49 protein-coding genes and 1 tRNA gene (1 of these 50 only partly in view) are annotated in these 57,105 nt (G+C 65.5%); 29 read left to right on the forward strand and 21 right to left on the reverse strand.

The features are described 5' to 3' along the window. Together Q7J44_RS03120 and dnaG are read right to left on the reverse strand one after the other, a co-directional pair. Positions 1–1,409 (reverse strand): RNA polymerase sigma factor region1.1 domain-containing protein (locus tag Q7J44_RS03120; protein WP_304876901.1); only part of this gene is annotated, 1,409 nt, incomplete at its 3' end. 124 nt (positions 1,410–1,533) lie between these two features. Further along, on the reverse strand, positions 1,534–3,513 hold the full coding sequence (gene dnaG, locus Q7J44_RS03125; protein WP_304876903.1) for a DNA primase: 1,980 nt from the start codon (positions 3,511–3,513) through the stop codon (positions 1,534–1,536). 150 nt (positions 3,514–3,663) lie between these two features. Here dnaG and Q7J44_RS03130 point away from each other — a divergent pair, with 150 nt between their 5' ends. Then, positions 3,664–4,281: a hypothetical protein gene (locus Q7J44_RS03130; RefSeq protein ID WP_304876905.1), complete on the forward strand. Its 618-nt coding sequence runs from the start codon at positions 3,664–3,666 to the stop codon at positions 4,279–4,281. Here Q7J44_RS03130 and Q7J44_RS03135 read toward each other — a convergent pair. Then, positions 4,278–4,727, reverse strand: coding sequence for a CreA family protein (locus Q7J44_RS03135; RefSeq protein WP_304876907.1), 450 nt, complete (start codon positions 4,725–4,727; stop codon positions 4,278–4,280). The two genes, Q7J44_RS03130 and Q7J44_RS03135, sit on opposite strands and share 4 nt — an antisense overlap. 77 nt (positions 4,728–4,804) lie before the next feature. Here Q7J44_RS03135 and ybgC point away from each other — a divergent pair, with 77 nt between their 5' ends. Beyond that, positions 4,805–5,221: a tol-pal system-associated acyl-CoA thioesterase gene (gene ybgC / locus Q7J44_RS03140; RefSeq protein ID WP_304876909.1), complete on the forward strand. Its 417-nt coding sequence runs from the start codon at positions 4,805–4,807 to the stop codon at positions 5,219–5,221. 158 nt (positions 5,222–5,379) lie between these two features. Here the strand turns inward: ybgC and Q7J44_RS03145 are convergent, their stop codons facing one another. Both Q7J44_RS03145 and Q7J44_RS03150 read right to left on the reverse strand, forming a co-directional pair. Next, entirely contained in the window at positions 5,380–5,778 is a 399-nt protein-coding gene (locus tag Q7J44_RS03145; protein ID WP_304876911.1) for a response regulator, read from the reverse strand. Between the two features lie 85 nt (positions 5,779–5,863). Next, complete coding sequence (locus Q7J44_RS03150) at positions 5,864–7,042, reverse strand: sensor histidine kinase (RefSeq protein ID WP_304876912.1); 1,179 nt, start codon at positions 7,040–7,042, stop codon at positions 5,864–5,866. A gap of 195 nt (positions 7,043–7,237) precedes the next feature. Here Q7J44_RS03150 and tolQ point away from each other — a divergent pair, with 195 nt between their 5' ends. From tolQ to folD, 12 genes are all read left to right on the forward strand, one after another. Then, complete coding sequence (gene tolQ / locus Q7J44_RS03155) at positions 7,238–7,933, forward strand: protein TolQ (protein WP_304876914.1); 696 nt, start codon at positions 7,238–7,240, stop codon at positions 7,931–7,933. A 3-nt stretch (positions 7,934–7,936) separates the two neighbouring features. Next, positions 7,937–8,407: a protein TolR gene (tolR, locus tag Q7J44_RS03160; protein WP_304876916.1), complete on the forward strand. Its 471-nt coding sequence runs from the start codon at positions 7,937–7,939 to the stop codon at positions 8,405–8,407. Between the two features lie 25 nt (positions 8,408–8,432). Then, positions 8,433–9,593: a cell envelope biogenesis protein TolA gene (locus Q7J44_RS03165; RefSeq protein ID WP_304876918.1), complete on the forward strand. Its 1,161-nt coding sequence runs from the start codon at positions 8,433–8,435 to the stop codon at positions 9,591–9,593. Between the two features lie 148 nt (positions 9,594–9,741). Further along, positions 9,742–11,073, forward strand: coding sequence for a Tol-Pal system beta propeller repeat protein TolB (tolB, locus tag Q7J44_RS03170; RefSeq protein WP_370692946.1), 1,332 nt, complete (start codon positions 9,742–9,744; stop codon positions 11,071–11,073). Positions 11,074–11,159: 86 nt separating this feature from the next. After that, entirely contained in the window at positions 11,160–11,696 is a 537-nt protein-coding gene (pal, locus tag Q7J44_RS03175) for a peptidoglycan-associated lipoprotein Pal (protein WP_304876920.1), read from the forward strand. A 4-nt stretch (positions 11,697–11,700) separates the two neighbouring features. Then, complete coding sequence (gene ybgF / locus Q7J44_RS03180; protein WP_304876922.1) at positions 11,701–12,561, forward strand: tol-pal system protein YbgF; 861 nt, start codon at positions 11,701–11,703, stop codon at positions 12,559–12,561. After that, positions 12,552–13,832: a tRNA lysidine(34) synthetase TilS gene (gene tilS, locus Q7J44_RS03185; protein ID WP_304876923.1), complete on the forward strand. Its 1,281-nt coding sequence runs from the start codon at positions 12,552–12,554 to the stop codon at positions 13,830–13,832. The genes ybgF and tilS overlap by 10 nt, the downstream gene beginning before the upstream one ends. A 78-nt stretch (positions 13,833–13,910) precedes the next feature. Beyond that, positions 13,911–15,818 carry an ATP-dependent zinc metalloprotease FtsH gene (gene ftsH / locus Q7J44_RS03190; RefSeq protein WP_304876925.1) on the forward strand — a complete coding sequence of 636 codons (1,908 nt, stop codon included), beginning with the start codon at positions 13,911–13,913 and terminating at the stop codon, positions 15,816–15,818. Positions 15,819–15,898: 80 nt separating this feature from the next. Next, positions 15,899–16,498: a sulfurase gene (locus Q7J44_RS03195; protein WP_304876927.1), complete on the forward strand. Its 600-nt coding sequence runs from the start codon at positions 15,899–15,901 to the stop codon at positions 16,496–16,498. 128 nt (positions 16,499–16,626) lie between these two features. Then, positions 16,627–18,303: a formate--tetrahydrofolate ligase gene (locus Q7J44_RS03200; protein ID WP_304876929.1), complete on the forward strand. Its 1,677-nt coding sequence runs from the start codon at positions 16,627–16,629 to the stop codon at positions 18,301–18,303. Positions 18,304–18,393: 90 nt separating this feature from the next. Next, positions 18,394–18,708: a chorismate mutase gene (locus Q7J44_RS03205; RefSeq protein WP_304876930.1), complete on the forward strand. Its 315-nt coding sequence runs from the start codon at positions 18,394–18,396 to the stop codon at positions 18,706–18,708. Position 18,709: 1 nt separating this feature from the next. Then, positions 18,710–19,600 carry a bifunctional methylenetetrahydrofolate dehydrogenase/methenyltetrahydrofolate cyclohydrolase FolD gene (gene folD, locus Q7J44_RS03210; protein WP_304876932.1) on the forward strand — a complete coding sequence of 297 codons (891 nt, stop codon included), beginning with the start codon at positions 18,710–18,712 and terminating at the stop codon, positions 19,598–19,600. Here the strand turns inward: folD and pdeM are convergent. Both pdeM and Q7J44_RS03220 read right to left on the reverse strand, forming a co-directional pair. Then, positions 19,597–20,253 (reverse strand): ligase-associated DNA damage response endonuclease PdeM, encoded by a 657-nt coding sequence (pdeM, locus tag Q7J44_RS03215; RefSeq protein ID WP_304876934.1) that lies wholly within the window; start codon positions 20,251–20,253, stop codon positions 19,597–19,599. The two genes, folD and pdeM, sit on opposite strands and share 4 nt — an antisense overlap. A 127-nt stretch (positions 20,254–20,380) precedes the next feature. Then, positions 20,381–22,774, reverse strand: coding sequence for a ligase-associated DNA damage response DEXH box helicase (locus Q7J44_RS03220; RefSeq protein ID WP_304876936.1), 2,394 nt, complete (start codon positions 22,772–22,774; stop codon positions 20,381–20,383). A 98-nt stretch (positions 22,775–22,872) separates the two neighbouring features. On the opposite strand from Q7J44_RS03220, the gene Q7J44_RS03225 reads away from it, so the two are divergent. The 8 genes from Q7J44_RS03225 (at position 22,873) to Q7J44_RS03260 (ending at position 30,342) form a co-directional block, all read left to right on the forward strand. Then, on the forward strand, positions 22,873–23,685 hold the full coding sequence (locus Q7J44_RS03225; RefSeq protein WP_304876937.1) for a TIGR00282 family metallophosphoesterase: 813 nt from the start codon (positions 22,873–22,875) through the stop codon (positions 23,683–23,685). Next, positions 23,682–24,581 (forward strand): DMT family transporter, encoded by a 900-nt coding sequence (locus Q7J44_RS03230; protein WP_304876939.1) that lies wholly within the window; start codon positions 23,682–23,684, stop codon positions 24,579–24,581. The genes Q7J44_RS03225 and Q7J44_RS03230 overlap by 4 nt, the downstream gene beginning before the upstream one ends. A gap of 13 nt (positions 24,582–24,594) precedes the next feature. Next, positions 24,595–26,373: an SLC13 family permease gene (locus Q7J44_RS03235; RefSeq protein WP_304876941.1), complete on the forward strand. Its 1,779-nt coding sequence runs from the start codon at positions 24,595–24,597 to the stop codon at positions 26,371–26,373. An 11-nt stretch (positions 26,374–26,384) separates the two neighbouring features. Then, positions 26,385–26,747, forward strand: coding sequence for a hypothetical protein (locus tag Q7J44_RS03240; RefSeq protein WP_304876943.1), 363 nt, complete (start codon positions 26,385–26,387; stop codon positions 26,745–26,747). 4 nt (positions 26,748–26,751) lie between these two features. Then, positions 26,752–28,110: a phosphomannomutase gene (locus Q7J44_RS03245; protein WP_304876945.1), complete on the forward strand. Its 1,359-nt coding sequence runs from the start codon at positions 26,752–26,754 to the stop codon at positions 28,108–28,110. A gap of 69 nt (positions 28,111–28,179) precedes the next feature. Continuing rightward, positions 28,180–28,920, forward strand: a complete 741-nt coding sequence (locus tag Q7J44_RS03250; RefSeq protein WP_304876947.1) for a YebC/PmpR family DNA-binding transcriptional regulator — start codon at positions 28,180–28,182, stop codon at positions 28,918–28,920. Positions 28,921–29,015: 95 nt separating this feature from the next. Continuing rightward, complete coding sequence (locus Q7J44_RS03255; protein ID WP_304876949.1) at positions 29,016–29,933, forward strand: sulfotransferase; 918 nt, start codon at positions 29,016–29,018, stop codon at positions 29,931–29,933. Positions 29,934–30,135: 202 nt separating this feature from the next. After that, entirely contained in the window at positions 30,136–30,342 is a 207-nt protein-coding gene (locus tag Q7J44_RS03260) for a cold-shock protein (protein WP_101922075.1), read from the forward strand. 83 nt (positions 30,343–30,425) lie between these two features. On the opposite strand, the gene Q7J44_RS03265 is transcribed toward Q7J44_RS03260, so the two are convergent. Continuing rightward, positions 30,426–31,028, reverse strand: a complete 603-nt coding sequence (locus Q7J44_RS03265; protein WP_304876951.1) for a LysE/ArgO family amino acid transporter — start codon at positions 31,026–31,028, stop codon at positions 30,426–30,428. Positions 31,029–31,124: 96 nt separating this feature from the next. Between Q7J44_RS03265 and Q7J44_RS03270 the strand changes: the two genes are divergently transcribed. Beyond that, positions 31,125–32,012: a LysR family transcriptional regulator ArgP gene (locus Q7J44_RS03270; RefSeq protein WP_370692945.1), complete on the forward strand. Its 888-nt coding sequence runs from the start codon at positions 31,125–31,127 to the stop codon at positions 32,010–32,012. A gap of 40 nt (positions 32,013–32,052) precedes the next feature. Further along, on the forward strand, positions 32,053–32,952 hold the full coding sequence (locus tag Q7J44_RS03275) for a DMT family transporter (RefSeq protein WP_304876953.1): 900 nt from the start codon (positions 32,053–32,055) through the stop codon (positions 32,950–32,952). Positions 32,953–33,160: 208 nt separating this feature from the next. Here Q7J44_RS03275 and glf read toward each other — a convergent pair whose 3' ends face one another. After that, positions 33,161–34,270 (reverse strand): UDP-galactopyranose mutase, encoded by a 1,110-nt coding sequence (glf, locus tag Q7J44_RS03280; RefSeq protein ID WP_304876955.1) that lies wholly within the window; start codon positions 34,268–34,270, stop codon positions 33,161–33,163. A gap of 157 nt (positions 34,271–34,427) precedes the next feature. Here glf and Q7J44_RS03285 point away from each other — a divergent pair, with 157 nt between their 5' ends. Both Q7J44_RS03285 and Q7J44_RS03290 read left to right on the forward strand, forming a co-directional pair. Then, the gene (locus Q7J44_RS03285; protein WP_304876957.1) at positions 34,428–35,174 is read left to right on the forward strand and encodes a sulfotransferase; all 747 of its coding nucleotides are present in this window, start codon (positions 34,428–34,430) and stop codon (positions 35,172–35,174) included. Then, a complete protein-coding gene (locus Q7J44_RS03290) occupies positions 35,175–36,629 on the forward strand; it encodes a glycosyltransferase (protein ID WP_304876959.1) in 1,455 nt (484 codons plus the stop codon). It abuts the gene before it with no gap. Between the two features lie 45 nt (positions 36,630–36,674). On the opposite strand, the gene Q7J44_RS03295 is transcribed toward Q7J44_RS03290, so the two are convergent. From Q7J44_RS03295 to Q7J44_RS03305, 3 genes are all read right to left on the reverse strand, one after another. Beyond that, positions 36,675–40,733 carry a glycosyltransferase family 2 protein gene (locus Q7J44_RS03295; protein ID WP_304876961.1) on the reverse strand — a complete coding sequence of 1,353 codons (4,059 nt, stop codon included), beginning with the start codon at positions 40,731–40,733 and terminating at the stop codon, positions 36,675–36,677. A 68-nt stretch (positions 40,734–40,801) separates the two neighbouring features. Further along, complete coding sequence (locus tag Q7J44_RS03300; protein ID WP_304876963.1) at positions 40,802–42,493, reverse strand: glycosyltransferase family 2 protein; 1,692 nt, start codon at positions 42,491–42,493, stop codon at positions 40,802–40,804. A 70-nt stretch (positions 42,494–42,563) separates the two neighbouring features. Continuing rightward, complete coding sequence (locus tag Q7J44_RS03305) at positions 42,564–45,089, reverse strand: hypothetical protein (protein WP_304876965.1); 2,526 nt, start codon at positions 45,087–45,089, stop codon at positions 42,564–42,566. Positions 45,090–45,407: 318 nt separating this feature from the next. On the opposite strand from Q7J44_RS03305, the gene Q7J44_RS03310 reads away from it, so the two are divergent. Continuing rightward, entirely contained in the window at positions 45,408–47,543 is a 2,136-nt protein-coding gene (locus Q7J44_RS03310; protein WP_304876967.1) for a M10 family metallopeptidase C-terminal domain-containing protein, read from the forward strand. Positions 47,544–47,564: 21 nt separating this feature from the next. Here Q7J44_RS03310 and Q7J44_RS03315 read toward each other — a convergent pair whose 3' ends face one another. Both Q7J44_RS03315 and Q7J44_RS03320 read right to left on the reverse strand, forming a co-directional pair. After that, on the reverse strand, positions 47,565–48,218 hold the full coding sequence (locus tag Q7J44_RS03315) for an ABC transporter ATP-binding protein (RefSeq protein WP_304876969.1): 654 nt from the start codon (positions 48,216–48,218) through the stop codon (positions 47,565–47,567). A gap of 34 nt (positions 48,219–48,252) precedes the next feature. Further along, positions 48,253–49,455, reverse strand: coding sequence for a sugar transporter (locus Q7J44_RS03320; protein ID WP_304876970.1), 1,203 nt, complete (start codon positions 49,453–49,455; stop codon positions 48,253–48,255). A 147-nt stretch (positions 49,456–49,602) separates the two neighbouring features. Here Q7J44_RS03320 and Q7J44_RS03325 point away from each other — a divergent pair, with 147 nt between their 5' ends. Continuing rightward, positions 49,603–50,439 (forward strand): ABC transporter permease, encoded by an 837-nt coding sequence (locus tag Q7J44_RS03325; protein ID WP_304876972.1) that lies wholly within the window; start codon positions 49,603–49,605, stop codon positions 50,437–50,439. Between the two features lie 137 nt (positions 50,440–50,576). Here the strand turns inward: Q7J44_RS03325 and Q7J44_RS03330 are convergent. From Q7J44_RS03330 to Q7J44_RS03350, 5 genes are all read right to left on the reverse strand, one after another. Then, positions 50,577–50,651: transfer RNA gene (locus Q7J44_RS03330), tRNA-Glu, on the reverse strand. Positions 50,652–50,715: 64 nt separating this feature from the next. Then, a complete protein-coding gene (recJ, locus tag Q7J44_RS03335; protein ID WP_304876973.1) occupies positions 50,716–52,464 on the reverse strand; it encodes a single-stranded-DNA-specific exonuclease RecJ in 1,749 nt (582 codons plus the stop codon). Positions 52,465–52,601: 137 nt separating this feature from the next. Beyond that, a complete protein-coding gene (gene glpX, locus Q7J44_RS03340; protein ID WP_304876974.1) occupies positions 52,602–53,582 on the reverse strand; it encodes a class II fructose-bisphosphatase in 981 nt (326 codons plus the stop codon). A 363-nt stretch (positions 53,583–53,945) separates the two neighbouring features. Then, on the reverse strand, positions 53,946–55,241 hold the full coding sequence (locus Q7J44_RS03345; protein WP_304877069.1) for a homoserine dehydrogenase: 1,296 nt from the start codon (positions 55,239–55,241) through the stop codon (positions 53,946–53,948). 90 nt (positions 55,242–55,331) lie between these two features. After that, the gene (locus Q7J44_RS03350) at positions 55,332–55,601 is read right to left on the reverse strand and encodes a hypothetical protein (protein ID WP_304876976.1); all 270 of its coding nucleotides are present in this window, start codon (positions 55,599–55,601) and stop codon (positions 55,332–55,334) included. 165 nt (positions 55,602–55,766) lie between these two features. On the opposite strand from Q7J44_RS03350, the gene Q7J44_RS03355 reads away from it, so the two are divergent. Beyond that, positions 55,767–56,255, forward strand: a complete 489-nt coding sequence (locus Q7J44_RS03355; RefSeq protein WP_304876978.1) for a hypothetical protein — start codon at positions 55,767–55,769, stop codon at positions 56,253–56,255. A gap of 18 nt (positions 56,256–56,273) precedes the next feature. Here Q7J44_RS03355 and Q7J44_RS03360 read toward each other — a convergent pair whose 3' ends face one another. Both Q7J44_RS03360 and Q7J44_RS03365 read right to left on the reverse strand, forming a co-directional pair. After that, positions 56,274–56,894, reverse strand: a complete 621-nt coding sequence (locus Q7J44_RS03360; RefSeq protein ID WP_304876979.1) for a TadE/TadG family type IV pilus assembly protein — start codon at positions 56,892–56,894, stop codon at positions 56,274–56,276. 20 nt (positions 56,895–56,914) lie between these two features. Further along, positions 56,915–57,105 carry the 3' end of a TadE/TadG family type IV pilus assembly protein gene (locus Q7J44_RS03365; protein WP_304876981.1) on the reverse strand. 346 nt of this gene lie beyond the right edge of the window, so 191 of the gene's 537 nt are visible here — the last part of the coding sequence; the start codon falls outside the window, past its right edge; it ends in the stop codon at positions 56,915–56,917.

Here is a 57,105-nt window from a genome sequence, read left to right on the forward strand (position 1 = left end):
TTCATCAGGCCGATGTTGCCTTCCTGAATAAGATCAAGGAATTGCAGCCCGCGGTTGGTGTATTTCTTGGCGATGGAGATGACCAGACGCAGGTTGGCCTCGACCATTTCCTTCTTGGCCTGACGCGCCTCTTTCTCGCCCTTCTGCACCTGATTGACGATGCGGCGGAATTCGGAAATGTCGACGCCGATATACTGGCCGACCACGGCCATTTCGGCCCGCAGTTCTTCGACCTTTTCGCGCGAGCGTTCCATCAGCGCCTGCCAGCCGCGACCGCCTTTGGCGGCCATGCGGTCGCACCATGACGGGTCCAGCTCATAGCCCTGATATTCGTCAATGAATTCGCGGCGGTTGATGCGGGCGGCGTCGGCGAGTTTGACCATGCCGGAGTTGATGGTCATGATCTTGCGGTTGATGCCGTACAGCTGGTCGATCAGCGCCTCAATCCGGTTGTTGTGCAGGTGCAGCTCATTCACCATCACCACGATTTCAGAGCGCAGTTTCTGGTAGGCGGCTTCATCCTTGGCGGAGAAATGGGATTTTTCCGACAGCGTGGCGGTCATCCGCGCCTCTTGCATGTCGGCCAGCTTGACGTAATCGCGGGCGATGATGGCCAGCGTTTCCAGGACCTTGGGTTTGAGCGCCGCCTCCATCGCGGCGAGCGACATGTTGGAGGCTTCGTCATCGTCGTCATCATCATCGCTGCGCATCAGCGGGTTGCCGTCGGCGTCGAGTTCGGGTTCCGAGGATTCGGTGCGGCGCGGCGTGGCGGCGGTGACATCGACGCCGTCCAGACCGGGCGCGCCGATCGGGCCGTCGAGGTCTTCCTCGCCATCAAGGCTGCGGCCAAAGGTGGCCTCAAGGTCGATGACGTCGCGCAACAGGATGTCTTCGTTCAGAAGTTCGTCACGCCAGATGGTGATGGCCTGAAAGGTCAGCGGGCTTTCGCACAGGCCCAGAATCATGGTGTTGCGGCCGGCCTCGATCCGCTTGGCGATGGCGATTTCGCCTTCGCGCGACAGCAGTTCCACGCTGCCCATTTCGCGCAAGTACATCCGCACCGGGTCATCGGTGCGGTCCAGCGTTTCTGTGGTGGAGCCGGCGACAGCCACTTCGCGTGAGGTCGAGGAGGTTTCCACCAGCTCGCCGCCCAAGGGCGGTTCGCCGTCTTCGACCTCATCATCCTCGATCACGTTGATGCCCATTTCGGAGAGCATCGACATGACGTCTTCGATCTGTTCCGACGACACCTGTTCCGGCGGCATGACCTGATTGAGCTGTTCGTAAGTGATGTAGCCACGCTCGCGCGCGTCGGCGATCATCTTCTTGACAGCCGTCTGGCTCATGTCGAGAGAGACATCGGCCTCCTCTGCCTCTGGTTTGCCGTCGTCGGTGTCTTTCAGGGCCATGGGTGCTCCTTGAGGGCGCGAAGGGCGAATCGGTGCGCTCGTTTCCGAATCAATACCCCGAATCACACCGGATTACAGGTCGGAAGCTGCACTTTCTTGCCCGATAGGTCGGGAAAAGGGTTACTCATTGCTTACCACCACGTCCGCCACGGGTGAAATCGATCGACTGGTGCAGCGAACGGGCGCGGTTCAGCTCGTCCCGGTCCAGCTCGACGCCGTTCGGGGCGATCACTGATTCGCCCTTGGCATCCTGCGGTCCGCGTGCGGCTGAGTGGCGGGCCTCGGCGGCTTTGGACACGCGCCAGGTCAGACCCTCATCGGCCACACCTGTTACATCGTCTTCGGCCTCGGCAATTTCAAGGCGGTGCGCACGATCTGCCTGCAGACGGGCCAGTGCTTCGGCAAGGCAGTGTTCGGCAGCGTCATCGGGGGCGGTGGCGCTGATGGCGGCGGTGATGCGGACATGCGGGTGCAGCAACACGGCTTCGGTCGGCAGCGGGGCCTGTTCCATCAGCAGGGCCAGCAGATCAGGCGCAGACTGGTGATAAAGGATCAGGCTGCGCAGGGTGTCATGGCCGTGGCCCAGAAAATCCAGCCGTTCGAGCGCGGATTCGAACCGGGCGATCAGGCCGGGGTGATGGATGCAGGCCGCCAGCACCACCGCTTCGCGCAAGGAGTCCTGCACCAGATCGGCGGGGGTGGCGAGCAGCGACAGTTTGGTGCTGGCCATCGGGGCCACGGGTTGAAACGGTTTGCCGCGTTGGCCCGGCTGCCAGGGGGCGCGGGGGGGGCGCGGGGTGAAGGGGGTAAAGGGGCGGGCATTGGTGCCGAACAGATCGCCGCGCAGGCGCTTGATCTCCTCGCCGTAATGGCCGCGGATTGACGGGTCGGCAATGCGTTTGAGGGCGGTGCGCAGGGTTTTGTCCAGCGCTGCCTTGCGTTCGGGGCTGTCGAAATTCTTGCCCTCGGTCTCGCGCCGCCACAGCAGGCTGACCATGGGTTGCGCCGTGTCGATCACCTTTTGCATGGCAGGCGCGCCTTGGCTCTTGATCAGGTCATCCGGGTCCAGCCCCGGCGGCAGGACGGCAAAGCGCAGGCCCTTGCCCGCCTCCAGGAGCGGCAGGGCAAGGTCGATGACGCGCAGGGCCGCGCGGATGCCTGCCGTGTCGCCATCGAGCGCGATCACCGGCTCGTCCGCGATGCGCCACATCAGGCGCAGCTGGTCTTCGGTGACGGCGGTGCCGAGCGGGGCGACGGTGGCCTGAAACCCGGCCTCGGACAGGGCGATCACATCCATATAGCCTTCGGCCACGATCAGCGGCTGGCCCTTGCCCGCCGCCTCGCGCGCCGGGGCGTGATTGTAGAGGTTGCGACCCTTGTCGAAGAGTTCCGTTTCCGGGCCGTTGAGGTATTTGGCCCGTGCATTCGGGTCCATCGCCCGTCCGCCAAGGCTGATGGCGCGGCCCCGCGCGTCGCGGATCGGGAAGATGATGCGGCCCCGGAAGCGGTCATAGATCGACCCGTCATCAGCCTTGGCGCAGACGCCGGAGCCGGTGATCAGATCAGCGGCAAAGCCCTTCTGGATCAGGGCGGTGAACAGGGCCTGGCGCGCATCGGGGGCAAAGCCGATTTCCCAGCGGTCGATGGCCGCGTCGGATAACCCGCGTTTGGCGATATAGGCGCGGGCATCGGCTGCCGCCCCGGTTTTGAGTTGCAGGCGGAACCATTTGACCGCCTCTTCCATCACCTGCGCAAGCTGGGTACGGTGATCCTGCTTTTCTGCCGCCTTCGGGTCGCGGGCGGGCATCGGCAGCCCGGCCTCGCGCGCCAGAATCTCGACGGCCTCCATGAAGCCGGTGTTTTCAGACTCCTTGATGAAGGTCAGCACATCGCCTTTGGCGTGGCAGCCGAAGCAATAGTAGAACCCCTTGCGATCATCGACATGGAAACTGGCGGATTTTTCCTGATGGAACGGGCAGGGCGCCCACCAGTCGCCTTTGGCCATGTTGGATTTGCGCATGTCCCAGGTGACCTTGCGCCCCACGATCTGTGAGAGCGAGATCCGGGTGCGCAATTCGTCAAGGAATCCGGGTGGCAGGGACATGGGTTCTATATCGGGTCTTCGGTCTGCCGAGTCCAGCGCGGGGTGCTGCGGGGGGAGCCTCCGGCGGGAGTATTTGGGAAAGGTGCAATGCCGGGGCGTTGTCTTGGGGGGCTGCGGGGGGTAATTGCAGGCCAGCAAACGGAGGCGGGTATGGACGCGGATCAGATCGGGGCTTTGTTCACGCGGGGCGATGGCAGCTATCTGTGTGCGCGCTGGGGGCGGCCTGTCGTGCCGGTGGTGTTTGGGGTGGAAGACGCCACGCTGGGGGTGATCAAGGGCGCGGTTGAGGCGGTGGCGGCACTGGCCGGGCATGAGGTGGCGGAAACCGATACCGAACTCGGGGCCAATCTGATGCTGTTTTTCGTGCGCGACTGGGACGAGCTGCGCGGGGTGCCGAAGCTGGACCAGCTGATCCCCGGGTTGATGCCGCTTCTGGACCGGCTGGAGGCGGCGGGGGCCAACCAGTACCGCACCTTCCGCTTTGATGCGGCGGGGGCGATCAAGGCGTGCTTTGTGCTGGTGCGGATGGATGCACATCTGGCTGACCTGCCCGCCGAGACGCTGGCCCTGTCGCAGGCGGTGCAGGCGGTGCTGACCTGGAGCGAGCAGGCGTTTGCGGCGGGGTCGCCGCTGGCGATGCTGGGCGGGGTGGCGGTGCTGCGGCCCGAGGTGGCGGCGGTGATCCGCGCCGCCTACCACCCGGTGCTGCCGGTGGCGGGGCGCGACGCCAGCCACGCGTTGCGGCTGGCGGCGCGGATGGGGTTTTAGGGTGCGGAAAGCGGGATGACCGAGATCGACATCTTGCCGGAGCCTTGGGTCAGTTCGTTGGCATGGGCCAGATAGACCAGTGCGTTGTTGGCACGGTCATAGATCCGGGTGATGCGCAGGGATTTCAGGATCAGGGACTGGCGTTCGGAAAACACCGTCTCGCCGCGTTTGCCGTCCTTGATGTCGCCAAGGGTGATCGGGCCGGTCTGCACGCAGTCGACGGCGGAGTAGGACGGGTCTTCGAACCAGTTGCCATTGGCCAGCCGGTCGATCAGCGAGCGGTCAAAATAGGCCAGATGGCAGGTGACGCCTTGCACTTTCGGGTCGGCCACGCTTTCGATGATGATGTCATTGCCGACCCAGTCCACCCCGACGCGGCCGATTTCTTCGGACATTGCGGGGGTGGTGGCGAGGGTGAGGGCAAGCAGAAGGGCGGCGCGGTGCATGAGGGTCTCCGTTCATGGGGGTGGGGAACGTGCGGCGGGGGCCTGGGTTCCGCGGGGTTGGAAAAAGGGGGATGGATGTGAAGAGTGACGTGACGGGGGCGCATCGGTTTGAGCTTCGGGTCTATTACGAGGATACCGATCTGGCGGGCATCGTCTATTACGCCAATTATCTGCGGTTTATCGAGCGGGGGCGGACCGAATGGGTGCGCGCGCTTGGGGTCGATCAGGGAAAGCTGCGGGCGGAGGCGGGGATCGTCTTTGCCGTGCGGCGGGTGGAGGCGGATTATCTGCGGCCAGCGGTGTTTGATGATCAGCTGGCTGTGGTGACCGGGCTGGTGGAGCTGGGCGGCGCGCGGATCGTGCTGGATCAGACGGTCTGGCGTGGCGACGAGCGGCTGTTTGCGGCGCGGGTGGTGCTGGTCTGTCTGGGGCCTGACATGGGGCCGGTGCGGATACCGGAGGCGGTGAGGGGGTTGCTGATTGGGGGTGTGTAACAGAAGGGGGGAGGGGATTTTTGGGATGACTGAAATCAGGCGTTTGGAAATTTTCTCAGAGAGGTTTTAACGATTGAGGGGTGGACGGGGGGGCTGCAAGAAGGTCCCGTGCCCTATCGCTCTGCGCAGGGGGAATGAGCGACCGGACGCCCTGTCCATCAGTCCGGCACTTTGGTGAAAGACCTGCTGTCGCTGGCAAGCAAACTTGCCATCCTGTCGATGATGTCATGATCATTGTAGGGTTTCGAGAAAAACAGGCTCCCCGATGGCAGGCTGCTTTCTGCGACGATCGCCGCGCCGGAGGCGACGAGCAGCTTTACAGGGGGCCATCGGTTACGGATGTAATGCGAGAGCTTTATGCCATCCATTGACCCGGGCATCTGCACATCGGTGAACACCAGATCGATGTCGTCGCGCGATTCCAGAATGCGGATGGCTTCGTCTGCATCACAGGCTTCGAGCGCCTCGTACCCGGCAGACCGGACAAGATCGACGGCACCCATCCGGATGATCGCAGTGTCTTCAACCACGAGGACGACAGCCCTACCGTTCTTCATCTGCTTCCTGTCTCTGAAATGATAAGCCCGCAGGCATCGGCATCATAGCCACTGATAACAAAGCCCGCAGTCAACCCTTTGGTTCCTACGCAGCGGGCCGGATGTCTTTATGGTGACCGGCGCTGCCGCGATGACGGATCGTGATGGCGGTGCCGGGATCTGCATCGCTCAACCGGAGTTCGCAGTCCAGGTTCTTGGTCAGCGCTTCCACAATGCCGGTTCCGAGGCCCGCTTTGGGCGCGCTGCTGCCCGCTGGCATCCCGATGCCATCGTCGGTGACAGACAAAGTCCAGCTGCTGCCGGACGCGTGGTAGGCAACCTCAATCCTGCCCGTCGCCTGATCGGGGAACGCGTGTTTGAGCGCGTTGATCACCAGTTCGGTGACAATAAGGCCCAGACTGATGGAAACCTTTGCTGTCACGGCACTGTCATCGGCCATGACCGAGATCGAGAGGCGATCAGGGTCTGCGATCATCGACGCGCCAAGGCTGTCGCACAGCTGCGTCAGATAGGTGCGTATCCCGACCGCGCCGCCGGGAGAGGTTGAAAGCTGTTTTTGCACCGCTGCAATCGACATCACCCGGTGATGGGCATTGTGAAGGTGGCCGCGCACCTCTTCGGACTGTACCTTGCGTGCGCTTTGCATCAGGACGCTGGCGATGATCTGCAGGCTGTTTGCGACCCGGTGCTGGACTTCCTGAAGCAGGATCGCCTTTTCCCGGACCAGATCGTCTTTCAGCCGTGCGTCGGCGCGCGCGTCGGTGACATCGGTCACCGCAAGCAGCAACCGGACACGATCTGTGTCGCCGTCATCCAAAGTGCAGGCATTGACGATCAGGTTGCGGGTTTTCCGGTCCGGCCGTTTGAGATCAATCTCATAGGCTTCGATACGTGCGCTTCCCGCAGCGGTCGTCTTCAGCAAAGACGCAAGCCTGGGCATCGCCCATTCGCCGTTTCCAACCGCGCTGAGGTGCCTGCCGGGCAGCGTCACTGGGTCAAGCTCGAAGGCCCGGCAGAACGAGGCGCTGGCCGCGATGATCACCTGATCTGCGGATAGAAAAAGCAGAGGTTCATGCGAGGAAACCACCACGGCAAGTGTGCTTGCCGCTTCAAAGTGGGCGGCAGGTGTCTTGGACATATCAGAAGCCCCCTTTGGCCGGGAACTCGCGGAGCAAGTCAACACCCGGCACAGGCGCAGTACAGGGGGATGCCCTGAACTGACGATCTGACTGTGCCTACCACACCCTTGCGGGGGCAGCACCACCCTTAATGGTCCGGGTCTTCCGCGACACCTGCCCACCCGCAGGCTGACGCGGCATGATGCCGCCTTTCGACTGTTACACCATGTTTCAGCCGTCCACCGCCTTGTGACGCAGTTGTGTTGGCAATCCGCTTCAAATCCAGATAGAATCACTGCTAACAGGCGGTCACCAAGGCCCCGATAACAAGAGCAGGCGTAATGGAAACGGAAACCCTTGCGATGGCGCAGGAGATTGATTTCTCTTTGATCGCCCTTTTTGCACGCGCGACGCTGACGGTGAAGGTCGTCATGATCATGCTGATGGTCATGTCATTCTGGTCCTGGGCGACGATTGTGCAACGGCACATCCTGTACCGTCTGGCCCGGCGTGAGGCGGCGGTGTTTGACCGCGCCTTCTGGTCTGGCGAGCCGCTGGATGAGCTGTTCGAGAAGATCGGGCCAACGCCTGAAGGGGCCAGCGAGAAGATTTTCGCCGCCGGCATGATGGAGTGGCGGCGCAGCCACCGGCAGGACGGGGCGCTGATCGCCGGCGCGCAGGCGCGGATCGACCGGGCGATGAATGTGGCGATTGCGCGCGAAAGCGAGCGGCTGAACAACGGTCTGTCCTTCCTTGCCACCACCGGGGCGACGGCGCCGTTCATCGGGCTGTTCGGCACGGTCTGGGGCATCAAGCACGCGTTTGAGCAGATTGCCATTTCGCAGAACACCAACCTTGCCGTCGTGGCCCCCGGCATCGCCGAGGCGCTGCTGGCCACCGGCATCGGCCTTGTTGCCGCCATTCCGGCGGTGGTGTTCTACAACAAGCTGAATTCCGACAGTGAGCGTATTCTGGGCGGCTATGAAAGCTTTGCCGATGAATTCGCGACCATCCTGTCGCGCCAGCTGGACGCCTGAGCCATGGCGGGCGGGGTTCAGCAAAGGTCGGGCGGCGGCACGGGGCGGCGCCGTCGCGGCAAGTCGGCCGCGATGAATGAGATCAACATCACGCCGTTTGTCGATGTGATGTTGGTGCTGCTGATCATCTTCATGGTTGCGGCACCGATGCTGACGGTGGGGGTTCCGGTGGAACTGCCGCGCACCGCGGCCAGTGCCTTGCCGACCGAACAGGAAGAGCCGCTGACCATCACGCTGACGGCGGACGGGCGGACGCTGATCCAGACCACCGATGTGCCGGTGAACGAGCTGATCTTGCGGCTGACGGCGATTGCCGCCGAGCGGACGACGAACAAGGTGTTTTTGCGCGCCGACGGGGCGATCCCCTATCAGCGGGTGGCGGAAGTCATGGGCGCGCTGAATGCGGGCGGGTTCAATTCCATCGGTCTGGTGACCGATACGGACGGGCCTGCGATGAACGGCAGCGGCAACTAAGGCCGATTGGGAAAACGCAGGCGTTATGCAGACGGGCACCCTCATTTCCGGCGCGGGCCATGCGGCTTTGATCCTCTGGGTGATTCTGGGGGATTGGCTGTTTCAGCGCAAGGATGCGCCGCCGGTCGAGGTGGCGGAGGTGTCGTTGATTTCATCCGCCGAGTTTGATGCGATGGTGGCGGCGGCGCCTTCGACGCCAACGCCTGCACCGCAGCCCGCGCCGGAGCCGCCTGCGGAAACCCCCGCGCCCGCGCCTGTGGTGGAAGCGCCGCCGCCGGTGGTGGCCGATCTGCCCGCGACCACACCTGCCCCTGCGCCGGAGCCGGTGCCGGAACCCGAACCTTTGCCGGAAAACAATGGTGTGGCCGATGCGCTGCCCTTGCCGGTGAACCCGGACCCGATCCCCGAAGTGCCGTTGCCCCCCACCGCCAGCCCGCGGCCCAAGCCGGCACCACGCGTGGCCCCGGTGCCGGTCGATGCGCCCGAACCTGCGGTGGAAGTGGCCGAAGCGCCTGTTGCGGCAGTGACGCCTGACCCGGTGCAAGAGCCCGAGGTGGTGGAGCCGGAAGAGCCTGAGGCCCAGCCGGAAGAGGCGGGCACCGTGCTGGAAACCGAGGCCAACCGCAATGATCCGGTGGTCGCCTCCGGCGCGCCGCCCAGCAGCCCGCGCCCGCGCGGCCGCCCGGTGCGCAGTGAGGCACCGCCGCTGGAAACCGCGCGGCCAACGCAGACGCCTACTCCGACCCCGACGCCTGCGCCCACGCCCGACACCAATGCCGATGCGGTGGCAGCGGCTTTGGCCGAGGCCATGGCCGCAGAAGATCCGGCCCCGACGGGCGGGGCCACCAACGCGCCGCAGGGACCGCCGATGACCAGCGGCGAGCGCGATGCGATGCGGGTGGCGGTGCAGCAATGCTGGAACGTCGGCAGCCTGTCGTCGGATGCGCTGAACACTACGGTCGTGGTCTACGTCTCGGTGGCGCAGAACGGTGTGCCGGATGCGGGGTCAATCCGGATGGTCAGCGCGACCGGCGGGTCGGATGCCGGGGCGCGCGGCGCGTTTGAAGCCGCGCGGCGGGCGATTATCCGCTGTGGCGCGCGCGGATTTCCGCTGCCGCCCGAGAAATATGACCAGTGGCGCGAAATGGAACTTGTGTTCAACCCCGATGGAATGCGGATGCGATGACAGTCTTTGCGATCACGTTTGCGCCAATATACGCCGAAACGGAGCAATCCCTGTTCCTTTTCCCCCTGACCCCGGCGATGGCTGCGTTAAGCTGCCCGCAACAGACCGAGGACAACCCGAGGCCATGATGACAGTAAATCCATTTACGATGACCGCCCCGATCTTTTTCTCCAGCCTGGCACTCGCCGTGATGGCGCTGTTCGGGGCCCAGAGCCCGGCGCAGGCGCAATCGGGGCCGCTCAGGATCGAGATCACCGAAGGCGTGATCGAACCGCTGCCCTTTGCCGTGCCTGATTTCGTCGATGAAGGCGGGGCCGGGGAATATGCCCGCAACGTCGCCCGGGTGATCGCCAGCGATCTGTCGGGCACCGGCCTGTTCCGCGAGATCCCGCGCGAGGCGCATATCGCGCGGGTCAGCAGCTTTGACAGCTCTATCGGCTATGAGGACTGGAAGGCGATCAACGCGCAGGCGGTGATCACCGGGGCGGTGACGGTGTCGGGCGACCGGATCGTGGTGAAGTTCCGGCTGTTTGACGTGTTTTCCGGCCAGCAACTGGGCGAGGGGCTGCAGTTTGCCGGCACCACCCAGACCTGGCGGCGCATGGCGCATAAGGTGGCCGATGCCGCCTACAGCCGGATCACCGGCGAGGGCGGGTATTTCGATACCCGCGTGGTGTTTGTCAGCGAATCCGGGCCAAAGAACCAGCGGCTGAAGCGGCTGGCGGTGATGGATTACGATGGCGCGAATGTGCAGTACCTGACCGACAGCAGTTCCATCGTGCTGGCCCCGCGCTTTTCGCCCACTGGCGACCGCATCCTTTATACCAGCTATCAGACCGGCTTTCCGCGCATCACGCTGATGGATGTGGGCAGTCTGCGCACGCAGACGCTGGCCGAGCAGCAAGGCACGATGACCTTTGCACCGCGCTTTTCGCCCGATGGCGGACGTGTGGTGTTCAGCCTTGAACGCGGCGGCAACTCGGATCTGTATATGCTGACTCTTGGGTCGGGTAACCTGAGCCAGCTGACCAATGCGCCGTCGATTGAGACCGCGCCGAGTTTCAGCCCGGATGGCAGCCAGATCGTGTTTGAATCGGATCGGTCGGGCACCCAGCAGCTGTATATCATGCCTGCCGGTGGCGGTGAGGCGCGGCGGATTTCGGGCGGGCAGGGGCGCTACAGCACCCCGGTCTGGTCGCCCCGCGGCGACATGATCGCCTTTACCAAGCAGCATCAGGGCCGGTTCCACATCGGCGTGATGCGCACCAATGGTTCGGAAGAGCGGTTGCTGACCGCATCCTTCCTCGACGAAGGCCCGACCTGGGCCCCGAATGGCCGGGTGATCATGTTCACCCGCGAAACCAGCGGGGCCGGCGGTGAGGCGGCGCTGTATTCGGTGGATATCTCGGGGCGCAACCTGCGCCAGATCCCGACACAAGGGGCGGCGTCTGACCCGGCGTGGTCGCCGCTGCTGCCCTGACCCATTTCGCCGCGCCCGATTCACAGGGCGCGGCACATCTGATAAGATCATGGCCAATCGCGCCAGAGAACAAAAGGAAACTGATGATGTCGCTTCTTCCCAAGGCCCTTCTCCTTGTCGCTGCCTTTGGGCTGGCAGCCTGTAACAACCCCGACCGTTTCGGCGCCGGTGGTGCCGGTGGGGGTGCGGGCGGTGCCGGTGGCGCGGGTGGCGGCTTTGTCGACACCACAGGTCTGGGTGACCCGAATGATCCGCGCTCGATCGCCTATTTCAACCAGCGCGTCGGTGACCGGGTGCTGTTCCCGGTGGACCAGCACACGCTGACCGATCAGGGCCGTCAGGTGCTGTCGGGGCAGGCGCAATGGCTGATGACGAATGCGTCTTACGCCGTGATCATCGAAGGCCACGCCGATGAGCAGGGCACGCGCGAATACAACCTTTCGCTGGGTGCCCGCCGGGCGGCTGCGGTGCAGAACTACCTGATTTCGCAGGGCGTGCCTGCTGGCCGGATGCGGACGGTAAGCTATGGCAAAGAGCGCCCGATCGAGGTCTGCTCGACCGAGGCGTGCTATTCGCAGAACCGCCGCTCGGTGACGGTTCTGTCGATGGGCGCGGGGATGTAATCGGATGCTGCGTGCTGCCTTGATTGCGCTGGTGATGACGGGGGGGCCTGCGTTCGCGCAGGCCAACACCCAGACGCTGGCTGATATACGGGCCGAGCTTGGGTCCTTGTCGGCGGAGTTCAACCGGCTGAAGGGAGAACTGGTGCAGACCGGGGCCTCTGGCGGCGCACTGGCCGGCGGGTCGGCGTTGCAGCGGATGGACACTATGGAGTCTGAGCTGTCCCGTCTGACCGCGCGGGCCGAAGAGATTGAGCTGCGGCTGAACCGGGTGGTCAGCGATGGCACCAACCGGATCGGCGATCTGGAGTTCCGGCTGTGCGAAGTGACGCCGGGCTGTGACATCGCATCGGTCGGCAGCACGCCGACTTTGGGCGGCGATACCGGTGGTGGCATGGGTGGCGGGGCTGCGGCCCCGGCGCAGTCGCCCAATGCGGTGGTGATTGAGGAACCAACAGCGCCGTTTTCGGGCGGGGCAGAGCTGGCGATTGGCGAGCAGGCGGATTTTGACCGGGCCCGGGCGGTGCTCGGTCAGGGTGACTTTCGCACCGCCGCGGACCTCTTTGCGACCTTTGCCCAATCCTATCCTGGCTCGCCGTTAAGCCAGGAGGCGCAGTTCAGCCGGGGCGAGGCGCTGGTGCAGCTGGGGGAAACCTCGAATGCGGCGCGGGCTTACCTCGAGTCGTTTTCAGTGAACCCCGACGGGCTGTTTGCGGCTGACAGCCTGCTGAAGCTGGGCGAACAGCTGGGCGTTCTGGGCCAGACGCCCGAGGCTTGCGTGACGCTGGCCGAGGTGGGCGTGCGCTACCCTGCCAGCATGGCCGCGACGCAGGCACAGGTGGCAATGCAAGGGTTTCAATGCCAGTGAGCGCCGCGGACCGGCCCTTGGGTGATGCTGATCTGCCCGACCCTGAGTTGCCAGACCCTGAGTTGATTGAAAGCGCCCGTCGGGCGCTTTCATCGATTCCGGGGCAGGGCTGTGTGGGGCTGGCGGTGTCGGGCGGCGGCGATTCGATGGCGATGCTGCATCTGATGGCGGGGGTGGCGCAGCGGCCACTGGCGGTGGCGACGGTGGATCATGGCTTGCGGGCGGCGTCGGGCGCCGAGGCTGCGGGCGTGGCGCAGGTGTGCGCCGGGCTGGGGCTGCCGCATGAGGTGCTGCACTGGCAGCACGGGCCGGTGGCGGGCAACCTGATGGATGCGGCGCGGCGGGCACGCTACGGCCTGCTGGCCGGGTGGGCGGCGGCGCGCGGGATTGACACGGTGCTGGTCGCGCATACGGCGGATGATCAGGCGGAAACCCTGTTCTTGGGGCTGGCGCGGGCGGCGGGTTTGGACGGCTTGTCTGGCATGCGGCCCCGGTGGCAGCAGGGCGGCGTGTGGTTTCAGCGGCCCTTGCTGGGGGTGACGCGGGCGGCGCTGCGGGGCTTTGTGCAGGGCCGGGGACTGTGGTTTGTCGATGATCCCAGCAATGAGGATGCGGGCTTTGACCGGGTAAAGATGCGCCGGGCGCTGGCAGGGTTGTCTGAGGTGGGGATCACCGCCGAGGGGCTGGCAAATGTGGCGCGCAATCTGGCGGCGGTGCAGGGTGATTTGCGCGCGATGGTGGCCGAGGCGGCGGCGCGGCTGGTGGTGGAGCAGGCGGGAGCACTGCGGATCGACCGCGCGGGCTTTGCCGCTCTGCCGGGAGAGCTGGCACGGCGGTTGATGCAGGCCGGGCTGATGTGGCTGTCGGGGGCGGCGTATCCGCCGCGCGCCGACGCGCTGGCGCGGATGGTGCAGGCGATGGCGGAGGGGCGGGCGGCGACGCTTTGGGGCTGCCGGCTAGTGCCGGGTGCGGGCAGTGCGCTGCTGGTGCGCGAGCCGCGCCATCTGGGGCGGCAGGTGGCTTTGGGCGACGTGTGGGACGGGCGCTGGCGGGTGACGGGACCGGGAGACGGCACAGTGCGGGCGGTGGGACCGGAAGGTCTGGCCCAGCTGCCGGACTGGCGCGCGGCGGGGATTTCGCGGGCGGCGGCGCTGGTCACACCGGGGGTCTGGCAGGGGGCGCGGCTTGTCGCCGCCCCGATCTTAACCCCGGATGACGACTTTACTGCGACATCGACGGCAGGTTTCGGCTTATTCCTGTTATCGCATTGAACCCAGCGCGGTTCTGTCTATCTTAGAGGGCAAGACCGCCGCCCCGTTCCGGGCGGCGGACATGTGGGGAGATGCCTCGTGGGCAATGCACGAAATATCGCATTCTGGGTCGTATTGTTTTTTCTGATCCTTGCGCTGTTCAATCTGTTTGGCGGCAACCAGACCACCACTTCCTCGCGCCAGATTTCCTATTCGGAATTTGTGCAGCGTGTGGATGCGGGTCAGGTTTCCAGTGTGGTGATTGATGGTGAACGGCTGCAGGTGCGCGGCAGTGACGGCAATACCTATGGTGCCATCGTGCCGCAGGGCACCGATGTGACCGACCGGCTGGTCGCCGCCGGTGTGGAGGTGCGGGCCGAGGCGCAGCAGCAATCGGGCTTTGTCTCGATCCTGATGACCTTCCTGCCGTTCCTGCTGCTGATCGGCGTCTGGATCTTCTTCATGAACCGGATGCAGGGCGGCGGCAAAGGCGGGGCGATGGGCTTTGGCAAATCGCGCGCCAAACTGCTGACCGAAAAGCATGGCCGGGTGACGTTCGACGACGTGGCCGGGATTGATGAAGCCAAGGAAGAGCTTGAGGAAATCGTGGAATTTCTGCGCAACCCGCAGAAGTTCAGCCGCCTTGGCGGCAAGATCCCCAAAGGGGCGCTGCTGGTTGGCCCGCCCGGTACGGGTAAAACCCTGCTGGCCCGTGCCATTGCCGGTGAGGCGGGGGTGCCGTTCTTCACCATCTCGGGCTCTGACTTTGTGGAGATGTTCGTAGGCGTCGGTGCATCCCGTGTGCGCGACATGTTCGAGCAGGCGAAAAAGAACGCGCCCTGCATCGTGTTCATCGACGAGATTGACGCCGTGGGCCGTGCCCGGGGCGTGGGCATCGGCGGCGGCAATGACGAACGCGAACAGACGCTGAACCAGCTGCTGGTCGAGATGGACGGGTTTGAGGCGAATGAGGGTGTGATCATCGTCGCCGCCACCAACCGTAAGGATGTTCTGGACCCCGCACTGCTGCGCCCGGGCCGGTTTGACCGCCAGATCCACGTGCCGAACCCAGATATCAAGGGCCGGGAAAAGATCCTTGGCGTCCATGCCCGCAAGGTGCCTTTGGGCCCGGATGTTGACCTGCGCACGATTGCGCGCGGCACGCCCGGATTTTCGGGGGCCGATCTGATGAACCTTGTGAACGAGGCCGCGCTGATGGCCGCGCGCGTGGGCCGTCGCTTTGTCGCGATGGACGATTTCGAGAACGCGAAAGACAAGGTGATGATGGGGGCCGAGCGCCGGTCGATGGTGCTGACGCAGGACCAGAAGGAAATGACCGCGTACCATGAGGCTGGCCACGCCGTTGTGGGCATGGCGCTGCCGAAGTGTGACCCGGTCTACAAGGCGACGATCATCCCGCGTGGCGGTGCGCTTGGCATGGTGATGAGCCTGCCGGAAATGGACCGTCTGAACTGGCACCGCGACCAGTGCGAACAGCGCATCGCGATGACCATGGCCGGCAAGGCCGCCGAGATCATCAAATGGGGTGAGGATTCGGTGTCGAACGGGCCGTCGGGCGACATTCAGCAAGCCAGCGCGCTGGCGCGTGCGATGGTGCTGCGCTGGGGCATGTCGGATGTGGTCGGCAACATCGACTATGCCGAAGCGGCAGAGGGCTATTCCGGCAATACCGGCGGCTTCTCGGTTTCGGCCGAGACCAAGCGGCTGATCGAGCAGGAAGTGAAACGCCTGATTGACGAAGGCTATGACACCGCGCGCCGTATTCTGCTGGAAAAGAACACGGAGTTCGAGCGTCTGGCGCAGGGCCTGCTGGAATATGAAACGCTGACCGGCGACGAGATCAAGAAGGTCGTTCAGGGCGAAAAGCTGGGCGGCGATGATGATGCCGACAAACCGGCCTCGGGGGGCGGGCTGGCCTCTATCCCGTCGATCCCGAAGCTGAAGCCGAAAGCCCCGGGCGGGTTGGAGCCGGAGCCGACGGCCTGAGATCGTTACTCTGATCTGACCCCCGGAGCCTGCGAAGGGTCCGGGGGTTTTTCTTTGTCTAACATGCGTGAGGGTCCGCGATGCCAGCTTTGAAACCGACCGGATTTGTGGGCCGGATCACATGGTTGGGCGTGGTGCCTGACCGCGACCGGCAGCTTGAGGCGGAGCCGGTGCAGCAGCTGCAGGCCAGTTTCGATGGCCCGGCGGGTGAGGCGCATGGCGGGCTGACGCGGCCCGCCTGCAGCCGGGTCAAGGCGCAGTACCCGCGTGACACGGTCATCCGCAACACCCGGCAGTTTTCCCTGCTGGGAGCCGAAGATCTGGCCGAGATTGCGCAGCGCATGGGGCTGGACACGCTGGACCCCGCGCTGGTGGGGGCGACGATGGTGATAGAGGGGCTGCCGGATTTCACCCATCTGCCGCCATCGTCCCGGTTGCAGGGCGAGAATGGGGCGACGTTGGTGGTGGATATGGAAAACCGCCCCTGCGTGCTGCCCGGCAAGCCGATCAACGCGGTGCATCCCGGGTTCGGGGCCAGGTTCAAGGCGGCGGCCAAGGGCCGGCGCGGCGTGACGGCCTGGGTCGAGCGCGAGGGGGTGTTCAGTCTGGGGGAGGCTGTGACCCTGCATATCCCCGATCAGCCGGTCTGGGCGCATTTGAAACAGGCCCGGCGCGACTAGGCGCGCGGCACGTTTGCGCCGATTTTTGCGGGTGACAGGTCGGAAATGCCTGTGTAACGGGCGGACAGGCGGCTAACACTGGGGGCAAGCGCCGCCAAAAGGCGCATCCTTGCCGTTGGGAGAGAGACATGGCCTTGGGTTCCGACATCGAAATCGCCCGCGCGGTGAAGAAACTGCCGATTCAGGCGATTGGCGCGCGGCTGGGGATACCGGAGGCGGATTTGCTGCCCTATGGCCATGACAAGGCCAAGGTGGGCCAAGGCTTTATCGCGGGCCTGCAGGGCCGCCCCGATGGCAAGCTGATTCTGGTCACCGCGATCAACCCCACCCCGGCGGGGGAGGGCAAGACCACCACCACGGTGGGTCTGGGTGACGGGCTGAACCGGATTGGCAAGCGCGCAGTGGTGTGCATCCGTGAGGCCAGCCTTGGCCCGAACTTCGGCATGAAGGGCGGGGCGGCGGGCGGCGGGATGGCGCAGGTGGTGCCGATGGAAGAAATGAACCTGCATTTCACCGGCGATTTCCACGCGATCACATCGGCCCATAATCTGCTGGCGGCGATGATCGACAACCATATCTACTGGGGCAATGCGCTGGACATCGACGCGCGCCGGATTGTCTGGCGCCGGGTGATGGACATGAACGACCGGGCGCTGCGCGATGTGGTCACCAGCCTTGGCGGCGTGTCGAACGGCTTTCCGCGCCAGACCGGGTTTGACATCACGGTCGCGTCCGAGGTGATGGCCATCCTGTGCCTTGCCCGCGATCTGGCTGATCTTGAACAGCGGCTGGGCGATATCGTGGTGGCCTATACGCGGGCGAAGGTGCCGGTGACGTGCCGGGATATCAAGGCCGATGGCGCGATGACCGTTTTGCTGAAGGATGCGATGCAGCCGAACCTTGTGCAGACGCTGGAGAACAACCCGGCCTTTGTGCATGGCGGGCCGTTCGCCAATATCGCCCACGGCTGCAATTCGGTGATTGCCACCACCACGGCGTTGAAGCTGGGCGAGTATGTGGTGACCGAGGCCGGGTTCGGCGCTGACCTTGGGGCCGAGAAGTTCTTTGATATCAAGTGCCGCAAGGCGGGGCTGAAGCCTGCGGCGGCGGTGATTGTGGCCACGGTGCGGGCGATGAAGATGAACGGCGGCGTGGCCAAGGCGGACCTTGGCACCGAGAACGTCGGGGCAGTGCGGGCGGGCTGCCCCAACCTTGGCCGCCACATCGGCAATGTGCAAGGCTTTGGCGTGCCGGTGGTGGTGGCGATCAACCACTTCACCACCGATACGCCCGCCGAGGTGCAGGCGGTGAAGGACTATGTGGCCGGGCTGGGGGCCGAGGCGATCTTGTGCAAGCACTGGGCACAAGGCTCTGCCGGGATTGAGGATCTGGCGCGCAAGGTGGTGGAACTCGCCGAAAGTGGTGTGGCCGATTTCGCGCCGCTCTATCCCGATGCGATGGGGCTGTTTGACAAGATCGAAACCGTGGCGCGGCGGATCTATCATGCCGAAGGGGTGGTGGCTGATGCCGGGGTGCGCGATCAGCTGAAGGTCTGGGAAGATGCGGGCCATGGGCATTTGCCGGTGTGCATCGCCAAGACCCAGTACAGCTTTACCACCGACCCCACGGTGCGCGGTGCGCCGGTCGGGCACAGCATTCCGCTGCGCGAGGTGCGGTTGTCGGCGGGGGCGGGTTTTGTGGTGGCAATCTGCGGCGAGATCATGACGATGCCCGGCCTGCCGCGCGTGCCATCGGCCGAGGTGATCCGGCTGAACGCGGATGGCGATGTCGAAGGGCTGTTCTGAGCGCGCCTTGAGGCAAAACCCCGCGTTGCCCTTTGGGGGCCCGCGCTTTATGTCGGAGCCATCTGGCTGATCTGAACGGGACACCTTGCGATGCGCACACCTGCCGAATGTGAAACCATGGTCCATATAAGGGCCGAGATTGACCGGCTGGATGACGATCTCGTCCGGCTGCTGGCGGAACGCGCGGGCTATATCGACCGCGCCGCCGAGATCAAGGCCGAGGTGGATCTGCCCGCGCGGATCGGGTCACGGGTCGAAGAGGTGGTGGCCAACGTGCGCCGCCACGCGATGACCTATGGTCTGCCGCCCGAGCTTGTGGAAAAGCTGTGGCGGCGGCTGATTGACTGGTCCATCGCGCGTGAGGAAAACCGCCTTGGCCCGGATTCGATGCGAAAGGAAGACTGAGATGACGGGGCACGTGATCGACGGCAAGGCGTTTGCGGCAGATGTGCGCGCCCGCGTGGCCGCCCATGTGGCGCGGCTGCGCGAGGAACACGGCGTAAAGCCGGGGCTGGCCGTGGTGCTGGTGGGGGCTGATCCCGCGTCTGAAGTCTATGTGCGCAACAAGGGCGTGCAGACGGTGGAGGCCGGGATGGCCAGCTTTGAGCACAAGCTGGCGGCAGACACGTCCGAGGCCGATCTGCTGGCGCTGGTGCGCGTGCTGAACGCGGACCCGGCGGTGCATGGCATTCTGGTGCAGCTGCCGCTGCCCGCGCATATGAATGCTGAACTGGTGATCAACACCATTGACCCGGCCAAGGATGTGGACGGATTCCACATCTCGAACGTCGGGCTGCTGGGCACCGGGCAAAAGGCGATGGTCCCCTGCACCCCGCTGGGCTGTCTGATGATGCTGCGCGCGCATCACGGGACGCTGGCGGGGATGACGGCGGTGGTGGTGGGCCGGTCCAACATTGTGGGCAAGCCGATGGCGCAGCTCTTGCTGGGCGACAGCTGCACGGTCACGATTGCGCATTCCCGCACCCGCGAACTGGCGGCGGTGTGCCGGGGGGCGGATATTCTGGTGGCCGCAGTCGGGCGGGCAGAGATGATCACCGGCGATATGATCAAGCCGGGGGCCACGGTGATCGACGTCGGCATCAACCGGGTGGAGCGGGATGGTAGGTCCCGGCTGGTCGGCGATGTCGATTTCGCGTCAGCCTCGGTGGTGGCAGGTGCAATCACCCCGGTGCCGGGCGGGGTGGGGCCGATGACCATCGCCTGCCTGCTGGCCAACACCCTGACCGCCTGCTGCCGCGCGCATGGCGTGGCAGAGCCGGAGGGGCTGACCGCCTAGGCCCGGCGCGGCATCGGCATGGCGCGGGCCACTGTGCCGCCGCACAGGATGGCCAGCGCCCCCGGCTGCATCAGCCGGGTCAGCGCGACGTCATGGGTCCACAGCCCGCCGGTATAGGTGCCAAAGGCGGGCAGGATCAGCCGGGTGCGGTCGGCGAGATAACAGCGCCAGACCTTGCCCGCCAGCCGCGCCTTGGGGTGGTAGTGGCCAGACACCTCACCCACCGCGCCGGGTTCGGCGATGTGGCGGAATACCAGGCCACCCAGATGCACCTCGGCCCTGTGGCTGCCGGCAATCTCCAGCGGGCCGGCGTCATGGTTGCCCGCAATCCAGATCCAGTCGCGCCCGGCGATCAGGCGGGTGAGCCACAGCCGGTCGGCCTCATCCAGCCCGTCCAGTGCGGCACTGTCATCGAAGCTGTCGCCCAGACAGATCACCGTTGACGCCCCCGTCGCCTCGATCTCCGCCTCCAGCCGCAACAGCGTCTCGCGCGTCTCATAGGGTGGCAACAGCGTGCCCGCCCGCCGCGCCATGCGCCCGGATTTGCCAAGGTGCAGGTCCGACACGCACAGAAGCTGCCGGTCGGGCCAGAACAGCGCGCCCGAGGGGCGGGCGATCAGGGGTTCACCGGCAAGGGTCAGGGAAAGGCTCATGCGCCCCGGCTTGCCCAAAGCGGGCAGGATTGGCAATCCCTCTGTGATTTGCACCTTTCTGAAATACTCCCGCCGGAGGCACCGTCGGACGCCTCCGGCGGGAGTATTTCAGAAAGGTGCAAAGCCTTTAAGCCAGCCCTGCGGCTTCCATCAGCCGCCGCGCCGCGTCTTCGGCCAGGCGTTCGCGGCCCGCGCCTTGCACCGGGATGCGGCCGGGTTCGAGGAACAGGGGTGCCGACAGCGGCGACAGGCGGGGCAGGCGGCGGGTCTCGATCCGGCCTGCAACGCGGGTCAGCAGGTCTTCGATGCGGGAAAAGTCGATGAGGCCGCGCATCGCCTCTTCGCGGGTGATCTGCAACAGCAGGTGGTCGGGGTCGTATTTGCGCAAGGTGTCATAGAGGATATCGGACGAAAACGTCGCCTGCCGCCCCGATTTGCGGCGACCCTGATGGCTGCGCTCGATCAACCCGGCGATGATGGCGCTGGCGCGGAAGGTGCGTTTCATCACGGCATTGCCCGCCAGCCAGGTCTCCAGCCCCTCTTGCAGGGCGTGCAGGTCGAACAGGGGGGCGGCGTCGGTGACGGCATCGATGCCCCAGATCAGTGTGGCGTAATCGGTGGCGACAAAGCCCAAAGGGGCAAGCCCCGCCTCTTCCATCGTCTTGGTCAGCAAGAGGCCAAGGGTCTGCTGCGCATTGCGACCGGCAAAGCCGTAGATCACCAGATGCTCGCGCCCGTCATGCGGGAAGCTTTCACACAGCAGGCTGCCCGCGTCGGGCAGGCGCGAGACCTCGCGTTGGAGGCTGAGCCACTGGGCGGTGTGGGCGGGCAGGTCGGGCCAGCCGGATTGGCCGAAGATGTCCAGAATCCGCTGGGTCAGCAGGGTGGAGGTGGCGAATTTTGTGCCGTTGAACACGGCGACCTTGGGGTCGCGGCCGGGTTGGTTCGTCACCTCGACAGTCATTTCGCGTAAGGTTTCATAGCGTACCACCTGCCCGCCGATGAGGAAGGTGTCGCCGGGGGTGAGGGTGGCGGCGAAGGCCTCTTCCACCTCGCCCAGCGGCGTGCCGCCGGAGCGGTTTTTCAGGCGGACCTTCAGGGTTTCGGTATCGATGATGGTGCCAAGGTTCTGGCGGATCACCGCTGCGGCGCGTGGGTCGCGCAGGTGCCATTTCTCGCCGGTCTGTTTCAGCCGCTGCCAGCGGTCATAGGCGCGCAGAGCGTAGCCGCCGGTGGCGACGAAATCGAGCGTGGCGTCAAAGGCGGGGCGGGTCAGCGCGGCGTAGGGGCCTGCGGTGAGGGTCTCGGCGTAAAGCTGGTCGGCGTCGAAGGCACCGGAACAGGCGGTGAGCAGGATGTGCTGGCACAGCACATCGCGCGGGCCGGGGCCGCGGGGTTCGCCATCCAGAGTGCCGTCGCGCACGGCATCGAGCGCGGCCTTGCATTCCACCACCTCAAAGCGGTTGGCGGGCAGCAGCAGCGCCTTTGACGGGGCGTTGTAGCGGTGGTTGGCGCGGCCGATGCGCTGGACAAGGCGCTTGACGTTTTTCGGCGCGCCGACCTGAATCACCAGATCGACATCCCCCCAGTCGATGCCAAGGTCGAGCGATCCGGTGCAGACGATGGCGCGCAATTGGCCTGCAACCATCGCCGCCTCCACCCGCTCGCGCTGTTCGCGCGACAGGCTGCCGTGGTGGATGCCGATGGGCAGGTCTTCGGTATTGGCGAGCCAGAGGTCGCGGAAGAACAGTTCGGCCTGCGCGCGGGTGTTGTGGAAGATCAGCGTGGTGCGGTGCTGCGCCACCTGTTCCAGAATGGCGGCCATGGCATAGCGCCCGCCGCCGCCTGCCCATGGCGGCGGGGTGTCGGTTTCCAGCATCTGAATATCAGGGGCCGGGCCGGGGTCGGCGAGCAGGATGCCGGTATTTGGGGCAAGGAAGCGCGCCAGTGCGGGCGGGTCTTCCACCGTGGCGGACAGGCCGACGCGACGCAAGGTTGGCGACAGGGTTTGCAGCCGCGCCAGAAGCAGCGTCATCTGGTCGCCGCGTTTCGATTCGGCGAGCGCGTGCAGTTCATCCAGAATCACCCGTTGCAGACCGGCGAAGATGCGCGGCGCGTCCTCATAAGACAGCAGCAGGGCGAGGGATTCCGGCGTGGTCAGCAGGATATGCGGCGGGTCGGCGCGCTGGCGGCGGCGCTGCGTATATGTGGTGTCGCCGGTGCGGTCCTCGACGCGGATCGGCAGGTTTGCGCCCTCGATCGGGGTACGCAGGTTGCGGCGGATGTCGGCGGCGAGGGCTTTGAGAGGGGAGATATAGAGGGTGTGCAGGCCCTTTGATGGTGCCTCGGTCAGCTCGGCAAGGGTGGGCAGGAAGCCTGCGAGTGTTTTGCCGCCCCCCGTGGGGGCGATCAGCAGGGTGGCGGGATCGGGCGCTCGCGCCAACATGTCCCACTGATGCGGGTGCAGGGTCCAGCCCTTTGCGGTGAACCAGTCTGACAGCGCGGGGGGGAGGGTGTTCATGCCCGCAAGGTAGCCGGGTGGCGCCCCGCGTCAACCGGGCGCGGGGGACGCTGCGATTTTGCTTGAAGGGCCGTGCTGCGGGGCTTAACCCGTGAGGCATGCGAATGCTTTTCCTGGGCGATGTGATGGGCCGGACCGGGCGCGCGGCGATTGCCGAGCGGTTGCCGGGGCTGCGGCTGGAATGGAACCTCGATTTCGTCGTGGTGAACGGCGAAAACGCGTCTTCGGGCGCGGGGCTGACGCCGGAGCATGCGAAGATCTTGCTTGGCGCCGGGGCAGATTGCCTGACGCTGGGCGACCACTCCTTCGACCAGAAGGACATGCTGTCGTTTATCGAGCAGGAGCCGCGGATCATCCGCCCGATCAATTTCAGCAAGGTGGCACCGGGCAAGGGCTGGCGCGTGTTCACCGCGACCCAAGGCCGCAAGGTTCTGGTGGCGCAGGTGCTGGGGCAGGTGTTCATGAAGCGCCCGTTTGACGACCCGTTTTCGGCGATTGAGCAGGTGCTGAAATCGCATCCGATGGGCGGCTTGGTGCAGGCGGCGATTGTGGATGTGCATGCCGAAGCCACATCCGAGAAGATGGCGATGGGGCATTGGTGCGACGGACAGGCAAGCCTTGTGGTCGGCACGCATACGCATGTGCCGACCGGGGACGCGCAGATCTTGGCCGGGGGCACCGGCTACCAAACCGATGCCGGGATGTGCGGTGACTATAATTCCGTCATCGGGATGGAGAAGCTGGAGCCGTTGCGCCGGTTCATCACCGGCATGCCGAAGGCACGGTTTGAACCTGCGGGCGGGCCGGCCACGCTGTCGGGCGTGTTCGTGGAAACTGATGACCGCACCGGCATGGCTTTGCGCGTGCGGATGATCCGGGTTGGCGGGCGGCTGGAAGAGGCGCGTCCTTGAGCGACCACCGGCTGTTTGCCCTTGTGCTGATGGCGTTGGGCCTTGGCTGGGGGCTGACGCAGCCGTTGGGGAAATTGGCGACCAGCACCGGCCATCAGCCGTTTGGCCTGATCTTCTGGCAGTTGGTGATCTGTACGCTTGTGCTGGGGGCGCTGTCGCTGGCGCGTGGTAAGGGCGTGGTGTTCAGCCGGCAGGCGCTGATCTTTGCGCTGGTGGTGGCGGTGCTGGGCACGCTGGTGCCCAATGCGACATTTTACACCAGCGTTCAGCATCTGCCGTCCGGCATCATGTCGATATTGATCTCGGCGGTGCCGATGATCTCGTTTCCCATCGCGCTGGCGCTGGGGATGGACCGGTTTTCGCTGCGGCGGATTGCCGGGCTGGGGCTGGGGCTGATCGGGGTGGCGATGATTGCGGCCCCGGGGGCGGGGCTGCCGGGGCATCTGCTGGTGTTCCTGCCGCTGGCGCTGGTCGGCCCGCTGTTCTACGCGATGGAGGCGAATTACGTCGCCCGCACCGGCACCGGCGGTATGGATGCGGTGCAGGCGATGTTCATGGCGTCTCTGGTCGGGATGATCCTGTGCCTGCCGGTCACCCTGGCGACCGGGCAATGGATTGACCCGCGCGGGGCGTGGGGCGTGGCGGAGTGGGGGCTGATCGGGTCCAGCGTCGTTCATGCGCTGTGCTATGCGGGCTATGTCTGGCTGGCCGCGCGTGCGGGGGCGGTTTTTACGGCACAATGCTCGTATCTGGTCACCGGGGCGGGGGTTGTCTGGGCGATGCTGCTGCTGGGGGAACGGTTGCCGCCTTTGGCATGGGTGGCGCTTGTGGTGATGCTGTCGGGCGTGGCATTGGTACGGCCAAGGGCTGCGGCACATGCCGCACAGGGGGATTGATGCCGGAGCCATCATGTTAGGGATCGAGCTGGATCAGGCGGTACAGGCCGCTGTTGCACTGGCAATACTGGTGGGCATGTTCGCGCTGTTCATGCGCGAAACCTATCCGGTAGAGGTCACCGCCATCGGCGCGGCCTGTCTGATGCTGGTGCTGGGCATTCTGCCGCAGGCGGCTGCGGTGAATGCACTTTCAAATGCGGCACCCTGGACGATTGCGGCGATGTTCATCATTGCGGGCGGGCTGGTGCGGACCGGGGCGCTGGACACGGCCACCCAATATGCGCTGCGCTATGTGAAGACGCATCCGAAGTCGTCGCTGGTGGTGATTGCGCTGGGCGTGATTGCGATGTCGGCGTTCATGAACAACACGCCGATTGTGGTGGTGATGATCCCGGTGTTCATGCAGATCGCGCGGCAGCTGTCGCTGTCGCCGTCCAAGCTGATGATTCCGCTGTCGTATCTGGCGATCATGGGTGGGACGATCACGCTGATCGGCACCTCGACCAACATCGTGGTCGATGGTGTCGCGCGCGAGCGGGGGCTGGAGCCGTTCGGGATTTTCGAGATCACACCCTTGGGCATTGCGGCATCATTGGTAGGGCTGACTTACCTCGCGCTGTTCACCAAGCGGTTGCTGCCGGACCGCGACAGCATGGCGATGATGCTGACCGACCGCAGCCGGATGAAGTTCTTCACCGAAGTGGCGGTGCCCGAAGACAGCCCGATCATCGGCCAAAAGGTGGATGAGGTCGGCCTGTTCAAGCGCGACAACATGCGGGTGGTCGATGTGCTGCGCGGCGATGCATCCTTGCGCCGCCAGCTGGCCGAGGTGGAGCTGGCGGGCGGCGACCGCGTGGTGCTGCGTACCCCGATGTCAGAGGTGCTGGCGCTGCAGGAAAGCAAAGAGCTGCGGATGGTGGACAAGCTGTCCTCGGTCCAGACCTCGACGGTCGAAGTGCTGATCACGCCGGGTTGTGCGATGGTGGGGCGGTCCTTGGGCAGCCTGCGGTTGCGGCGGCGCTACGGGGTCTACCCCTTGGCGGTGCACCGCAAGAACCAGAACATCGGGCGGCAGCTGGATGATCTGGTGGTGCAGGTCGGCGATACCCTGCTGCTGGAAGGCGCGCCCGCCGATATTCAGCGGCTGGCGGTGGATATGGATGTGGTCAACATCTCGGAACCGTCGGACCGGGCCTACCGGCGCACCAAGGCCCCGATTGTGGTGCTGGTGCTGGCGGCGGTGGTTGGCTTGTCGGCGCTGAACGTGGCCCCGATTCTGATGCTGGCGATGATCGGGGTGGGCGTGGTGCTGGTGACCCGCTGCATTGATGCCGATGAGGCGTTCGGCTTTGTCGATGGCCGGTTGATGGCCTTGATCTTTGCCATGCTGGCGGTGGGGGCCGGGCTGGAACATTCGGGCGCAGTGCAGCTGATTGTCGATCTGGTGGCCCCGTTCATGCAGGGGTTGCCGCCGTTTGTGCTGATCTTTGTGGTCTATGCGCTGACCTCTGTCCTGACCGAAATTGTGTCGAACAATGCGGTGGCGGTGATCCTGACGCCGATTGTGATTGGCCTTGCGGCGCAGATCGGGGTTGATCCGCGGCCCTTTGTGGTGGCAGTGATGTTCGGGGCCTCGGCCTCATTCGCGACGCCGATCGGGTATCAGACCAACACGCTGGTTTACGGTCCTGGCGGCTATCGGTTCAGTGATTTTCTGCGGATCGGTGTGCCGCTTAATCTGGTGATGATGGTCGCAATCTCTGCCCTGATTCCGTTGTTCTTTCCGTTCTGAAGGGAAACCCTATGCGTAAGTTTCTGCTGTGTCTGGCCCTTGCAGGCTGTGTGTCCGGGGTGCCGGGCACGCCGGTGCCGCAAGCGGCGCGGCTGTCGGCGCAGGTGCTGACGCTGACCCTGTCGGATGGCACGATATGCCGTGCCAACTGGGTGCAGGCCCCGGTGGGCCGGATGGATACCTGCGGGCCGGGCTATGGCTATGCGGTGCGGGTGATCGACAACCCCAACATCCTGCGCCAGATCTGGACCGAGCTGACCACGGCGCTGGGCGCCGATGGGGCTGTGGCCCCTCTGGCCGAGGTGGTCATCGAGGGTCCCGCCGGGACACGCCGGGTGTTTTCATCCCCCCCGCCGGTGGAGATGGGGGACTGACGCCATGGCCCCGAAGTTTGGCACAAGCGGGTTGCGCGGGCTGGTGACAGAGCTGACAGATGATCTGGTGGCCGGTTACACCCGCAGCTTTCTGGCGATGTGCCCGGTGGGCAGCGGCTTGTGGGTGGGGCGCGACCTGCGCGACAGTTCCCCCCGGCTGGCCGAAGTGGTGATTGCGGCGGCGCGCGGCGAAGGCGTGGCGGTGACAGATTGCGGGGCGGTGCCCACACCCGCGCTGGCGATGGCGTCGATGGCGGCAAGGGCGGCGGCGGTGATGGTGACGGGCAGCCACATTCCGGCAGATCGCAACGGGCTGAAATTCTATGTGCCGGGCGGCGAGATCACCAAGGCGGATGAGGCGGCGATTCTGGCTGGTCTGGGCCGAAAGGCGGCGGATCTGACGGCGGTGCGGCGCAGCACGTTTGACCTTAGCGGCGAATGGGCGGCGCGCTATCGCGGCGCGTTTGGCCGCTGTCTGGATGGCATGAAGGTCGGGGTCTGGGCGCATTCGGCGGTCAGCCGTGAGGGGCTGGTCGCCTGTCTGGAGGCTTTGGGCGCAAGGGTGGCGGTGCTGGGGCAGTCAGACGTGTTCGTGCCGGTGGATACCGAAGCGGTGCCGGCAGAGGTGCGGGCGCGGTTTGTAGATTGGGCCGCGGGGCTGGACGCGATTGTCTCGACCGATGGCGATGGCGACCGGCCTTTGGTGGCCGATGCCACCGGGCGGATTGTGCCGGGCGATGTGCTGGGCCAGATCACCGCGGCGCTGGTGGGGGCGGACACGGTGGTGACGACGGTGTCGGCCAACACCGGCGTCGATCTGTCGGGGCGGATTGCGCGGGTGCTGCGCACGCGCATCGGGTCGCCCTTTGTGATCGCCGCGATGGAAAGCGCCGGGGGCCGTGTGGTGGGCTATGAGCCGAATGGCGGGTTTTTGCTGGGGTTTGAAGCGCAGGGCCCTGAGGGGCCGTTGCCGCGCCTGATGACGCGCGACAGTTTGCTGCCGATTGTGGCCGCGTTGATTGAGGCCAAGCGCGCCGGGTCGCTCGCCGCGCGGGTGGCGATGGAACCGGGCCGCTTTACCGTGACCGACCGGCTGGAAGGGATTGCGGCGGATGCGTCGGCTGCCTTGCTGGCGAGGCTGGGGGCGGGCGGGCTGGCGGCGTTTCTGGCACCCTTGGGCGCGGTTGCGTCGGTTGACCGCACCGATGGGCTGCGCGCCACGCTGCAGGGCGGGGCCATCGTGCATCTGCGCCCGTCCGGCAATGCGCCGGAGTTCCGGGTCTATGCCGAGGCCGAGACCTTCGCAGCGGCAGAGGCGTTGATGGCGCTTGCCTTTGCACAGGTGCGGGACGCGCTGGCCTGAGCCTTGCAGCGGGCAGGCGGGCTGGTGTAAGGGAACCCAACACGCAAAAGACGGGTAGGAGTACGGGTCATGGCTGGCCATTCAAAATGGGCAAACATCCAGCATCGCAAGGGCAAGCAGGACAAGCTGCGGTCCAAGATGTTTTCCAAGCTGGCGAAGGAAATCACCGTCGCCGCCAAGATGGGCTTGCCCGACCCCGAGATGAACCCGCGCCTGCGGCTGGCGGTGAAAGCCGCGAAATCGGTGTCGATGCCCAAGGATGTGATCGACCGCGCGATCAAGAAATCCCAGATGGGCGACGGGGCGGATTACACAGAAATCCGCTATGAAGGCTACGGCGTCAACGGCATTGCCATCATCGTCGAGACGATGACCGACAACGTGAATCGCACCGCCAGCAATGTGCGGTCGTACTTCAGCAAGGCCGGCGGCAATCTGGGCACCACCGGATCGGTCGCGCACAGCTTTGACCGGGTGGGCGAGATTTCCTATCCGGCCAGCGTGGGCGATGCCGATACGGTGATGATGGCGGCGCTGGAGGCCGGGGCCGATGATGTTGACTCGGATGAGGATGGCCACTGGATCTATTGCTCGGTTGAAGCGCTGAACGAAGTGTCGGACGCTTTGGAAAAGGCGCTTGGCGAGTCGACGGAATCGAAACTGATCTGGAAACCGCAGACCCTGACCGAGGTGGATCTGGACACCGCGCAAAAGCTGATGCGGCTGATCGATCTGCTGGAAGAAGATGATGACGTGCAGACGGTGACGCACAATTTCGACATCCCCGAGGATGTGGCGGCGCAGTTGTAAGCGGCACCCCTGCGGGCACTAGTCGCTGGCGATGATGGCCGCAAGGCCGCAAGAGCCCCGGCTGGGGCAGGTGCAGTGTGAGTAAAGGCTGGGTAATGCGGTTTTCGTTTTTCAAAAAGCCGGTCGATCCCCCGGGGCCGGTGTTTCTGCTCGGGGTCGGCGCGCAGAAGGCGGCGACCACCTGGCTGTACCGTTACCTGCGCGATCACCCCGACTGTGCGATGGGGCCGATCAAGGAACAGTCGGTGTTCCAGTCCTATTACCAGCCGGAGCGTTTTCGCCTGTCAGAGGTGGTGAAGATCGACCGGCTGCGCGAGCATCTGGCGGCATCATCGCGGGCGTTCCACAAGGGCGAGGCCGCCGCCGACCCCGCCGAGCTGCTGTCGCTGCTGGACAATCTGGCGATGAACCATGACATCGACCGCTATTGGGCCGCGTTTCAGAAGCTGCGGGCCGCGCGTCCGCAGGCCCGCCTGCTGGGCGACATCACGCCGGAATACTCCGGCCTGACGGCAGAAAACTTCGCCGACATCCGCCGACGCATGGTGGCCGAAGGCTATGTCCCGCGCGTGATCTTCCTGATGCGTGACCCGATCGAGCGCTGCTTTTCCATGCTGCGCATGGCCGACCGCAATGCGACGGAAGCTGGCAGCACCGTCACCCGCCCGGCGCATGAGCGGTTTGAGGCCGGGGCGAAAAGCGACTGGTGCCAGATGTACACCCGCTATGACCGTACGATGACGGCGCTGGAGGCGGCCTTTGCGCCGGAAGAAATCTTCTACGGTTTTTATGAAACCTTCCTGACGCTGGATGAACTGGGCCGCGCCTGCGCCTTTCTGGGAATTGACCGCGCGCATCCGAACTTTGACCGCCGCGTCAACTGGTCCCCGCGCGAGAGGGATCTGGAGCCGGGCGCGCTGCAATCGGTGCGCGCGTTCTATGACGACACCTATACGGCCTGCAAACAGCGGTTCGGGGCGGATTTCATCGCCGGGATCTGGCGATACAGCTGACCATCCGCGCCTGTCGGTGAAGCGGGTTTCGGCTTTCTTTTGAGCCGCCCCTTGCAATCTGAGGGGAGATGACGCACCTTAGTCAGGCAAAGTTTCTTCTCTGTCTGTCTTCTGTCTGCTTCGGCCCACAGTCACACGATCTGGACGACTCTGGGCCGGGCCATCACATGTTGTGGATGGCAATACTACAGGAGATCTCACGATGGCTAATGGCACCGTGAAATGGTTTAACGCAACCAAAGGCTTCGGCTTTATCGCGCCAGAAGGCGGCCAGAAAGACGTGTTCGTGCACATCACCGCGCTGGAACGCGCTGGTATCCGTGCACTGAACGATGGTCAGGCTGTGACTTTCGATCTGGAGCGTGACCGCAATGGTCGCGAATCGGCGACCAACCTGGCTCTGGCCTGATTTATCAGGTCTGATCCATCGGTCAGACATTCTGAAGCGGGGGTGGCGCAGGCTGCCCCCGTTTTGCATTTCGGGGGCCTGTGTCAGGCCCCGGCGATCAGCGCGGCGGCGATGATCCACATGGTGGTGCCCACGATCAGCTCCAGCCAGACCCAGGCTTTGGGGTTGGCAAACAGCGGGGCCAGCAGGCGCGCGCCAAAGCCAAGGCTGGCAAAGAACACAAAGCTGCCAGCAATGGCACCGGCCCCAAAGACCCATTGCGCGGGCGCGTATTGCGCCGAAATCGCCCCCAGCAGCACCACCGTATCCAGATAGACATGCGGGTTGGCCCATGTCAGCACCAGCACCATGGCGATAGTGCGCCCAAGGCTGGAACCATTGCCCGGCGCGGGACGCAAAGCCTCTCCGCCGCGCAGGGCGGCGCGAAAGCGCAAAGCCCCATAGACAATCAGGAACACCGCCCCAGCATACAGCATCGCCGTGGTGATCCATGGCGCAAGCGCGGCCAGTGTGCCGAACCCCGCCACCCCGGCGGCAATCAGCACCGCATCCGACAGCGCGCAGGCCAGCACCACCGGCAGCACATGTTCGCGCCGCAATCCCTGCCGCAGCACAAAGGCGTTCTGCGCCCCGATGGCGGCAATCAGCGACAGGGCGGTGAAAAATCCGGGAACGGCGGGGGTCATGCGGGCGGGCCTTGTGGATGCGGTGAGAGACGTTGGCTTGACATAGCGCCCGCCATGCCGATCAATCCAGTTCATGTTTCTGATGCAGGATAAGCTGTGCTGATCTTCGATCCCTTGCAACTCGGGGCTTTGGCGGCGGTTCACCGGCGCGGCTCATTTGACCTTGCCGCTGCCGATCTGGGCGTCACGCAATCGGCGGTGTCGCAGCGCATCCGCGCGCTGGAAGACCGGGCCGGCGTGCTGCTGATACGGCGCGGCAGCCCCAGTGCGGCGACCGCCGCCGGTCTGCGGCTGATCCGCCATTTTGACGAGGTGGTGCTGCTGGAAGGGCTGGTGGCGGGCGAGCTGCCGGGGGTGCAGACCGGCGCTGTCACCCTGCGCATCGCTGTGAATGCGGACAGTCTGGCCACCTGGGTGATGCCCGCGCTGGCACAGGTGCCCGATGTGTTGTTCGATCTGGTGATCGATGATCAGGATTTCAGCCAGGACTGGCTCCGGCGCGGTGAGGTGGTGGCGGCGGTGACCAGCCACGCCGGGCCGTTGCAGGGCTGTGACACGCTGCCACTGGGCGCGCTGCGCTATATCGCCACCGCCAGCCCCGGGTATATGGCGCAATGGTTTGCCGGGGGGGTGACGGCGCAGACCCTTGCCCGCGCCCCGGCGCTGACGTTTTCCGACAAGGACAGGTTGCAGGCGCAATGGGTGGCGGCACGCGGGCTGGGGCTGCGGTCGGGGTTTCCCAGCCACCGGATCGCATCGACGCAAGGCTTTGTCGACGCCTGCCTGCACGGCCTTGGCTGGGGGCTGAACCCCGAACCGCTGGTGGCGGGCCATCTGGCGGCGGGGCGGCTGGTGGAGCTGGTGCCGGGGGCACCCTTCGATGTGGCGCTGCACTGGCAGTTCGCGCGGCTGACGGCAGCGGCGATCCGGCCGCTGACAGGGGCGATGCGTGGGGCGGCGGCGCAGATGTTACGGTTACAATAACCCGCTTGTCCTTGGCGGCGGCGCGCCACAGGGTGCGGCCATGACCACCACCCGCGCCGACCAAACCAACCCGCTGCATGCCGTCCTGTGGATGCTGGCCTCTGGCCTGTGTTTCGTGGGCGTGACCGGCATCGTGCGGTATCTGGGCACCGATCTGCCTGCCGTGCAATCGGCCTTTGTCCGCTTTGCCTGGGGGGTGGTGTTCCTGCTGCCGGCGCTGATCGGGGTGCTGCGCCGTGGCCTGCCGGGCCTGTATCTGCGGCTGCATCTGGGGCGGGGCGTGGTGCATGTGGCGGCGGTGGTGTGCTGGTTCTACGCGATGGCCCGCATCCCGGTGGCCGAGGTGACGGCGATCGGCTATCTGAACCCGGTACTGCTGACGCTTGGCACGGTGGTGTTCTTTGGCGAGCGGCTGTCGGTGCCGCGCGTGCTGGCGATTGCGGTCGCGCTTGTGGGCGCGCTGATCGTGCTGCGCCCCGGCCTGCGGGAGGTGACAGACGGCCACATCGCCCAGATCTTTGCAGCGGTGTTTTTCGCCGGGTCTTATCTCTTTGCCAAGCGGTTGTCAGCCGTGGCCAGCGCCGGGCAGATTGTGGCCATGCTGTCGCTGGTGGTGACGGTGGCGCTGGCCCCGCTGGCCTGGTGGGTCTGGGTGCCGGTCAGCCCGTCACAGATCGCCTGGCTGGCGGTGGTGGCGGCTTGCGCGACGGGCGGGCACTATTGCATGAGCCGCGCCTTCGCCGCCGCCCCGATAGCCGTGTCGCAGCCGGTGGTGTTCCTGCAACTGATCTGGGCCGCCCTGCTGGGCTGGGTCGCCTTTGGCGAGGCGGTCGACCTCTTTGTGCTGCTGGGAGGGGCGGTGATCGTGGGCTCGGTCAGCTATATCACCTTCACCGAAGCGCGGCAGCGCCGTCGCGGCGTGGTGCCCGAGGTGCTTTAGGCCCCGTCGCAGAGGGGGGCCAGCCCCCCGCCTTCGGCTCCCCCCGGAGTATTTGTAAAAGCTGCAAAGCAAAGAGCGCAGTCCTTGCGATTGCAGCTTTTACAAATACTCCCGCGCGGCGCGCATCCCCGAGGAGACGCGCGGCACGCGCGCGACGAGATAAAAAGCCTGCGCGCATCGCGCGCTCCATATCTTCACTGCTGAGGCGTCAGCGGCGGCTGGCCAGAAAGGCGCGGGCGGTGTTCAGGGCTTCGCGGATGGTGACATCCATGTCGAGATAGCGATAGGTGCCAAGCCGACCGACAAAGGTGACGTTGGGCTCGGCGCGGGCAAGGGCCTCATACTCGGCCAGCAGGCTTTGTTCGGCGCTGAGGCGGATCGGGTAATAGGGAATGTCATCCGGCCCGGCGGCGCGGGCGTATTCGCGGTAGCACACGGTGCCTTCATGGCTTTCCCACGGCGCGAAATGCTTGTGTTCGGTGATCCGGGTAAAGGGCACATCCGGGTCGGGGTAGTTCATCACCGCACAGCCCTGATGGTCGCCGGTGTCGGTGAACCGCTCAAAATCCAGCGTGCGGTAGCCCAGCCGCCCGAGGCGGAAGCCGAAATAGCCATCCAGCGCGCCGGACCAGAAAATGTGGTCGGCACTGGCGGCCATGCGGGCATTGTAGGGCGTGTTCAGCCGGGTGGAGATCAGCGGGTGATCCAGCAGGCGGGCGACCAGATCGGTGTAGCCCTGTTGCGGAATGCCCTGAAAGCGGTGGCTGAAATAGTTGTCATCGTAGTTGAACCGCATTGGCAGCCGCTTCAGGATCGACGCTGGCAGCGCGCGGGGCGACAGGCCCCATTGCTTTTCGGTATAGCCTTTGAAGAAGGCCTCGTAGATCTCCGGCCCCACCATCTGCAGCGCCTGTTCTTCGAAATTGGCGGCGGGGGTGTCGGTGGGCGGCGTCGCGCGGCTGGCGATGAAGTCGCGCGCCTGCGCCGGGCGCAGGGTCTGGCCGAAGAACTGGTTGATGGTGTGCAGGTTGATCGGCATCGAATAGACCGCGCCGCGCGTGGTGGATTTCACCTGATTGCGGTAGGGCATGAAGGTTGCCCGGCTGCTGACATAGTCCCACACCTCGGCATCGTCGGTGTGAAAGATATGCGGGCCGTAGCGGTGGACCATGACGCCGGTGTCAGGGCACCGCTCGGTATGGCAGTTGCCGGCGATGTGGTCGCGGCTGTCGATCACGGTGCTGGCCAGCCCCGCCCCGGCCAGTTCGCGCGCGATCACTGCGCCGGAAAACCCGGCCCCGACAATCAGACTGGCCATGTACCGCCCCCGCTTTGCACCTGCTTTGTGTTTAAACGGCGTGGCGCTTTGGCACAACCTGCGGTTTCGTGTTGCGCAGGCCCTTGCCCTGTGCGGTGTGATGGTGAAATTTGGGCGAAACCACGTGCGGCAGACGCGGACGACAGGGCAGGGCAGGATGGCAGACGCAGATCAGGACGCGAACCGGCGGTTCATCATCGTGGGCCTGCCGCGCAGTGGCACCACCTATCTGATGACCCTGCTGAACGCGCATAGCGCTGTGACCTGCTCGGGCGAGCTGTTCAACCCCTACAGTGTGATTGAGACCGCCGAGCCGGATTATGACCCCAGGCTGCGATACAAACGCGACTGGGGGCCGCGATTTTTCATGAAGCAGTTCTTTGAGCGGCATGAAGAAGGGCCGTGGCAGCGGATCGGGTTCAAGCTGATGCTGGGGCACAACATCCGGGTGCTGAGCCAGCTGCCCGATCTGGAGCAGACCCGGATCATCTATGTTCACCGCGAAAACCGGCTGGCGCAGGTCGCCTCCTATCTGAAGGCGCTGCAGACCCAAAACTGGGCGCAGACCCAGCGCTCAAAGGAGATGACCCGGAAGATCGTTGCCAGCCCCGAGGAGATCAGCCATCAGTGGCATGAATATGCGACGATGGACTTTCTGTTTGCGGCCTGGCTGGAGACCTTGAAAAACCCCCAGATCACAGTGGAGTATTGCGAGTTGTTCAGGCCGGAGTTCAACGCGCGGATCTGCGGGTTTCTGGGGCTGGAGCCTGACCCTGCGATGAAATCGCCGCTGGTCAAGCAAGGGGCCAACCGGGTGCTGGACCGCTTTGCCGAACCCGACCCGATCGAGTATTACATGCGATATCTTGGCCGCGCGCACTGGCTGGAAGATGAACTGGTCTGAATGAAAATCCTGTATGTGAATTGGGTCGATTATCTGGACCCGGAAGGCCGGGGCGGCGGGGTGTCGCTGTATCAGCGCAATCTGATGCGGGCGCTGGCGGCGGTGCCGGGGGTAGAGGCCAGTTTCATCGCCTGCGGCACATCCTACGATCCGCTGCGCCCGCGCCCGCGATGGGAACGGATGCGCCATGGCCCGCAGGAGGCACGGGACCGGCGGTTTGATCTGGTCAACTCCGGCACGCTGGCCCCGGGGCATGCGTCGTTCGGGCAGGCCGCACAGATCAGCCATCCGGCGACCGAGGCGGTGTTTTTCGACTTTCTGGCGCGGACCGGCCCCTATGATGTGGTGCATTTCAACAATCTGGAAGGCGTGCCGGTCGATCTGCTGCGCCTGAAAGAGCGGTTTCCGGCCACAAGGCTGGTGCTGAGCCTGCACAACTATTACCCGTTCTGCCCGCAAGTGAATTTCTGGCAGGACGAGGCGCGTAACTGCACCGATGATGAAGAGGGCACCCGCTGTGCCACCTGCCTGCCGCACCGCTGGAATGCGGGGCAGATCCGCGCCGGGCACGGGCTGGCCTACCGGCTGAAATCGGCGGGGGTCTCGCCTGACAGCCGGGCGTTTCGCCAGACTTTCCGGGTGATCTTTGGGCTGGGCCGGCGGCTGGGGCGGCTGCAGGGCCTGTGGCAACGGCGGGCCGTTGCGGCGGGGGCTGAGACGGCGGGTGCGGGGTTTGTACAGCGCCGGGCGGCGATGGTAGGCCAGATCAACGCGCAGTGCGATCTGGTGCTGTGCGTGTCAGACCGGGTGCGCCAGATTGCGCTGCGTCAGGGCATCAGCGCTGACAAGGCCGTGACCAGCTATATCGGCACGGTGGAGGCGCAGGGATTTGCCAACGCCCCGCCGCGCGGGCCGATCCTGCGGGCCGATGGCACGGTAAAGCTGGCCTATTTCGGCTATATGCGGCGCGACAAGGGGTTCTACTTCCTGCTCGACGCGCTGGAGGCGCTGCCCGATGCCGTGCTGGCACGGCTGCATCTGCTGGTGGGCGCCCGGCGGGGTGAGGCGGATGTGATGGCGCGGCTGGCGGCTCTGGCCCCCCGGCTGGCGGGGTTCCAGCATCAGGACGGCTATGGGCACGCCGATCTGGACCGGCTGCTGGCCGATGTCGGCCTTGGCCTGCTGCCGGTGATGTGGGAGGACAACCTGCCACAGGTGGCGATCGAGCTGCATGCACGGCGCATCCCCTTGCTGTGCAGCGATCTGGGCGGCGCGCAGGAGCTGGGAAACAGCCCGGATTTCGTGTTCCGCGCGGGCGATGTGTCCGGTTTTGCCGACCGGATCGGGGCGATCCTGTCCGGCGCGGTGGGGCCGGAGGACTATTGGCAAAGTGCCATGGTGCCAGAGACGATGGGGCCGCATGTCGACCGCCTGCTGGCGCTGTATCGCGGTTAGGGCGTGTTGCGTTTATTTGACGTCCCTCATCAACCGCGACACGCTTTAGGGGGCGGGCGGTTTGCCGGTGCTCAGGATAGAGTGAACGAATGGGCTGTCGGTCCAGCGCACCGACAGGGCGGGGTCGAATATGGTCTCACGCCCCTCGCTGATCAGCGTCAGGTATTTACGGTATTCCTCTGCATTGTTGAAATGCTGGCCGCGCGCCACCTCGGCCACCGCTTTGGCGCGGAAGGCGGCGGTATATTTGAAATGGCCAAACAGCAGGGCGCGCGGGGAAAGCCGGGTTTCGGCCACATAGTGCAACCCGTCTGACAGGCGCATCCACGGCTGATAGCGCAGCAGCGCGATTTTCTGGGCCACGAACAGTTCGGGGCGTGAGCCGGGCAGCAGGCGGTGGCGGGTGGCGGACGTAAAGGTCGGCGCATCTGAAAACGGGCCGCGCCCCAGCGCGGTGGTCCGGAACGGCGCGCGGTCGATGAAGGGCGCGGCGGTGAAGGGGGGCTGATCGGTGAAGTCGGTGGCTGAGAGCGGGCCTTGCGGATACATGTCGAGCATGAAGATACGGGCGGCGTCATAGTCGGTGAAATCAGGGCCTGCGAGCAGGGCGGGCAGGCTGCCGGTAGCATCGGCGGTCCATGTCAGAAACTCGTCTGCATCGGCCACCATGGACCAGAGGCCCGTGCGTTGGGCCAGCAGCGCCTGTTGCCAGAGCACGCCGTAATGCGATTGGCTATAGTCCGAGTCGACCGCGAGCAGCGCCACATCGGGTTGTTCGGCAAGGTGCTCCAACGTGCCGTCGTCCGACCCGTTGTCGGCGATCAGAAAGCTGTCGACGCCAAGGTTTCGGTAATGCGCCAGAAAATGCGGCAGCATGGCGATTTCATTGCGCACACAGGCGACCACCGCCACCGGGGCCTTGCGGGCAAGGTCAAACCGCACGGCGGGCGAGATCAGGTCAAGCGCGTGGGATTGCGCGCCAAGCCGGGCCGGGATCAGCGTAGGCCAGATCTTGTCGGTCGCGGGGCGGCGGGTTTTCGCGGTGCGGGTGGCCAGATCCTGCAGATCATGCCCGTCCAGATGGGCAAGTTTGACGCCCGACCCGGCAAAGGGCAGGCAGGTGTTTTCCCATTTTGGCACCGGCAGGCCCCCGGCCCGCGCGCGGCGCAGCACATGGACGCGGTAGTCATCGCCGGAGACGCGGATGCCGGACAGGGCCAGCAAATCACCCACCAGCTTATCCTCCATGAACGACGCCTGAACAAGGCGCTGACCCTCTGCCGTGGCGGCGTTTGCCAGCAGGGCGGTGATGGCTGCGGGGCTGAGCAGATAGCCCGAGCCGCCATCGGCGTAGGTGGAGGGTTCGGGCGATTTGTCCAGATCATGCCGGCCCCGCAATGTGGTTGATTTGCCCATGTGCCAGCTGCGGTCCATCTGCCCACGCGCGCGCGCCAGCGGGCGACCGTAGTAATCGGCCTTCAGGCCGGACAGGCTGAAGAAGTATTCCTCAACATCCAGAAAGCAGTCGTCATCCACCTTCAGCATCCGGCGGCCGGGGAAGTGCTGGTGCACATGGGTGATGGCGGCAAGGGTCTTCTGCGGCAGGCCTTCATAATCATCGGGGGCGGTCAGGGGGATGACATCGGCGACCTGCGATCCGCCCGCGCCGCCCACAACCACGATATAGGGAATGCCAAGCCGCGAAAGGTCGGCCAGCCAGCCCAGACGCATGGCGGGGAAGCGCGTGGCAAGGTTGGGGTGGCAGGACATCACCACGACGACGGTGTTGAACAGCGCGGTCGCGGCATCGGGCGGGGGGGTGGCGGGCCCTGTGGGCGATGCGGGCAGGTTCAGGGCGGCATTGACCAGTGGGCCAAGCGTGGGGTCGGCGCGCACCGCCTGCAGTCCCGGTGTTGCGGCGGGGGAGATCAGGGCGCGGGGCGTGATCTGCGCCGTCGTGACCATCTGGCGCAAGGCGGTCAGCACCCGGCTGACCGCCCCGGCGTCATCGCGCAGGGCGCGGATCAGGCCAAGGCTGACCGCCAGCCCGACATGCGCGGCAGCCTCGCCCGACAGGGCCAGTGCATCGGCCAGCACAGCCTCCAGCCGCGCAAGGCGCTGGGGCGGGGCCATCGTGGGCCAGTCGGTGATCAGGTCAAAGGCGGTCTGGCCGGTATGGCGTTCCAGCGCCTCGAACGGGGCAGGGCGGGGGGCGCGACCGGTTGAGGGCTGGCTGCGGGCGATCGCAGAGCGGACGTCGAAATTTGGGTCATCGGTGGCACCGGGCCGGAACAGGTCGCGCAGATGCAGGTCCGGGTGCCAGGGCGCGCTGCTTCGCAGATCGGCGGCGGGATGCAGGCACAGCGCGGCAGAGGCCACCCCCTGAACGTTCAGGGCGTGCAGTGTGGACAGGGACGATGCGCTGTGTGCGGGGTCGGTCAGGCTGGCAAAGGCGCGCCCGGCGGTCAGCAGGCCGGGGGCAAAGGCCGACAGAGTGTTGGTATCGGCGGCAGAGGGCAGGAGCGACCAGAACCGGGGCGACAGGCCATAGGCGCTCAGCGCGGTCTGTTCCAGCGTGGCGCGCAGGTCGGGCGGCAGGCGGGGCAATTGTGACAGCAGGGCAAGCAGGCCATCCATCAACCCATGGCAGGGGGTGCGGCCCCAGGGGTCTTTGGCCTGCGCGCTCAGCAGGGCGCAGAAGGCCGCGATGATGGCATGGCGCTGCGCGTCCGGCAGGGGCAGCGCGCCGGGCGGGGCCACAGCGCGGGCGATCCAGCCGAGGGCAGTGCTGGCCAGCCAGCCGCCATGGCGGCTGGCCAGCAGGTGCATCCGGTGGATGACCTGATCATAGTCGCCCTCCAGCAGCTGGAACGGCAGCCGCAGCGAGACATAGCCCACATCATCACTGGCGCGGACCGGGGGCAGACCGCGCGCGCAGATGGCGTCGTAGAGCAGGTCAAAGGCGTTGTGATCGCAAAAGCTGGGGCAGAGGGTCAGCGCAAGATGCTCGGTGTCGGTGCTGTCCGTTGCGGGCAGGGCGCGGTCGAGCCAGTCGGCGAGGGCCGCACGGTCGGGGCTGGTGGCAAGCAGGCGCGACAGGTCGGCGGTGAGGTCGGCGAGCGGCGGCGCGGGAATGGCTGTGGGTGCGGGCACTGCGGGCGTGGCACCGATGGCCGTGGTCAGAAAGCCTGACAGACCGAAGCGGGCGGCGGCGGTGACAAGGGCGGTCTGCACCTGCGGGTCAAGGTCGGGCCAGATGCCGGAATGGCAGGTATGCTCGATGGCTTGCAGCGCGGCGATGTCGTCGTTGGCGATGGCCCCGTTGCGGGTCTGGCGCAGCAGCCGGTCGGCGAGGCCGGCGCGGTCGATGCGCAGGGGCGGGCAGGCGCGGCCCGTTGTCAGGTCAATCACCGGCAGTTCGGCAGTGGCACCCGGGGCGGTGTCCAGCCAGATCCGCCCCGGCACCAGAACGGCGGCGATGCCTTCGGGCAGGGCAAAGGTGTTGGGCACCGATGTGGGGGCCTGTGTGGCGGGGCTCAGGGCGACCGGACCTGCAGATCCGGGCAGGATCACGCCATGGCGCGGCGCGGTCTGGCCGCGCGGCAGGCGCTCGGCCAGTTCCATCCGGTCGGTCAGCACAAGGCCGCTGGCGGGTGTCAGCCCATCCCACAGCCGGTCAAAGCTGTGGTCCCGCGTCTCGATGGTTTCCCACGGCACCGCCCCTTCGGCGGCACACAGGGTGATCTGGCACAGCTGCGGATAGCCGCGCCGCAGCAAAAACCGTGCCGCGCGGTCAAAGCGGGGCAGGCGGGAAAAGCGGCCCAGCCCTTCGCCGTCCAGATCGACGCCAACGCCGTGGGCGTCGAAGGACAGTGCCACGGTGAAGCGGCGTTTGGGAAAGGTCAGCGCGATATGCTCTTCGCGGTGCCAGCCCACGTGGTCCTGCCGGTTGATCACGGCAAGCCCGTCGAGCAGGCGCAGCGACAGGTGAAAGGCGATCTGCCCCTGCCCTGCGGTGTAGAAGTTCAGGTTGGCATGCGGGGCCCAGTCCGGGTCGATCTGGCAGCGGAAGGTAGCGCCGTTTGCTGTGCGGAACGGGATCATCTGGGGCCTGTCTGCGGATACTGGTACGGGTACAGGTCTGTTATGCGGTGGCGGGCGGTGTGTTGCAATCACCCGGCGGGTTTCTGGCGGAAGATTCGCCGCAAGATCGGGGGCGTGTCGGCGTCGATGGTGCCGTTTGTGCCGGTCCAGCCGCGTTTCCGCCCGATCAGCCACAGGCGCAGTAGCAGGGCAAGGCGCAGCCTGCCCCGCTGCTGGTCCTGCGCCATCCGCAGTGAGGCGGCGCGCAGGAACAACCGGCGCGCGCCGCCCCGCGGCAGCAGCGGGGCAAGGGCGGCCGCCCACTGGTCCAGATCCTGCATGTCGGGCAGTGTCGGGGGGGTGATCTGCCGGGGCATGGGTACACGGGCCTGCGCGCAGGTGATGGGTGCCTGCGCTGCGCACAGCCGCAGGGCCTGTTCGGCAAGGCGCAGCTGGGGGGTGGGACTGATGGGCTGGCAGGCGAAGGCGGCTTTGACCAGCAGGGCATGCCGCGTCGGGGTCAGGTCTAGGGCGCTGTCGGGTGACAGCACAGGCTGCGGCTGTGGGGCCGTGGGGATCAGCGTGACAAGCGTTGCCGCCAGATCGCTGTGGAGCAGCTGTCTGGCAAGGTCTGCAAGCGCGTTGTGATCCACCCACCCGCTGCCCGGCAGGTCGATCACGACGCCGGTGTGATCCGCAGGCTGATCCGCCGTGGTGAGGCGGAAGAACGGGGCCAGCGGCGATGACGGGTCGGGCAGGAGGGTGTGGCGGGCAGCATCGTCATCGGCTGCCGCGTCGTGGCGGATCGTTATCGCTGGCGTGCCCGACAAGCTGCAGGCCTGCAGCGCATCGATGTGACGGTCCCATCGCCAGTCGGGTGCAAGCTGATGGCGGGCGAAGAAATCAGCCGCTTCCTGCCGGAACCATGTGGCGCGCTGCGGCGTGCGGATCACCTCCAGCCGTTCGCAGAACAGCCGTGTGGCCAACCGGGAAAGCCCGGTTTCTGCGCCGGTCTTATCCGAGGCGCGGAAAACTGTGGCCGAGGTTTCCAGTACCGCGATCTGGTCAAACACCCGGTCGCTGTCGGCGCGGGTGATCTGGCCGTCACGGTCCAGCGTGTAGAGGTATAGCGGGTCAGAGATGTGATGCAGCACCCGGCTTTTGGCGGCGAGGCGATGGAAAAAGCCGTGATCCTCATACCATGTGCCATCGTCGAACCGCTGGTCGCCGATGAAGTCGCGCCGGTACAGCTTGTTCCAGGCCGAGGGGAAATGGCAGATCACATCCGCCCAGTCCTCCAGCGCGAAGGGCACGGCTTGCCCGTCCGCGCGCGGCTCTGGCTGGCCATGGATGGCGGAATGCGGGTGCCGGGTGCCGTCGGGGGGGCAGAAGGCGACGCCACAGGCCACCCAGTCTGCGCTGGTGCTGTGCAGGGTGTCGTGCAGGCTTTGCAGGAAGGTGGGGGCAAAGCGGTCGTCGCCGTCAAGAAAGGCGATGAACGGGGCGCGGGCAAGGTCCAGCCCTGTGTTGCGCGCGCCCGACAGGCCCCGGTTTGCTTGTTGGGTCAGCCGGAACCGGGGGTCGGTGCCAATGGCGCTCAGGGCCTGCTGGCGGGTGGTGTCGGTTGAGCCATCGTCGATCACCAGCGCCTCAAAATCCGTGAATGTCTGGGATTGCAGCGACGCGATGGCCGCAGCGATATAGTGCCCGACGTTGAAGGCTGGCAGGATGACGCTGATCCGCGGAGCGGGCAGGGGATGGGGCGCAGGCAGTTGGGTCATCTGTGCAGCCAACACAAAATCGCGCGGGACTTCCATCTAAAACATGCGCAGGCAGTGCCCGGATGCGCGATCAGATCACCGTGATATGGTCGGCCAGTGCCTGCAGATCGGTCACCCCCAGCAGATGGATCACCGTGTCCGACACCCCGAAATCAAGCACAATGCCATTGGCGGTCAACCGGCCATAGGTCTGGACGATGTGATCGCCCGAGGGGAAGGTGCCCCGGAACATCCATTGCGTCAGCTGGATCTGGTCGCCCTCAGCCATGCTGAAATCATGGACATAGGTGTCGTTGTAATAGCGGTAGAACAGGAATGTGTCTGCCCCCTCATTGCCCCAGACATGGTCGGTGCCGGCCCCGGCGGCGATCAGGTCATCACCCGGCCCTCCGGCGATGACATCATTGCCCGGACCGCCCCAGATGGTGTCATTCCCGGCCCCGCCGTGGATGGTGTCATGGTTTGAGGCACCGAACAGTTCGTCATCGCCGTCATAGCCAAAGATCAGGTCATTGCCGGGACCGCCGCCGATGGTGTCAGAGTCGTCGCCGCCGAAAATCGTGTCATTGCCGGACCCGCCCCAGATGGTGTTCTGGCCATTGCCGCCGTCAAGCAGGTCATGCCCCGCCCCGCCGCCGATCAGGTTATTGCCGTCACGCGCCCGGATCACGTCATTGCCGGGGCCGCCCCACAGCTCGTTGTCGCCCCCGGCGGCAAAGATGAAGTCGTCGCCGCCCAGACCGAAGACGGTATCATTGCCAAAGCCGGTGTAGACCACATCATTCCCGCCGCCCGCATCCAGCGAATCTGCGCCCGACGCCCCGATGATCGTGTCATGGCCCGGGGTGCCGGTGCGGTTGACAGGCGTTGTGGACAGGTTCTGCCAGCCGGGGTCGGTTGACCAGTCCGGCAGGCGGGTCATTTCGGTCGGGCCGGTGGCGGGGTTGATGGTGATGCCGCCGGTGATGTGGATGGCGGGCATGGGCGGCGGAGGTGGAGGAGGTGGGGGCGGTTCTGCTGTGCCGCCGCCCGGGGTTTCCGGCGCGCCCGGGCTGAGGGCCCCGTCGCCTGCGCCATGGGCAGAGCCGCCTTCGGAACTGGCGGTCAGGGTGGCGACCGGGATGCGCGCCGGGCCGATGCCTGCGGGAAACACCTCGGCCACTGTCAGCGGGCGGCCGTCTGCCGCCTGAACCGTCACCGAACGGCCCCCGAAGGCAAGGGTGATGCCATCGCTGCGCTGCGTGACCGTCAGCTGCGACAGGTCACGCAGCATCGGCCAGCCGGTCAGGTCCAGCGTATCGGCCCCGCGCTCAAAATCGGTGATGGTGGTCAGGATTGCCGCGTCGCGCAGCACAAAAACATCGCGGCCCGCCCCCCCGGTCAGCCTTGTGCCCGATGTTTCGGCAATCAGGACATCGGCACCGTCTCCGCCCGACAGGATCTGCCCGGGCGCGCCGCTGGTGATGATGTCGTCCCCGATGGTGCCGGGCAGCGTGGCCCCGGTGCCGGTGCCGGTGATCACCGCACCGATGGCCCCCAGCCGCCATTCCAGCACGGCAAGCCCGGCTTCGGTTTCGCCCCCGACCACGATGAACAGCTTGTCGCCGCTGTGGATGATCTTGACGGCGGTGACATTCGCCAGCCCGCCCGCAATGCTGTTTTCCAGCGTGGCAAGGGTTTGCAACCTGCCATCCGGCAGCAGGCGGAACAGGGTCACCCCGTCATCGCCGCCGCCTGTGGCGACAAAGGCCTGACCGTTGACCTCTATCGTGTCCACCGCGCGGACTGACGCAAAGCGGGTGTCGCGCGAGTCGAGCACATGATCGGTGATGGTCAGCTGGCCCTGATCCGATAGGCGGATCACGGTCAGGCTGGAGGTGCCTGCAGCGGCAGCGATCACAAAGGTCTGGCCCGCCATACGCACGACATCAAGATCGGACAGCGCCGCCACCGCCAGCCCGTCGCTTGCCGACAGCGATGCGGTGGGGATCAGGCTGTTGCTGGCCGCATCATGGCGCAGCGCCGTCAGGCTGCTGCGGGTGGCATCAATGGCCAGCAGCAGCTGACTCTCTGCGCCGATCTGCACAAGACTGAAGGTGCCGGCAAGGGCGGCCCCTCCGGTTGACAGCTCGGTCAGGCTGGCGCTGCCGGGATCATACACCGCCACCCGCCCGCTGTTTGCCGCCAGCACATACAGCGGCGCGCTGCTGTCGGGCTGATCCGCAATCACCATGCGGCCGCTGAAGCCTTGGGGCAGGGCAAGGGAGAACGGCTGCCCGATCCCCCCCGACAGGTTCGACACCCATCCGGCCAGCCCGCCGCCTGTGGCAAGGCCAAGCAGAACGGCGGTGGAGGTGCCCAGATGGGCCACCACCATATCGGTTTCCGCCAGAAGCCCGTGCGCGGTTGTCATCGCCCTTCCCGCAACCGGGGACAGGTCGCCATCTGCGCCGATGCCATAGCTGGCCACGCCGCCATTGGCCCCCGAATAGGCAAAGATCCGCAAGCCCGCAGGCCCGTCGATGACCGAAAGCTCTGTGATCCCCAGATCAATAGCGTCATTCCCGCTTGAAAAGCGGCTCACCAAGCGCAGCATGACCCAACCCCAACCCGTAACACCCGTCAGTCAGGCTGTGCGGTTGGCGCGCAGCGGGCAGGGCAGGAAACCGGCCAAATCCGGGCGGTTGCGGTGGAATTTCGGAAAGGTTGATGAAAACAGCCGGGTGCAGACCGTGGGGGGGCAAACCTTGCCAGTCCGCAGCGCAGATTTTGTTGGCAGACGCGATGGGCACCCCGGCTGCCGCAAAATCTGACCTTGCACCCGGAAGGCCCCGTCCCGGCGATTCTTGTAAGGAGAACGGTCACCTTTGCGGGTTACGGTTTTGCAGGGCCACGACACAGGGTCGGAGACCGGATGGCAAATGAACAGTTTCACGGATCAGACCTGGCTGATGCCAGCAGGCTGGTCCGCCGGGCGTCGATGTCGGAGGCGGGGGATGTTCCCGGATCTGCGGCGACACCGGCGCAGGTTTCGGTCGGCGACACCTTCACCGGCAGGCTGACGGCGGGCGACAGCGATTGGGTGGCAATCACCCTCAGCGCCGGTCAGGCCTATGTCTTCACAGCCTATGGCACCGGCGGTTGGGCCGGGCTCCGCGACCCGCAGCTTGGCCTGCGCGACAGTGGGGGCAACCGGGTTGCGTTCAACGATGACGCCGAACCTGACAACGCCACATCGATGCTGCGCTTCACGCCGTCGGTCAGCGGGCGCTATTATCTGGATGTCAGCGGATCAGGCGGGGCGCAGGGGCAGTACACGTTGCGCACCGCGACGGATGTGTTCACGATAGAGCAGATCGCCAGCCAGCTGACCGATTCCGGCTGGGGGATCGCTAGATCGGCGCTACGGCTTGGGGTGATCAGCGATGGCCTTGCGGTCTCCGTCAACCTGACCGCGCTGGCCGCACAGGGGCAGGACCTGGCGCGGATGGCGCTGGAGGTCTGGTCTGCCACCACAGGTCTGACCTTTGCCGAAACCGGATCGGCGGGCGCGGCGATTGTGTTCGACGATTATGATCCGCGCTATGGTGGCGGTCTTTACGCCTTTGCCGGGCCGCGCGGGGTCTCTGCCGACGGAACCTACAGCAGCGCCACGGTGACGGTCAGCACTGGCTGGCTTGATGCCTTCGGGACGGGCTTTGGCAGCTATTCCTATCAGACCTATCTGCATGAAATTGGTCATGCGCTGGGTCTGGGGCATGGCGGTTTTTACGACGGCTCTGCCAGCTATGGCATCGACAATCACTATCGCAACGACAGCACGCAGATGACGATCATGTCGTATTTTGATGCTGCCGCGAACACCTATGTTCAGGCGACCGATTTTCAGCCGATCACGCCGATGGCGGCGGATCTTGCGGCGTTTGAATATCTGTATCCTGCCGTGTCGGCTGTCTTTACCGGCGATACGGTCTGGGGCGCGAACGCGACCGTCGCAGGCAGGCTTGGCACCGCGATGGCGGTGATGTTTGACGGTGTGGCACGGCCATGGTGGATGGACGGGGGCGAGCAGTTTGGTTTTACCATCGTCGATCGGGGCGGGCGGGACCGGATGGATTTCAGCGCCACCAGCGCCGCGCAGCTGATCGACATGCGGCAAGGCGGGGTTTCGGATGTATACGGCGCACGGGGCACCGTGGTGGTCGCGCTGGGCACAGTCATTGAAGAGGCTTACGGCGGGCAGGGGCCGGACACCATCCACGGCAATGACGCCGACAATCTGATCATGGGCGCTGCAGGCGCAGATTTCATCATCGGGAATGCGGGAAATGACACGATCTTCGGCGGCTTGGGGAACGATATCATCTGGGCGTCGCGCGGCGATGACAGTGTGGATGCCGGAGACGGGGATGATGAGGTCTGGGGCGGCCCCGGACATGACACGCTGATCGGCAGCGACGGGCACGACCTTATGGGCGGGGCGGCCGGCAATGACCGGCTGTCAGGGGACGCGGGCAATGACACGCTGTGGGGCGGGGCCGGGCGTGATCAGCTGTTTGGCGGAACAGGCGCGGACGAACTGGCAGGCGGGGCCGGGAATGACACGATTTACGGCGGCGACGGTGCCGATACCATCTATGGTGCCGCGGCCGATGATCTGATCTTTGGCGACGCGGGCGATGATCTGATCTGGGCCGGTCGGGGAAATGACACCGTTTATGGCGGCGATGGGAATGACACCATTGTCGCCGGTGCGGGCGATGACATTGTCACGGGCGGTGCGGGTGCCGACACCTTTGTGTTCTACATCAACAGCGGGATGACGTGGATTACCGATTTTCTGACCAGCGACAATGACCGGCTGCACCTGTCCGTCTGGCTGTGGCAGGGGCAGTCCGGGGCTTTGACGGCGCAGCAGATCTGGACAACCTTTGGCGGTCTGGATGACGACGGGTCTTTGGTGCTGTCCTTTGACGCCGCAAACACCATGATCACCCTTGTCGGCCTGTCGGGGATTGACGGGCTGGATCAGTCCATCGTCATCATCTGAACCGGCTTTGCGGCCTGCAGGTCACTTCATCAGCGCGGCATGGGTGGCAAGGGCGGCTTTCACATCATCAAAATAGCTGAGCTGGCCATCGTGCAGCAGAATGGCCGCATCGCAGAACTTCAGGATATCCGATGAGTTGTGGCTGACCAGCACCGCGCTGGAGGTTTTCATGCGTTCGGCAAACACCGCCGCACTTTTTTCCCGGAACCGCGCATCACCCACGGCGGTGACCTCATCCACCAGATAGGTATCAAAGGCGATACCCATCGACACCCCAAAGGCGAGGCGCGAATACATGCCCGAGGAATAGGTGCTCATCGGCATGTGGAAATGTTTGCCCAACTCGGCAAAGTCTTCGACAAAGCTGGTCAGTGTTTCAGTATCAACGCCGTAAACCCGGGCAAGGAACTTGGTGTTCTGCGCCCCGGTCAGGTCGCGGTGAAAGCTGCCCGCAAAGCCCACCGGCCAGGACACAGAGCCCTGCACCACCACCCGCCCCGTGGTCGGGGGCATCGTGCCCGAGATGATTTTCAGCAGCGTCGACTTGCCCGCCCCGTTGCGCCCCAACAGCGCGAGCGACTTGCCGGTGGGCAGCACAAGGTTCAGGTTGTCCAGCACCTGATGCCACTCTCCCCTGACCCAGAAGCCTTTTGACAGGCCCTCAAACACCATCATGGCCGGGCACCATCCTGCCGTGCGCAGGCAGACATCAGCCCCGGTCCCGCAGGCTGTAATAGATCAGCGCAGCAGTTGCCCATGCCATCAGCAAAAAGCCCAGGATCATCGACAGCAGTATGAACCGGCGCGGAAACTCGGCATCCTGCGCCTTGGTGGGCGGGATATAGGCGGCCAGATACAGCGACTGGCGGTTGGCGTTCGACACGGCGGCCTGCCGTGCGGCAAGGGCTGCGGTGTAATTGCGCTGCGCAAATTCCAGATCGACGCTCAGCCCTTCGTATTGTGCAATCATTTCGGGGTAGGTGCTGTCAGACAGATCCGTGGTGGCACCGAAAAAGTTACGCTCCTGATCGATGCGGTCGCGGATCACGGTGATCCGGCGTTCCAGCTGTGCGCGGCGCGGATCATCGACGCGGGTTGACGGGTCCAGCAGATCAAGCTCGACCAGCGCCTGCGCCAGTTGTTGCTGCAGGTTGGACACCACGCCGAGCCTGCCCTGAATATCGGCGATCGGATCGACGATCCGGGTCTGGGCGCGGAACACGGTCAGCGCACCACGCGCCACCCGCAGGCTTTCGACCGCATCCGCCAGCTCCCGGTCGGCATTGGCCAGCGCCTCGCGCCGGGCGGTGTCGTTCAGCTGGTTGATCATGGTCTGGCTGGTTTCAAGAATGACCATGGCGATGTTTTGCGCGGTGTCAGGGTCCAGCGCCTGAACCGTCAGGTCGATCAGCCCCGACGAGGAATCATAAGACAGGCGCAGAACCCGTTTCCAGAAGCCGAACAGCTCTTCCGTCGTGGCATCTGGCCAGATCGAATAGACCGGATCATAGGGCCAGCCCTGCGCATAATGGGCGCGCAGATCGATGCGGGCATCGACCTGTTCCATCATGGTCTGGCTTTGCATGAATTCATGCAGCACCCCGGCGTTCACGCCTTGGCTCCCGCCGGTCAGAAACGACAACCCGCCCAGAATTGCACTGGCGGTGTTGCCGTCTTCCTGCCGGATGGTGAACCCCGCACGTGAGGCATACTGGTCATTGGCCAGCACAAACAGATAGAGCGCGCAGAGGATCACCGGCACCAGCACCATGGCCCCGAAAGACAGCATCAGCCCGTAGTGCCGCCGCTGCAATTTGGCGGGGCCGGCGACGGGCCGCATCTGCACAGCCGGTGCGGCGGGGATGGGGTTGGGGGCGGCGGGGGGCACCTGGACCGGGGGAACCACGGTCATGGGTCTTGGCGTGGGTCGGGGCGCATCAACCGATGCGTCTTGCGGTTTTGCCGGTTCGGTCAAGGCAGGCCCGTCCTGAATAATTTGCACTCGTTACACAGATCCAGCATACCTGAAGGCAGTTTCATCAGACAAGGACCATTTCCCTTGGCAGAGGCCGGCACACCGCAGCGGACAGAGGCACCGCTTTTGCCCATGGACCGCCCAAGGCCGGGGCGGTCGTGGGCCACATTCCGCACGGTTTCCGCCCTGATGCTGCGCGAGATGTCCACCCGCTATGGCCGCTCGCCCGGGGGGTATTCCTGGGCCGTGCTGGAGCCGGTGGGGGCGATCATCGTGATGGCGGTCGGGTTCGGGCTGATGTTCAGCAGCCCGCCACTGGGGTCGGATTTCCTGTTGTTCTATGCCACCGGCTACCTGCCGTTTTCGCTGTATCAGTCGATTGCCAACACCACCGCCCGGTCCCTGTCGTTTTCAAAACCGCTGCTGATGTACCCGGCGGTGACCTGGATGGACGCGCTGCTGGCCCGCTTTCTGCTGAACACGCTGACCGGGTTTCTGGTCACCATCATTATCTTTTGGGGTATTCTTGCGGTGTCGCAGACCACCACCATCCTTGACCTGCCGACAATTGCTCTGGCGATGGGACTTTCGGCCCTGCTGGGGCTGGGGCTGGGCACGATGAACTGCTACCTTGGCACCCGGATCGAGGTCTGGGATATCGCCTGGTCAATCCTGAGCCGCCCGTTGTTCATCGTATCTGGGGTGTTCTTCATCTACGAAGGCGTACCGGCGGCGGCGCAAAAGGTGCTGTATTACCTGCCGTGGATGCATATCACCGGACTGGCCCGCGCCGGGTTTTACCCCACTTACCGACCGGAATATGTGTCAGTGCTTTATGTGTTGCTGTGGTGCATGCTGCCGCTGTGCTTTGGTCTGATGCTGCTGCGGCGCTATCACAAGGACCTGCTGAACCGGAACTGAGGGGGGCTGGGGCCAGATCAAAGGTTTGCGGCACGCCTGAACTGCCGTTTTCACAGAATGCGGGGCGCAGGCGGGTTGCAGACAACCCTGTGCCGGGCCGCGCAGGGCCTGACAAAACACGAAGATGCAAGGACAAGTGGCAGCCCGTAGGGGAGTCGAACCCCTCTTCCCAGGTTGAAAACCTGGTGTCCTAACCGATAGACGAACGGGCCACGCTGTCGGTGGGGGGTGTGTAGTGGCACCGGCCCTGACTCGCAAGAGGAAAAACGCGGGGCGTCAGCCGGTCGCGGGGGCGGCGTCTTCGAGCCGCAGCTGCACCTTGGTCCGGCCGCCCCAGTGGTTCAGTTCCAGCCGTCCGGCCAGATGAAACCGGCGGTGGCCGGCCCCGTCCAGCGCGGGGCCGAGGGGCGTGTCATAGGCCCCGAAGGCCATCGCCTCGACCTGCGCGCCCATACCGTCAGACACTGCCAGTTTCAGGTGCTTGTCGCCGATCCGGCGCGGGGTGACCGCCACATCGGCAAAGGCGAAACGCGGGGCGGGGGCACCCTGGCCGAAGGGACCGGCAGCCTCGATCTGCTCGACAAAGGCGGGGGTGCAGGCCGATGGCATCAGCAGACTGTCGATCCGCAGGGCGCGCGGGCCTTCGGTGCCTGCGCCCTGACGGCCCAGCAGGTCGGACAGCCGCGCCATTGCTTCTTCCAGCCGGTCTTGGGCGACTGTCAGGCCAGCGGCCATCTTGTGCCCGCCGCCCTTGATCAGCAGCCCCTCTGCCGCCACGCGCTGCACCGCAGCCCCCAGATCTACACCCGCGACAGAGCGGCCCGAGCCCTTGCCCTCACCCCCCTCCAGTCCGATGACGATGGCGGGGCGGTTGAACGCCTCTTTCAGCCGGGCGGCCACGATGCCAACGACGCCGGGGTGCCAGCCCTCAGACGCGGCCCAGATCAGCGGGGCATCCAGACCCCGCGCCTCGGCCTGCGCCATCGCCTCTTCGCGGACGCGTTCGGTGATCTCGCGGCGCTCAGAGTTTAGCTGGTCCAGCCGGGCGGCCATTGCCGCCGCCGCGCGCGGGTCATCGCTGGCCAGCAGCCGCGCGCCCAGATCGGCCTGCCCGATCCGTCCACCCGCATTCACCCGCGGCCCCAGCACGAAGCCAAGCGCATAGGGCGTGGGGGCCTGATCCATGCGCGCCACATCGGCCAGCGCCACCAGCCCGGCCCGTTCGCGCCGCGCCATCACCTTCAGGCCCTGCCGCACCAGTGCCCGGTTCACCCCGATCAGCGGGGCCACATCGGCGACGGTGGCAAGCGCCACCAGATCCAGCATCGCCATCAGATCGGGGCCTTGCACGCCATCTGTCCGCAGGCGGCGGTTCGCCTCGACCAGCATCAGGAACACCACGGACGCCGCACACAGATGCGCCAGATCGCCGGACTCGTCCTGCCGGTTGGGGTTCACCACGGCCACGGCTGCGGGCAGGGTATCGGTGCCAAGGTGATGGTCCAGCACCACCACATCGCAGCCCGCCGCCGCAATTGGCTCATGCGAAAGCGTGCCGCAATCGACGCAGAGGATCAGCTCATGCGCCGCCCCCAGCGCCTGCATCGCGGGCACATTGGGGCCGTAGCCTTCGTCAATGCGGTCGGGGATATACAGCGTCGCCTCGCGCCCCATCGCGCGCAGCCAGATGATCAGCAGCGCCGCCGAGGCCCCGCCATCGACATCGTAATCGGCAAAGACCGCGATGCGCTGGCGCTGCTTCACCGCGTGCAGAAAGCGGTCGGTGGCGGGGGCCATGTCGCGCAGGGTCAGCGGGTCGGGCAGCAGGTCGCGCAGGGCAGGGGCCAGGAAGGCAGGGGCATCGCCGGGCGAGACCCCGCGCCGGACCAGCGTGTGGCACAGGGCCATCGGCAGGCGGGTCTGTTGCGCCATCGCTTCGGCCAGACGTTCTTCCTCGATCTCGGGGCCAGTCCAGCGGCGACCAAGGACAGAAGCATCGACGTTGAGGAATGCGCGCGGGTTCATGCGGGCGGTCTGCACCAAGCGGGACGGGGCTTCAACCGTAAAGGCTGCGTTTGCGGGGAGGGCGGCTGCCTCCGGCGGGAGTATTTGGCAAAGCTGCAATGCAAAGGGGCGCAGGGTTGGCCTGCGCCCCGACGGGATCAGCGGCGGATCGGGTTGCGGTAGGTCATGCGGCGAACCGAGCCGGTTTTTGACCGCATCAGAATGGTTTCAGTCGTCAGGTGGCCGGGCTCGCGCTTGATGCCGGCCAGCAGGCTGCCGTCGGTGACGCCGGTGGCGGCAAAGATCACGTCGCCGCGCACGAGGTCATCGCGGGTGTAGACGCGGTCGAAGTTTTCGATCCCTGCCTTGCGGGCGCGGGCGCGTTCATCGTCGTTGCGGAACAGAAGTTTGCCGAAGAACTGGCCGCCCATGCATTTCAGCGCCGCCGCCGCCAGCACGCCTTCGGGGGCACCGCCGGAGCCCATATACATGTCAATGCCGGTCAGGTCGGGCTCGGCGCAATGCATCACGCCCGCCACGTCGCCGTCGGTGATCAGGCGGATCGCGGCGCCGGTGGAGCGGATTTCGGCGATCATTTCCTCGTGCCGGGGGCGTTCCAGCACGCAGACGGTGATGTCATTGGTGGAGCAACCCTTGGCGGCGGCCAGCGCCGACACCCGCTCGGACGGGGTCATCGTCAGCGTGACGGTGCCGATGCGGTGGCCGGGGCCGATGGCGAGCTTTTCCATATAGACATCCGGCGCGTGCAGGAGCGAGCCGCGCGGGGCCATGGCGATGACGGTCAGGGCGTTGGGCATATCCTTGGCGGTCAGCGTGGTGCCTTCCAGCGGGTCGAGCGCAATGTCGACCGCCGGGCCATTGCCGGTGCCGACCTCTTCGCCGATGTAGAGCATCGGGGCCTCGTCGCGTTCACCCTCGCCGATCACGACCACGCCTTTGATGTCGAGCAGGTTCAGCTGGTCGCGCATGGCGTTGACCGCCGCCTGATCGGCGGCCTTTTCATCGCCGCGACCGATCAGCCCGGCGCTGGCCAGAGCCGCCGCCTCGGACACGCGGGCGAGGCCGAGGGACAGCAGGCGGTCCTGGAACTCGGCGACTTTGGGCGGGGCGACGGTCATGATCTGTCCTTTGATCTGGAAATGCTTGTGCGCCGGTTTAGCCTGCCCGGTTGCCGTGGGGCAAGTCTGATGGCGCTAACCGGGGCGGGAAATTGGTGGGGTGCCGGGGGTTTTGGCAGATATCGTGCAGGGGCGCTCACTGTGACGCAGCTTTTTGGTGTTCAATAAAAACAAGGGGTTGGTGTTTGTGTTTTCATGAAATTTTAAGGGTTGCGCGGCGGGAGGGGCAGGACCGGGGGGCCAGCCCCCCCGGCCCCCCGGGATATTTATGAACAGATGAATGGGGGGGCGGAGCATCTGGGGCGGGCTGGCCGCGCCCTGACGGGGGCTGGGCTGATGGCGGACGGTCCAGCCCTGCCCCGGTCAGACCTCTTCGATGCGGATGGCGACGGGGGCGCCGATCAGCACGCCGGTGTGGCCGAACTGGGCCAGTGCGAAGGCCACATCGGCGGGCTGCGCCTTGTGGGTCACGATCAGCACCGTCGCCTTGTTATCCGCCTCGTTCGGCTGGTTCAGCTGGCGCATCTGGTCGATGGAGATCCCCGCCTCTCCCAACGCGGTGGCGATCTTGGCCAATGCGCCGGGTTTGTCGAGCAAGGTCATGCGCAGGTAATAGGGGGCGGGTGTGGCCGATTTTGCGGCGACCGGCGTGGCGAGGGACGCCGCTGGGCGGCCAAAGGTCGACAGACGTGTGCCGCGCGCGATGTCGATGACATCGGCCATCACCGCGCTGGCGGTCGGGCCTTCGCCGGCACCGGCACCGCGCATCACGATCTGGCCGACGCTGTCGCCTTCAAGCACCACCATATTTGTGCCGCCCTGCAACTGGCCCAGCGGGCTGTCGGCGGGGACAAGGCAGGGCGTCATGCGCTGTTCCAGACCGCGCCCTGTCATCTGCGCCACGCCCAGCAGCTTGATGTGATAGCCCATGTCATCGGCAAGGTTGATGTCTTCGATCGAGACATTGCCGATGCCTTCGAGTTCCACCTTGTCAAAGCTGACTTTGGTGCCAAAGGCGATGGCGGCCAGCAGCGACAGTTTGTGGCCCGCGTCGATGCCGCCGACATCGAGGTTGGGGTCTGCCTCCAAGTAGCCCAGCTGCCGCGCCTCTTCGAACACGGTTTCATACGGCAAGCCGGAGGCTTGCATCCGGGTCAGGATATAGTTGCAGGTGCCGTTCATCACGCCCATGACACGGCGCATCTGGTTGCCGGCCAGACCTTCGGTCAGCACCTTGATGACCGGGATGCCGCCTGCGACCGCAGCCTCGAACCGGATCACCCGGCCCTGCGCCTCGGCGGCCACGGCAAGCGCGTGGCCGTGATGCGCCAGCAGGGCCTTGTTGGCGGTGACCACATCCTTGCCCGCCGCGATGGCGGCTTCGGTTGCCAGACGGGCCGGCCCTTCATGGCCGCCCATCACCTCGACAAACACGTCGATGTCATCGCGTTGTGCCAGCGCCAACGGGTCGGTTTCCCATGGATAATTGGACAGGTCAGCATCGCGGTTCTTTTGCGGATCGCGGGCCGAGACGGCGGTGATCACCACCGGGCGGCCGGCGCGGGCAGAGATCAGATCGGCGTGGCCCTGCACGATTTTGACCACACCGATTCCGACGGTTCCCAGACCGGCAAGACCAATGCGCAGGGGGGCGGTCAGGGAGGGGGCGGTCATGGGGGCAACTCCGTATCAGCGTGTGCAGCGGTCTTAGCCTGCCTGCCGGGCCAAGGCAACGCGGCGCGGGTGTGGCTATTGGCTGCGCAGGGCGGCGGCGCGGGCGCGCAGGCGGGCGGCGCGGGCGTTGACAGGGTCGATGGCCCCGGCACCGCTGCCCACCGCATCGGCCTGCGCCAGAATGCCGCCCAGCGGCACCAGAACCGGGGGTGGGGCTGTGGTCTGGGTGTTGGTGCGGGCCGCGATATCGGGCAAGGGGGCGCAGGCCGTGACCGCAAGGCCGATCAGGCCCGCAAGCAGGGCGCGGGGGGTACGGCGGGGGCGCGGTTGGGCAAGCGGCATCATCGGGCAATCCATGTCAGCCAGAGCGGCTGGGTTGCGCCGACCCTAGGCCGGTCCAGCGGGACGGGCAAGGGGGCGGGGTGGGGACGCGCGCCGGCGCAAGCCCCTATCGCTGCGGCAAGCGCTGCTTTATGGCTGCGGGTCAGAGTGCCAACCCCGGAGCCGCCGATGCCTGACACAAGCGCTGAAATCCTGCCCGTGCTTGCCGAATTGCGCCCGTCGCCGCCGCGCCGGGTGGTGGGGGTGGTCCTTCTGGCGGTGCTGGGGGCGTCGCTGGTATATCTGGCGCTGACCTATCCGGCGGCGGCGATCGGCTGGACGGTGTTCCTGCTGGGCTTTGGCGCGGCCTGTCTGTGGCTGTCGGTGCGGATGTGGCAGTCGACCGGGCAGGGCCTGATGCTGACCCGCGCGGCGCTGAGCGATCACCACGGGGTGGTGCTGGCGCGGGTGGATCAGATCCGCGCCGTGCGCCGGGGGGTGTTTGCGTTCAAGCCGGCGGGGGGGTTTACGCTGTTGCTGGCAGAAGCGGCCCCGCGTGGCTGGGCACCGGGGCTGTGGTGGCGGCTGGGCCGGTCAGTGGGGGTGGGCGGCGTCACCCACCGGCACGAGGCGCGCTATATGGCCGAGGTGCTAAACGCGATGATCCGCAAGGAGTGAGGGGGCTTTGCCTGCGGATCAGCTGCAGGCGTAGCCGCGCAGGCAGATTTTCGACATGAAGCGCGGCCGGGTCACGACAACATGGTACATGCGGTCCAGATCGAGTGCCTGCATCGCCCAGTTGGTCAGGCTGAACATCGGTTCAAACTCGACCGTCGCCTCGACCACGATCAGCGCATCGCCATCATACATGATCGGAAGATGGCTTTGAATCGTCGACAGAGTGGCGGTGGTCAGCCGCGGGATGGTGGTGGTGCTGGAGCGCGACCACAGCACCCGGTAGCCGTTGGTATCGTCGAAAAAGATGCTGGTGACCCGGGTGTTGGTCGGCAGTGTGTCGCCCATCATGTATTGCATGGTGCCGAACATGCCGTTCACATACGCCTCTGGCACGCCTTGCAGATCCTGATTGCGGGTCAACAGGTCAGACACCGAATAGGCGGCCTTTTGCGAGCGGTTGATCACATCAAAGGCATCCCAATAGGTGAAGGTGCCCAGGATGCAGAACAGGTACAGCGGCAGCATCATCAGCATTTCGACCGAGGCGACGCCGTGTTCGTCGCGGGCAAAACCGCGCATGCGCGAGCAGAGCCGGGCGCGAAGGCGGGTCAACGCTGCTGTTACAAGTGTGGGGCGCATCGTAGGTATCTCTCTGATCCTTAAGACGGTTCGTTGACGAAGCTGGAAATGGCGGCGATGCCGATGCCGCCGGTGCTGTCTTTTTTCAGCGTGCGGCCGAACATCGTGTTCGGCAGCAGCACCGGAATGATGATGCAGGCGCGCACCAGCATCAGTTCCTGCTGACGGCCGGGTGAGAAGGTGACGACGGGCTGGATATTCTCGTCGTTGT

This window comes from Pseudotabrizicola sp., assembly GCF_030656345.1.
Classification (GTDB): Bacteria; Pseudomonadota; Alphaproteobacteria; order Rhodobacterales; family Rhodobacteraceae; genus Pseudotabrizicola.

Coding starts and splice junctions, on each gene's coding strand:
- dnaG (WP_304876903.1), bottom strand. CDS start 3,513: ATGTCCCTGCCACCCGGATTCCTTGACGAATTGCGCACCCGGATCTCG.
- Q7J44_RS03130 (WP_304876905.1), top strand. CDS start 3,664: ATGGACGCGGATCAGATCGGGGCTTTGTTCACGCGGGGCGATGGCAGC.
- Q7J44_RS03135 (WP_304876907.1), bottom strand. CDS start 4,727: ATGCACCGCGCCGCCCTTCTGCTTGCCCTCACCCTCGCCACCACCCCC.
- Q7J44_RS03145 (WP_304876911.1), bottom strand. CDS start 5,778: ATGAAGAACGGTAGGGCTGTCGTCCTCGTGGTTGAAGACACTGCGATC.
- tolQ (WP_304876914.1), top strand. CDS start 7,238: ATGGAAACGGAAACCCTTGCGATGGCGCAGGAGATTGATTTCTCTTTG.
- tolR (WP_304876916.1), top strand. CDS start 7,937: ATGGCGGGCGGGGTTCAGCAAAGGTCGGGCGGCGGCACGGGGCGGCGC.
- Q7J44_RS03165 (WP_304876918.1), top strand. CDS start 8,433: ATGCAGACGGGCACCCTCATTTCCGGCGCGGGCCATGCGGCTTTGATC.
- tolB (WP_370692946.1), top strand. CDS start 9,742: ATGACCGCCCCGATCTTTTTCTCCAGCCTGGCACTCGCCGTGATGGCG.
- pal (WP_304876920.1), top strand. CDS start 11,160: ATGTCGCTTCTTCCCAAGGCCCTTCTCCTTGTCGCTGCCTTTGGGCTG.
- ybgF (WP_304876922.1), top strand. CDS start 11,701: ATGCTGCGTGCTGCCTTGATTGCGCTGGTGATGACGGGGGGGCCTGCG.
- tilS (WP_304876923.1), top strand. CDS start 12,552: ATGCCAGTGAGCGCCGCGGACCGGCCCTTGGGTGATGCTGATCTGCCC.
- Q7J44_RS03195 (WP_304876927.1), top strand. CDS start 15,899: ATGCCAGCTTTGAAACCGACCGGATTTGTGGGCCGGATCACATGGTTG.
- Q7J44_RS03200 (WP_304876929.1), top strand. CDS start 16,627: ATGGCCTTGGGTTCCGACATCGAAATCGCCCGCGCGGTGAAGAAACTG.
- Q7J44_RS03205 (WP_304876930.1), top strand. CDS start 18,394: ATGCGCACACCTGCCGAATGTGAAACCATGGTCCATATAAGGGCCGAG.
- folD (WP_304876932.1), top strand. CDS start 18,710: ATGACGGGGCACGTGATCGACGGCAAGGCGTTTGCGGCAGATGTGCGC.
- pdeM (WP_304876934.1), bottom strand. CDS start 20,253: ATGAGCCTTTCCCTGACCCTTGCCGGTGAACCCCTGATCGCCCGCCCC.
- Q7J44_RS03220 (WP_304876936.1), bottom strand. CDS start 22,774: ATGAACACCCTCCCCCCCGCGCTGTCAGACTGGTTCACCGCAAAGGGC.
- Q7J44_RS03225 (WP_304876937.1), top strand. CDS start 22,873: ATGCGAATGCTTTTCCTGGGCGATGTGATGGGCCGGACCGGGCGCGCG.
- Q7J44_RS03235 (WP_304876941.1), top strand. CDS start 24,595: ATGTTAGGGATCGAGCTGGATCAGGCGGTACAGGCCGCTGTTGCACTG.
- Q7J44_RS03240 (WP_304876943.1), top strand. CDS start 26,385: ATGCGTAAGTTTCTGCTGTGTCTGGCCCTTGCAGGCTGTGTGTCCGGG.
- Q7J44_RS03245 (WP_304876945.1), top strand. CDS start 26,752: ATGGCCCCGAAGTTTGGCACAAGCGGGTTGCGCGGGCTGGTGACAGAG.
- Q7J44_RS03250 (WP_304876947.1), top strand. CDS start 28,180: ATGGCTGGCCATTCAAAATGGGCAAACATCCAGCATCGCAAGGGCAAG.
- Q7J44_RS03255 (WP_304876949.1), top strand. CDS start 29,016: ATGCGGTTTTCGTTTTTCAAAAAGCCGGTCGATCCCCCGGGGCCGGTG.
- Q7J44_RS03260 (WP_101922075.1), top strand. CDS start 30,136: ATGGCTAATGGCACCGTGAAATGGTTTAACGCAACCAAAGGCTTCGGC.
- Q7J44_RS03265 (WP_304876951.1), bottom strand. CDS start 31,028: ATGACCCCCGCCGTTCCCGGATTTTTCACCGCCCTGTCGCTGATTGCC.
- Q7J44_RS03275 (WP_304876953.1), top strand. CDS start 32,053: ATGACCACCACCCGCGCCGACCAAACCAACCCGCTGCATGCCGTCCTG.
- glf (WP_304876955.1), bottom strand. CDS start 34,270: ATGGCCAGTCTGATTGTCGGGGCCGGGTTTTCCGGCGCAGTGATCGCG.
- Q7J44_RS03285 (WP_304876957.1), top strand. CDS start 34,428: ATGGCAGACGCAGATCAGGACGCGAACCGGCGGTTCATCATCGTGGGC.
- Q7J44_RS03290 (WP_304876959.1), top strand. CDS start 35,175: ATGAAAATCCTGTATGTGAATTGGGTCGATTATCTGGACCCGGAAGGC.
- Q7J44_RS03295 (WP_304876961.1), bottom strand. CDS start 40,733: ATGATCCCGTTCCGCACAGCAAACGGCGCTACCTTCCGCTGCCAGATC.
- Q7J44_RS03300 (WP_304876963.1), bottom strand. CDS start 42,493: ATGACCCAACTGCCTGCGCCCCATCCCCTGCCCGCTCCGCGGATCAGC.
- Q7J44_RS03305 (WP_304876965.1), bottom strand. CDS start 45,089: ATGCTGCGCTTGGTGAGCCGCTTTTCAAGCGGGAATGACGCTATTGAT.
- Q7J44_RS03310 (WP_304876967.1), top strand. CDS start 45,408: ATGGCAAATGAACAGTTTCACGGATCAGACCTGGCTGATGCCAGCAGG.
- Q7J44_RS03315 (WP_304876969.1), bottom strand. CDS start 48,218: ATGATGGTGTTTGAGGGCCTGTCAAAAGGCTTCTGGGTCAGGGGAGAG.
- Q7J44_RS03320 (WP_304876970.1), bottom strand. CDS start 49,455: ATGACCGTGGTTCCCCCGGTCCAGGTGCCCCCCGCCGCCCCCAACCCC.
- recJ (WP_304876973.1), bottom strand. CDS start 52,464: ATGAACCCGCGCGCATTCCTCAACGTCGATGCTTCTGTCCTTGGTCGC.
- glpX (WP_304876974.1), bottom strand. CDS start 53,582: ATGACCGTCGCCCCGCCCAAAGTCGCCGAGTTCCAGGACCGCCTGCTG.
- Q7J44_RS03350 (WP_304876976.1), bottom strand. CDS start 55,601: ATGATGCCGCTTGCCCAACCGCGCCCCCGCCGTACCCCCCGCGCCCTG.
- Q7J44_RS03355 (WP_304876978.1), top strand. CDS start 55,767: ATGCCTGACACAAGCGCTGAAATCCTGCCCGTGCTTGCCGAATTGCGC.
- Q7J44_RS03360 (WP_304876979.1), bottom strand. CDS start 56,894: ATGCGCCCCACACTTGTAACAGCAGCGTTGACCCGCCTTCGCGCCCGG.